This is a genomic window from bacterium (genome assembly GCA_035945995.1).
GTDB lineage: Bacteria > Sysuimicrobiota > Sysuimicrobiia > Sysuimicrobiales > Segetimicrobiaceae > DASSJF01.
The window spans coordinates 1-55,899 of sequence record DASYZR010000103.1 but is presented as its reverse complement, the minus strand read 5'-3'; the positions used below and the strand labels follow the sequence as shown (position 1 = coordinate 55,899).

57 protein-coding genes and 1 pseudogene are annotated in these 55,899 nt (G+C 70.5%); 43 read left to right on the top strand and 15 right to left on the bottom strand.

Annotation, left to right across the window (positions count from 1 at the left end; genetic code table 11):
• The 5 genes from VGZ23_11270 to VGZ23_11250 form a co-directional block, all read left to right on the top strand.
• Positions 1 to 1,161: extracellular solute-binding protein (locus VGZ23_11270; protein HEV2358173.1), on the top strand; the 1,161-nt coding region annotated here is incomplete at its 5' end.
• 80 nt (positions 1,162 to 1,241) lie between these two features.
• Positions 1,242 to 2,171, top strand: coding sequence for a sugar ABC transporter permease (locus VGZ23_11265; GenBank protein HEV2358172.1), 930 nt, complete (start codon positions 1,242 to 1,244; stop codon positions 2,169 to 2,171).
• Positions 2,168 to 3,076, top strand: a complete 909-nt coding sequence (locus VGZ23_11260) for a carbohydrate ABC transporter permease (GenBank protein ID HEV2358171.1) — start codon at positions 2,168 to 2,170, stop codon at positions 3,074 to 3,076. The genes VGZ23_11265 and VGZ23_11260 overlap by 4 nt, the downstream gene beginning before the upstream one ends.
• A gap of 4 nt (positions 3,077 to 3,080) precedes the next feature.
• Complete coding sequence (locus VGZ23_11255; GenBank protein ID HEV2358170.1) at positions 3,081 to 4,313, top strand: amidohydrolase family protein; 1,233 nt, start codon at positions 3,081 to 3,083, stop codon at positions 4,311 to 4,313.
• Positions 4,310 to 5,161: an NAD(P)-dependent oxidoreductase gene (locus VGZ23_11250; GenBank protein ID HEV2358169.1), complete on the top strand. Its 852-nt coding sequence runs from the start codon at positions 4,310 to 4,312 to the stop codon at positions 5,159 to 5,161. Before VGZ23_11255 ends, VGZ23_11250 begins: the two co-directional genes overlap by 4 nt.
• 164 nt (positions 5,162 to 5,325) lie before the next feature.
• Here VGZ23_11250 and VGZ23_11245 read toward each other — a convergent pair whose 3' ends face one another.
• The 3 genes from VGZ23_11245 to VGZ23_11235 all read right to left on the bottom strand — a co-directional run bounded on the left by VGZ23_11245 (position 5,326) and on the right by VGZ23_11235 (position 8,864).
• Complete coding sequence (locus VGZ23_11245) at positions 5,326 to 6,231, bottom strand: ABC transporter permease subunit (protein HEV2358168.1); 906 nt, start codon at positions 6,229 to 6,231, stop codon at positions 5,326 to 5,328.
• Positions 6,228 to 7,079 carry a sugar ABC transporter permease gene (locus tag VGZ23_11240; protein HEV2358167.1) on the bottom strand — a complete coding sequence of 284 codons (852 nt, stop codon included), beginning with the start codon at positions 7,077 to 7,079 and terminating at the stop codon, positions 6,228 to 6,230. The genes VGZ23_11245 and VGZ23_11240 overlap by 4 nt, the downstream gene beginning before the upstream one ends.
• Before the next feature lie 252 nt (positions 7,080 to 7,331).
• Positions 7,332 to 8,864, bottom strand: coding sequence for an APC family permease (locus tag VGZ23_11235; protein ID HEV2358166.1), 1,533 nt, complete (start codon positions 8,862 to 8,864; stop codon positions 7,332 to 7,334).
• 355 nt (positions 8,865 to 9,219) lie between these two features.
• Here VGZ23_11235 and VGZ23_11230 point away from each other — a divergent pair, with 355 nt between their 5' ends.
• The 4 genes from VGZ23_11230 to VGZ23_11215 all read left to right on the top strand — a co-directional run bounded on the left by VGZ23_11230 (position 9,220) and on the right by VGZ23_11215 (position 11,864).
• Positions 9,220 to 9,432 (top strand): CDGSH iron-sulfur domain-containing protein, encoded by a 213-nt coding sequence (locus VGZ23_11230; protein HEV2358165.1) that lies wholly within the window; start codon positions 9,220 to 9,222, stop codon positions 9,430 to 9,432.
• A gap of 99 nt (positions 9,433 to 9,531) precedes the next feature.
• On the top strand, positions 9,532 to 10,110 hold the full coding sequence (locus VGZ23_11225) for a response regulator (protein HEV2358164.1): 579 nt from the start codon (positions 9,532 to 9,534) through the stop codon (positions 10,108 to 10,110).
• Entirely contained in the window at positions 10,082 to 10,864 is a 783-nt protein-coding gene (locus tag VGZ23_11220) for a protein phosphatase 2C domain-containing protein (GenBank protein ID HEV2358163.1), read from the top strand. The genes VGZ23_11225 and VGZ23_11220 overlap by 29 nt, the downstream gene beginning before the upstream one ends.
• 28 nt (positions 10,865 to 10,892) lie before the next feature.
• Positions 10,893 to 11,864 carry a serine/threonine-protein kinase gene (locus VGZ23_11215; protein ID HEV2358162.1) on the top strand — a complete coding sequence of 324 codons (972 nt, stop codon included), beginning with the start codon at positions 10,893 to 10,895 and terminating at the stop codon, positions 11,862 to 11,864.
• A gap of 24 nt (positions 11,865 to 11,888) precedes the next feature.
• Here the strand turns inward: VGZ23_11215 and VGZ23_11210 are convergent, their stop codons facing one another.
• Positions 11,889 to 13,439 carry a glycosyltransferase family 39 protein gene (locus VGZ23_11210; GenBank protein ID HEV2358161.1) on the bottom strand — a complete coding sequence of 517 codons (1,551 nt, stop codon included), beginning with the start codon at positions 13,437 to 13,439 and terminating at the stop codon, positions 11,889 to 11,891.
• A gap of 449 nt (positions 13,440 to 13,888) precedes the next feature.
• On the opposite strand from VGZ23_11210, the gene VGZ23_11205 reads away from it, so the two are divergent.
• The 6 genes from VGZ23_11205 (at position 13,889) to VGZ23_11180 (ending at position 20,766) form a co-directional block, all read left to right on the top strand.
• On the top strand, positions 13,889 to 15,157 hold the full coding sequence (locus VGZ23_11205; protein ID HEV2358160.1) for a divalent metal cation transporter: 1,269 nt from the start codon (positions 13,889 to 13,891) through the stop codon (positions 15,155 to 15,157).
• A 7-nt stretch (positions 15,158 to 15,164) separates the two neighbouring features.
• Positions 15,165 to 16,403, top strand: coding sequence for an MFS transporter (locus tag VGZ23_11200; protein ID HEV2358159.1), 1,239 nt, complete (start codon positions 15,165 to 15,167; stop codon positions 16,401 to 16,403).
• A 71-nt stretch (positions 16,404 to 16,474) separates the two neighbouring features.
• Positions 16,475 to 17,689, top strand: coding sequence for an acyl-CoA dehydrogenase family protein (locus tag VGZ23_11195; GenBank protein HEV2358158.1), 1,215 nt, complete (start codon positions 16,475 to 16,477; stop codon positions 17,687 to 17,689).
• The gene (gene solA, locus VGZ23_11190) at positions 17,686 to 18,864 is read left to right on the top strand and encodes an N-methyl-L-tryptophan oxidase (protein ID HEV2358157.1); all 1,179 of its coding nucleotides are present in this window, start codon (positions 17,686 to 17,688) and stop codon (positions 18,862 to 18,864) included. The genes VGZ23_11195 and solA overlap by 4 nt, the downstream gene beginning before the upstream one ends.
• Positions 18,861 to 20,279, top strand: coding sequence for an MFS transporter (locus tag VGZ23_11185; protein HEV2358156.1), 1,419 nt, complete (start codon positions 18,861 to 18,863; stop codon positions 20,277 to 20,279). The genes solA and VGZ23_11185 overlap by 4 nt, the downstream gene beginning before the upstream one ends.
• Positions 20,280 to 20,301: 22 nt before the next feature.
• Positions 20,302 to 20,766 carry a hypothetical protein gene (locus VGZ23_11180; GenBank protein HEV2358155.1) on the top strand — a complete coding sequence of 155 codons (465 nt, stop codon included), beginning with the start codon at positions 20,302 to 20,304 and terminating at the stop codon, positions 20,764 to 20,766.
• A gap of 7 nt (positions 20,767 to 20,773) precedes the next feature.
• On the opposite strand, the gene VGZ23_11175 is transcribed toward VGZ23_11180, so the two are convergent.
• Positions 20,774 to 21,220: a hypothetical protein gene (locus VGZ23_11175; protein ID HEV2358154.1), complete on the bottom strand. Its 447-nt coding sequence runs from the start codon at positions 21,218 to 21,220 to the stop codon at positions 20,774 to 20,776.
• 195 nt (positions 21,221 to 21,415) lie between these two features.
• Here VGZ23_11175 and miaB point away from each other — a divergent pair, with 195 nt between their 5' ends.
• Complete coding sequence (gene miaB, locus VGZ23_11170; GenBank protein HEV2358153.1) at positions 21,416 to 22,747, top strand: tRNA (N6-isopentenyl adenosine(37)-C2)-methylthiotransferase MiaB; 1,332 nt, start codon at positions 21,416 to 21,418, stop codon at positions 22,745 to 22,747.
• Here the strand turns inward: miaB and mutL are convergent.
• Positions 22,744 to 24,519: a DNA mismatch repair endonuclease MutL gene (gene mutL / locus VGZ23_11165; GenBank protein ID HEV2358152.1), complete on the bottom strand. Its 1,776-nt coding sequence runs from the start codon at positions 24,517 to 24,519 to the stop codon at positions 22,744 to 22,746. The genes miaB and mutL overlap by 4 nt on opposite strands.
• Complete coding sequence (mutS, locus tag VGZ23_11160; GenBank protein ID HEV2358151.1) at positions 24,516 to 27,059, bottom strand: DNA mismatch repair protein MutS; 2,544 nt, start codon at positions 27,057 to 27,059, stop codon at positions 24,516 to 24,518. The genes mutL and mutS overlap by 4 nt, the downstream gene beginning before the upstream one ends.
• 164 nt (positions 27,060 to 27,223) lie before the next feature.
• On the opposite strand from mutS, the gene VGZ23_11155 reads away from it, so the two are divergent.
• From VGZ23_11155 to hflX, 4 genes are read left to right on the top strand one after another with little or no spacing between them, the layout of a single operon-like run.
• The gene (locus VGZ23_11155; protein ID HEV2358150.1) at positions 27,224 to 28,084 is read left to right on the top strand and encodes a hypothetical protein; all 861 of its coding nucleotides are present in this window, start codon (positions 27,224 to 27,226) and stop codon (positions 28,082 to 28,084) included.
• A gap of 8 nt (positions 28,085 to 28,092) precedes the next feature.
• Positions 28,093 to 29,049 (top strand): tRNA (adenosine(37)-N6)-dimethylallyltransferase MiaA, encoded by a 957-nt coding sequence (miaA, locus tag VGZ23_11150; protein ID HEV2358149.1) that lies wholly within the window; start codon positions 28,093 to 28,095, stop codon positions 29,047 to 29,049.
• 33 nt (positions 29,050 to 29,082) lie between these two features.
• Positions 29,083 to 30,258: an LL-diaminopimelate aminotransferase gene (locus tag VGZ23_11145; GenBank protein ID HEV2358148.1), complete on the top strand. Its 1,176-nt coding sequence runs from the start codon at positions 29,083 to 29,085 to the stop codon at positions 30,256 to 30,258.
• A gap of 9 nt (positions 30,259 to 30,267) precedes the next feature.
• Positions 30,268 to 31,668 (top strand): GTPase HflX, encoded by a 1,401-nt coding sequence (gene hflX / locus VGZ23_11140; GenBank protein HEV2358147.1) that lies wholly within the window; start codon positions 30,268 to 30,270, stop codon positions 31,666 to 31,668.
• Positions 31,669 to 31,754: 86 nt separating this feature from the next.
• Here hflX and lexA read toward each other — a convergent pair whose 3' ends face one another.
• Together lexA and VGZ23_11130 are read right to left on the bottom strand one after the other, a co-directional pair.
• Positions 31,755 to 32,369 carry a transcriptional repressor LexA gene (lexA, locus tag VGZ23_11135; GenBank protein HEV2358146.1) on the bottom strand — a complete coding sequence of 205 codons (615 nt, stop codon included), beginning with the start codon at positions 32,367 to 32,369 and terminating at the stop codon, positions 31,755 to 31,757.
• Positions 32,370 to 32,483: 114 nt separating this feature from the next.
• Positions 32,484 to 33,227, bottom strand: coding sequence for an SDR family oxidoreductase (locus VGZ23_11130; protein HEV2358145.1), 744 nt, complete (start codon positions 33,225 to 33,227; stop codon positions 32,484 to 32,486).
• Between the two features lie 41 nt (positions 33,228 to 33,268).
• Here VGZ23_11130 and amrB point away from each other — a divergent pair, with 41 nt between their 5' ends.
• The 3 genes from amrB to VGZ23_11115 are packed head-to-tail and all read left to right on the top strand — an operon-like array spanning position 33,269 to position 35,425.
• Entirely contained in the window at positions 33,269 to 34,510 is a 1,242-nt protein-coding gene (amrB, locus tag VGZ23_11125) for an AmmeMemoRadiSam system protein B (GenBank protein HEV2358144.1), read from the top strand.
• A 4-nt stretch (positions 34,511 to 34,514) separates the two neighbouring features.
• The gene (locus tag VGZ23_11120; protein HEV2358143.1) at positions 34,515 to 34,946 is read left to right on the top strand and encodes a hypothetical protein; all 432 of its coding nucleotides are present in this window, start codon (positions 34,515 to 34,517) and stop codon (positions 34,944 to 34,946) included.
• Between the two features lie 23 nt (positions 34,947 to 34,969).
• Positions 34,970 to 35,425, top strand: a complete 456-nt coding sequence (locus VGZ23_11115) for a hypothetical protein (protein ID HEV2358142.1) — start codon at positions 34,970 to 34,972, stop codon at positions 35,423 to 35,425.
• 15 nt (positions 35,426 to 35,440) lie between these two features.
• On the opposite strand, the gene VGZ23_11110 is transcribed toward VGZ23_11115, so the two are convergent.
• The 3 genes from VGZ23_11110 to VGZ23_11100 are packed head-to-tail and all read right to left on the bottom strand — an operon-like array spanning position 35,441 to position 38,121.
• The gene (locus tag VGZ23_11110; GenBank protein HEV2358141.1) at positions 35,441 to 36,319 is read right to left on the bottom strand and encodes an ABC transporter permease; all 879 of its coding nucleotides are present in this window, start codon (positions 36,317 to 36,319) and stop codon (positions 35,441 to 35,443) included.
• 1 nt (position 36,320) lies between these two features.
• Entirely contained in the window at positions 36,321 to 37,097 is a 777-nt protein-coding gene (locus VGZ23_11105; protein ID HEV2358140.1) for an ABC transporter ATP-binding protein, read from the bottom strand.
• 7 nt (positions 37,098 to 37,104) lie between these two features.
• The gene (locus VGZ23_11100) at positions 37,105 to 38,121 is read right to left on the bottom strand and encodes an ABC transporter substrate-binding protein (protein HEV2358139.1); all 1,017 of its coding nucleotides are present in this window, start codon (positions 38,119 to 38,121) and stop codon (positions 37,105 to 37,107) included.
• A gap of 187 nt (positions 38,122 to 38,308) precedes the next feature.
• Here VGZ23_11100 and VGZ23_11095 point away from each other — a divergent pair, with 187 nt between their 5' ends.
• Both VGZ23_11095 and VGZ23_11090 read left to right on the top strand, forming a co-directional pair.
• A complete protein-coding gene (locus VGZ23_11095; GenBank protein HEV2358138.1) occupies positions 38,309 to 39,253 on the top strand; it encodes a dienelactone hydrolase family protein in 945 nt (314 codons plus the stop codon).
• A 42-nt stretch (positions 39,254 to 39,295) separates the two neighbouring features.
• On the top strand, positions 39,296 to 40,093 hold the full coding sequence (locus VGZ23_11090) for an aldo/keto reductase (GenBank protein HEV2358137.1): 798 nt from the start codon (positions 39,296 to 39,298) through the stop codon (positions 40,091 to 40,093).
• Between the two features lie 114 nt (positions 40,094 to 40,207).
• Here the strand turns inward: VGZ23_11090 and VGZ23_11085 are convergent, their stop codons facing one another.
• Positions 40,208 to 41,566 carry an aminotransferase class III-fold pyridoxal phosphate-dependent enzyme gene (locus VGZ23_11085; GenBank protein HEV2358136.1) on the bottom strand — a complete coding sequence of 453 codons (1,359 nt, stop codon included), beginning with the start codon at positions 41,564 to 41,566 and terminating at the stop codon, positions 40,208 to 40,210.
• 152 nt (positions 41,567 to 41,718) lie between these two features.
• Here VGZ23_11085 and VGZ23_11080 point away from each other — a divergent pair, with 152 nt between their 5' ends.
• The 3 genes from VGZ23_11080 (at position 41,719) to VGZ23_11070 (ending at position 44,833) form a co-directional block, all read left to right on the top strand.
• Positions 41,719 to 42,510, top strand: coding sequence for an SDR family NAD(P)-dependent oxidoreductase (locus VGZ23_11080; GenBank protein HEV2358135.1), 792 nt, complete (start codon positions 41,719 to 41,721; stop codon positions 42,508 to 42,510).
• A 74-nt stretch (positions 42,511 to 42,584) separates the two neighbouring features.
• A complete protein-coding gene (locus VGZ23_11075) occupies positions 42,585 to 43,361 on the top strand; it encodes a methyltransferase domain-containing protein (protein HEV2358134.1) in 777 nt (258 codons plus the stop codon).
• Positions 43,358 to 44,833, top strand: a complete 1,476-nt coding sequence (locus tag VGZ23_11070; GenBank protein HEV2358133.1) for an FAD-linked oxidase C-terminal domain-containing protein — start codon at positions 43,358 to 43,360, stop codon at positions 44,831 to 44,833. Before VGZ23_11075 ends, VGZ23_11070 begins: the two co-directional genes overlap by 4 nt.
• 13 nt (positions 44,834 to 44,846) lie before the next feature.
• Here the strand turns inward: VGZ23_11070 and VGZ23_11065 are convergent, their stop codons facing one another.
• The gene (locus VGZ23_11065) at positions 44,847 to 45,383 is read right to left on the bottom strand and encodes an LOG family protein (protein ID HEV2358132.1); all 537 of its coding nucleotides are present in this window, start codon (positions 45,381 to 45,383) and stop codon (positions 44,847 to 44,849) included.
• Between the two features lie 78 nt (positions 45,384 to 45,461).
• Here VGZ23_11065 and VGZ23_11060 point away from each other — a divergent pair, with 78 nt between their 5' ends.
• From VGZ23_11060 to VGZ23_11045, 4 genes are read left to right on the top strand one after another with little or no spacing between them, the layout of a single operon-like run.
• Positions 45,462 to 46,076 carry a hypothetical protein gene (locus VGZ23_11060; GenBank protein HEV2358131.1) on the top strand — a complete coding sequence of 205 codons (615 nt, stop codon included), beginning with the start codon at positions 45,462 to 45,464 and terminating at the stop codon, positions 46,074 to 46,076.
• Positions 46,077 to 46,090: 14 nt separating this feature from the next.
• Entirely contained in the window at positions 46,091 to 46,570 is a 480-nt protein-coding gene (locus VGZ23_11055; protein ID HEV2358130.1) for a DinB family protein, read from the top strand.
• A 15-nt stretch (positions 46,571 to 46,585) separates the two neighbouring features.
• A complete protein-coding gene (locus VGZ23_11050; protein HEV2358129.1) occupies positions 46,586 to 47,476 on the top strand; it encodes a hypothetical protein in 891 nt (296 codons plus the stop codon).
• A gap of 60 nt (positions 47,477 to 47,536) precedes the next feature.
• Entirely contained in the window at positions 47,537 to 47,755 is a 219-nt protein-coding gene (locus tag VGZ23_11045; GenBank protein ID HEV2358128.1) for a hypothetical protein, read from the top strand.
• Here the strand turns inward: VGZ23_11045 and VGZ23_11040 are convergent.
• A pseudogene (locus VGZ23_11040) lies at positions 47,755 to 47,808 on the bottom strand (hypothetical protein). The gene VGZ23_11045 and the pseudogene VGZ23_11040 overlap by 1 nt on opposite strands.
• A gap of 404 nt (positions 47,809 to 48,212) precedes the next feature.
• On the opposite strand from VGZ23_11040, the gene VGZ23_11035 reads away from it, so the two are divergent.
• From VGZ23_11035 to VGZ23_10985, 11 genes are all read left to right on the top strand, one after another.
• A complete protein-coding gene (locus VGZ23_11035) occupies positions 48,213 to 48,599 on the top strand; it encodes a DoxX family protein (GenBank protein ID HEV2358127.1) in 387 nt (128 codons plus the stop codon).
• Positions 48,600 to 48,632: 33 nt separating this feature from the next.
• Complete coding sequence (locus VGZ23_11030; protein ID HEV2358126.1) at positions 48,633 to 49,301, top strand: O-methyltransferase; 669 nt, start codon at positions 48,633 to 48,635, stop codon at positions 49,299 to 49,301.
• 130 nt (positions 49,302 to 49,431) lie between these two features.
• A complete protein-coding gene (locus VGZ23_11025; protein ID HEV2358125.1) occupies positions 49,432 to 49,704 on the top strand; it encodes a type II toxin-antitoxin system prevent-host-death family antitoxin in 273 nt (90 codons plus the stop codon).
• On the top strand, positions 49,701 to 50,129 hold the full coding sequence (locus tag VGZ23_11020; GenBank protein ID HEV2358124.1) for a type II toxin-antitoxin system VapC family toxin: 429 nt from the start codon (positions 49,701 to 49,703) through the stop codon (positions 50,127 to 50,129). Before VGZ23_11025 ends, VGZ23_11020 begins: the two co-directional genes overlap by 4 nt.
• A gap of 78 nt (positions 50,130 to 50,207) precedes the next feature.
• Positions 50,208 to 50,768 carry an HdeD family acid-resistance protein gene (locus VGZ23_11015; protein ID HEV2358123.1) on the top strand — a complete coding sequence of 187 codons (561 nt, stop codon included), beginning with the start codon at positions 50,208 to 50,210 and terminating at the stop codon, positions 50,766 to 50,768.
• Positions 50,769 to 50,789: 21 nt separating this feature from the next.
• Positions 50,790 to 51,071: a DUF427 domain-containing protein gene (locus tag VGZ23_11010; protein HEV2358122.1), complete on the top strand. Its 282-nt coding sequence runs from the start codon at positions 50,790 to 50,792 to the stop codon at positions 51,069 to 51,071.
• Between the two features lie 13 nt (positions 51,072 to 51,084).
• Positions 51,085 to 51,414 (top strand): tRNA-binding protein, encoded by a 330-nt coding sequence (locus VGZ23_11005; GenBank protein HEV2358121.1) that lies wholly within the window; start codon positions 51,085 to 51,087, stop codon positions 51,412 to 51,414.
• 178 nt (positions 51,415 to 51,592) lie between these two features.
• On the top strand, positions 51,593 to 52,615 hold the full coding sequence (locus VGZ23_11000) for a LacI family DNA-binding transcriptional regulator (GenBank protein HEV2358120.1): 1,023 nt from the start codon (positions 51,593 to 51,595) through the stop codon (positions 52,613 to 52,615).
• A gap of 4 nt (positions 52,616 to 52,619) precedes the next feature.
• Positions 52,620 to 53,528, top strand: a complete 909-nt coding sequence (locus tag VGZ23_10995) for a TIM barrel protein (GenBank protein HEV2358119.1) — start codon at positions 52,620 to 52,622, stop codon at positions 53,526 to 53,528.
• 20 nt (positions 53,529 to 53,548) lie between these two features.
• Complete coding sequence (locus VGZ23_10990) at positions 53,549 to 54,943, top strand: sugar ABC transporter substrate-binding protein (protein ID HEV2358118.1); 1,395 nt, start codon at positions 53,549 to 53,551, stop codon at positions 54,941 to 54,943.
• A gap of 9 nt (positions 54,944 to 54,952) precedes the next feature.
• Positions 54,953 to 55,899, top strand: a 947-nt coding sequence (locus VGZ23_10985) for a sugar ABC transporter permease (protein ID HEV2358117.1), incomplete at its 3' end; no start/stop codon positions are given.

Sequence of the window (55,899 nt, the reverse complement as noted above, 5' to 3'; positions counted from 1 at the left end):
TACGACACCGCGTTCGACAAGTACGCCAACGACTGGGGCGTCGAGAACGCCGTCACGGTCCGCGTGGACCACATCCCGATCGACCAGCTGCCCGCCCGGCTCGCCTCCGAACTGGCTGCGGGCGCCGGGCACGATATCGTCCAGCATCATACACGGATTCTTGTATCTCAGTACCATCAGCAGCTGGTGGAGTTGAGCGACCTCGCGGGCAAGATCGGCAAGGCCAACGGCGGCTGGATCCCGATGGCCGACCAGATCGCCCGGGTCAACGGTACCTGGTACCTGCTGCCGGAATTCTACATCGCGCAGCCGATGCTGTGGCGAACCGACTTGTTCAAGCAGTTTGGGCTTAAGGAGCCGAGCACGTGGGAGAACGCTCGGATCGCCGGGCGCGTCGGCAAGAGCAAGACCCCGAAGCATGACACCGGCGTTCAGATCTCGCACTGCAACGATTCCGACCACGACTGGCGCGCGATCTTCTACGCCTTCGGCGTCAAGGAAACCGATCCCTCAGGCAAGGAGATCGCCTGGGATTCCAAGGAACTGCGCGTAGCGATGCGTTTCGGCAAGGCGCTCTACGACGAGTGCATGACCCCGCAAGTGCTGTCGTGGGACAACGTTTCCGACAACCGGTATCTCGGGTCAGGTGTGGCCATCTGGATCCACGACGCGATCTCGGCGTTCCGGTCGATCCAGAATGTCAACCCGGACCTCTACAAGAAGATCCAGGTGGCCGGGCCGTGGATCGAGCCGAAGGGCAGCGTCGGCCGGCCGACGCCGGTCGTCGACCCGGTCGCGATGGGCATTTGGAAGTTCTCGAAGAACCAGGCCGCGGCCAAGGCGTTCCTCGAAAAGTACATCGCGGACGTCAAGTTCAGCGCCACCGAGAGCAAAGGCTACAACATGCCGATGCTCAACAAGTGGTACACGAAGCCGATGGTCGTGTTGGGCAGCGACCCGACGGTCACGTACCTGCAGGACATGGGCAAGTACGCGCTTATCGGTGGTTATCCCGGGCCTTACACCGCGGCCGTGGCCGAAGTGTTTGCGACGTTTGTCGTTCCCGACATGATGACCCGGTACGTCCAGAGCAACGATTTGGAAGGGTCGATCAAGTGGGGTATGGGTCAGATCAAGAGCATTTACGCGAAGTACAAGTAGCCTGGCACCGGTTGCCGGGAGGGCGGGTTCGCACCGCCCTCCCGGTGCGGCCGACCTGCCGCCGAGATAGGTAGAAGACAATGCCGGATGCCGAAGCGATCATCACCCGCCCGGCCGTGGTGCGCCATCGCGCCTTTACGGCCGAACGGCTGCGGTTCGGGTACTCGCTGCTCGCGCCGGCCGTCATCTACATGGCGGTGCTGGTCGGCGTCCCGTTCTTCTTCTCCCTGTATCTGGCGTTGAGCGATGCGACGGTCGCCGGCACGTCCGCCAACTACGTCGGGCTGTCGAACTTTGTCGCGGTGTTGTCGGACTCGACGATCCGGCAGGCGCTGCGCAACACCATTGTCTTCACCGTGGTCGCCGGTATCTTCAAGGGCATTCTCGGAACGCTGCTCGCCTTTCTGCTCGTGCAGGAGGTGCGCGGAAAGAAGCTCATCCGGTCGCTCATCGTAATCCCGTGGACGCTGCCGGTGGCAATCAGCGCGCTTGCCTGGAAGTGGATGTACGATCCGCAGTTCAGCGCCATCAATTACGTCGGCACCCGGCTGCACCTGATCCAGGGCTGGCCGAACTGGCTCGGCGACAACACACTCGCGGGGATCGCCGTCATCTCGGTCAACGTCTGGCGTGGGTTTCCCTTCGCCGCGATCGTGTTGATGGCCGGAATGTCGGCCGTCCCGCTCGAGCTGCTCGACGCGGGCAAGGTCGACGGCGCCAACTTCTTTCTGCGCTACCGGTACATCGTCATTCCGGTGATCGCGCCGATTCTGCTCGTGGGGCTCCTCTTCGATACGGTGTTTACGCTCTCCGACATCAGCATTGTATACCTGCTCACGCTTGGCGGTCCGATGGGCGCGACCGAGATCCTTCCGACGAAGGCCCTCGAGGTCGGTATCCAGGCCGGGGCGCTCGGCCGCGGGGCCGCCATCTCGCTCATGCTGTTCCCGATCTTGCTGCCGGTCGTCTACCTGCTGCTGCGGAATCTCCGGAGGCGCGAGACACTGTGACCGCCGTCCGGGGCCACGCGCTCCCGCTCGACAAGATCGGGCTGGTGGCGGCCGGCGCCCGTCGCGCGAAGGCGCGGTCGCTCAGGCGGCACCTGCTGGTCTACCTCGGGCTCGCGCCGTTCATCCTCATCGCTGTCTTCCCGGTGGTGTGGATGGGCATTACCGCGTTCAAGACCGACGCCGACCTGGTGAACCCGACCGTTTTTCCGTTCTGGTTCCATCAGCACCCGACGTGGGAGCACTTCGCCTACCTCTTCCAGCACACGTACTACGGGGACTGGATCACCAACACGATGGTGATCGCCGCCTGCGTGTCGCTGATCACGCTGCTGGTAGGCGTCCCCGCCGGCTACGCGCTCGCGCGGGTCGGGCTGCCGGGCTCGGAGAACATGGGCATCGGCATTTTTCTCGGGTACCTCATCCCGCCGATCCTGCTGTTCATCCCGCTGTCCCGGGTCGTCGCCATGACGCACATCATCGACACGAAGTGGGCCCTCGTGCTCATCTATCCGACGTTCACGATCCCGTTCTGCACGTGGCTGCTCAGCGGGTTCTTCAAGACGGTGCCGCCGGAGATCGAAGAGGCCGCCCAGGTCGATGGCTGCGGACGGCTCGGGGCCTTGATCCGGACGGTGCTGCCCGTGAGTCTCGCCGGCATCCTCACCGCCGTGATCTTCGCGTTCACGCTCACAATGCAAGACTTCCTGTACTCACTCGTGTACGTGTCGGTGTCCGATCAGAAGCCGGTGCCGCTCGGCGTGGCCACGGACCTCATACGCGGCGACGTGTACTATTGGGGGTCGCTCATGGCGGGCGCGCTTCTCGTGGGGGTGCCTGTCGCCATTCTCTACGTCTTCTTCCTCGACAACTTCATCTCGGGGATCACCAGCGCGGCCGTCAAGTAGCGGGATGCTCCGGCTCTACGCCGACCGGCTGATCGACGGGACAGGCGGCGTGTCCGCGCCCGGCGGTCTCTTGATCGACGGCGATCGCATCGCCGCCGTGGAACGGTCCGTGAGCGAGCCGGAGAGCGCCGTAGCCGGCCCGGGCGGCGCGCGCGCCGGAGCCGCGCCCGGAGTCCTGCGCATCTCGCTGCCCGGCTGCACGCTGCTTCCCGGGTTCATCGATTTCCACACCCATGCCGGCATCGACACGCGCCGAGGCGCCCTGCTTGCGCAGGCGCATGAGCCGCCGCCGGTCGCCGCGGGCAACGCGCTCGGCCGGCTGCAGGACGATGTGCGCGGCGGCGTCACCACCGCGCGGCTCTGCGGCGACCTCGGCGGCCTTGACCTGCGGCTTCGCGCGGAGATCGACGCCGGACGGATCGTCGGGCCGCGCCTCGTCGTGGCCGGCCGCGCCATCAAGTCGCCGCGCGGGGGCGGAGGCGCCATCGCCTCGGTCATGACAGATGACCCCGGAGAGATTGCCCGCGCGGCCGAAGCGAATATCACCGACGGGGTCGATTTCGTCAAGTTGTTCGTTTCCGACGGCGTCGGCGATCCGTCGCGCGAGCCGACCGCCTGCTACTATGGCGAAGCGCACGTGGCGGCTGCGGTGCGTCCCGCACACGCCGCGGGGCGCCGCGTCGCGGCGCATCTGCTCGGCGGGCCCGGCGTGGCGGAGGCGATCGGCGGCGGGCTCGATGTGATCGAGCACGGATGGTTTCTGACCGACGCCGATCTCGACCTGGCGGCGCGGCAGGAGACGCTGCTCACCTTGACGCTCGGCGTGCTGTGCGGTCCGCACGGCCGCGCCTTCGGCGACCCCTCGTCGGGGGAGACGGCCCGTCTAGCCCGGCTCGGCGAGGCGGCGCGGGAGACGGCGCGAAAGGTCATCGCGCGCCGGGTGCGCTACGTCGTCGGCACGGACGCGGTGCACGGCCATTTACCCGATGAGGTTGCATGGGCGGTGACGCTCGGCGAGACGCCCATGCGGGCCATCCAGGCGGCCACGGCGTGGCCGGCCGCCGCACTCGGGATGGCCGACAGGCTCGGCACGCTCGAGGTTGGCAAGATTGCGGACGTCATCGCGGTCGACGGCGACCCGCTCGCAGACACCACGGCGCTGGGACGCGTGCGGCTGGTCCTGCGCGGGGGCCGTATCGTCTATCACGCAGGAGGCCTCGTCACGGAGGGCGAGTGAAAGTGACCACGGTGGGCGTGATCGGGCTCGGTGAGATGGGACTGCCCATGGCGCGCCGGCTCCGCGGCGCGGGATTTCACGTTCTCGGCCGTGATGTTGACGATAAACGCGCGCGCGAACTCGCTACGTTCGGCGGTGAGATCGTGCCGTCGGCAGGGGACGTCGGTGCCGGCTCGGACGTCACGATCGTGATGGTGCGGACGCCCGTTCAGGCTGAAGCCGTCGTGCTGGGCGAGGGCGGCGTGCTCGAGCGCGCGCGGCGGGGAACGCTGCTGATCGTGATGAGCACGGTCGGTGTGCCCTGTATGCGCCGTCTCGCGGACGCCGCGCGCCGGCGCGGTCTCCGGTTCCTCGATGCGCCGGTGAGCGGGGGACGCGCCCGCGCGGAAGACGGCACGCTCACCATTATCGTCGGTGGCGCCGCGGCCGACGTCGAGGCGGCGCGCCCCCTGCTTGCCGCTATGGGCACGCAGATCGAGCACGTCGGCGAGGCGGGCGCCGGGACGACGGTCAAGATGGCCAATCAAGTGTTGCTGACCGTGAGCCTGCTCGCCGCGCGGGAGATGGCGGACCTCACGGGCGCGGCCGGACTGGCCGCTGAAGCGGTGTGGAACGTCCTCCGTACCTGTACCGGGACGACGTGGGTCGTCGAGCACTGGCCGGTCGTCCGCGAGTGGATCGAGGGCTATCGGCCCGGCACGTCGCTCGATATTCTGGTGAAGGACACCGGCCTGGCGCTTGACACGGCGCGCGAGGCAGGCGTGTCCGCGCCCGTGCTCGGTCTGGTCTCGCAGCTCATCGTCGGGCTTACCCACGACCTGGACGCGTCGACCCGCGGCCGCCTGTGAACGCGGAACACAGGACCGGCCGGGCGCCGATATCGCCCTAACCCGCGGCTGTTACCTTCGTCGTATTCGGCCGCATCACCGTTTGGCGCCCAGCCGCACCGCGTCGCGACCCCGACGTCAACGCCGCTTATCAAACTCCGGTGGGCGGGGCGTCTAGGAGGCGCTCAGGCCCCTTCAATCATGGCGGCCGTCAGGCCCCGGGTGTAGGTCCGGGCAAGCAGCGCCGCGATCAGGAGCACCGGCAGACCGCCGGCGTTGATCCCCGCCACCACGCTCAGGTCCTCCAAGCTGACGTTCATCGTCGCCATCCCGGCCGCGATCGTCTGGTGCCACTGATTGGGCAGGAACACGCCGGCCAGCATGAAGTCGCTGCTCATCACTCCGAGGGCGAAGAGTCCCGCGGCCACCAGCACCGGCCAGCTGATCGGCAGCACGATCCGGGTGAACGCGGTCCACCGGCCGGCGCCTTCGATGTAGGCCGACTCCTCGATCTCCGGCGCGAGCTTCTGGAAATACGCCGACAGCAGCCAGACGCAGAACGGGATTGCCAGCATCGGATACGTCAGGACGAGCGACAGCAGACTGTCGTCCAGGTGGAGCCGGAACACCACCTGAAACAGCGGCAGGAACAACAGCGTTTGAGGAACCAGAAACGTCGCGAGCATCGCCCGCCGCCACCACTGCCACCCGGGCGGCCGCAGGCGCGCGAGCGCATAAGCCGCCGCCAGGCTGGTCCCGAGCACGAGGACGAGCGCAACGCTGAAGACGATCGCCGTGTTGAGAGCCCAGTGGAGGAACGGCACGGTGTGCCGCGTCATGCCGCCGCTGGTGACCCATTCCTCGTCCTCGAACAGGCCGTTGTACCATTCGAAGCTCGTCTGCCGAACGTACAGCGGGTTGCCGAACTGGTCTTCATTGACGGTCTTGAGCGATTCCACTGTCAGCATGTAGATCGGGAAGATGCTGTACGCCGCAAGGAGGGCGAGCAGTAGGCCGTGGAGCACCCGGCCGAGACGGCGACGCCGGCGCCTCCCGCCGGCTAGTCCCGCATCGGGGCGGTGCCGCCTCACGTCTGTCCCTCCTCAAGGGGCTCGAACAGGCGGAAACATATGAGGAGAATCGCGATCAACGCGGGGAGGAGCACCAACGACTCCGCGGCCGCCTGCCCCCACAGCCCGCCGTTCAGGGCCAGCTGGATCGCCTGGGTCCAGACGATCGGATAGACGTCGCGCTGGCCGGATTGCATCCACAGGTTGCTCAAGTCGCCGACCGCGCTCGTCAGAGTGAGGAACGCCGCCAGCGCGAGGAACGGCCGCAGGATGGGGACCGTCACCATCCAGAACATCTGCCATCCGCTCCGGGCCTCGAGGGCAGCGTACTCGAAGAGCTGATCGGGAATCCCGTTGCGGGCGGCCAGGAGAAAGATGCCGACAAACGAGCCGCCCCGCCAGACGTTCAAAAGGACCACGCTGATGAATCCCCACGTGCCGTAACCTAAGGCGTTATCGAAGAAAAGCCGCAGGTGCGCCATGAAATTGGCGTAGGAGGCGGGAATCGGCGGAATCAGGAACCAGAACCAGCCCACCTCCGCGGGACCGGCCGGATAGGCCCACGGCAGGAACGCCGCGATGAACGCGAGTGTACGTCCCGGGAACGGATGGGCGAGGCCCATACCCATCGCGATCCCGACCGCGAGCTTCAGGATCGTCGTGATCACGACGTATCCGAGGGTATTGGCGGCCGCCCCCCAGAACCCCGCGTCGGCCAGCAGCGCCATGTAGTTGCCCGCGCCAACGAAGCGCGTGACCGGCTCGGCGACGGACCGGCTCGTCAAGCTCGTCCACACCTGCCAGCCGAGCGGATAGGCGACGACGCCGAAGACAAGCAGGGCGGCGGGAGTAAGCAGCAGATAGGCCAAGCGGATCTCTTGACGCCGCCTGGGTTCGATGTGGTTCTTCTGGGGTGGGGCCGCGGTCCGCGACCCGGAAACGGCGGCCATAGCCTGCGACATCGGGCCGTTGTTCCCGCCATCGCCGCGAAACTCCTTGCCGGTGTGGCCACCTCAGTCCGTTACCCGACGGCGGTCACGGCGGCCCGAGCACGGGCGGCCCGGCCCCGGTGGACAGAGCCGAGCCGCCGTGATCTAATTTCGCCGTGCGACGGGTCTCGATCAGGCCGTTTCGGTCGGGCGGACGGCCCACACCTCCCGGCTCCGGGCGCGGCTGTTGGTGGCGAAGAACACGCCGCCCGCCACGAGCCAGGCCCCGGCCGTGATGATGGAGATGAGCGCCGCCGTGCGCGTGTCGCCGCCGCCCAGAATGCCGAGGTAGATGACGGCGAGGAGCATCCCGATGTTGGCGACGACGCCGAGGAGCGGCACCAGGACGTGCTTGACCGTCCTGGCCTGCGGCGCCCGGCGAAACGCGATGAACGCGACGAAGTTGGTCAGGCCGTAGAGCAAGAACGTCCCGATGTTCGACAGGAACGTGATCGCGGTCAGGTTCATGATCGAGAGGACGCCGAACCCGCCGATGACGGCGGATACGATCGCCATGAGCCACAGGCCGAAGTGCGGGGTGGCGTACCGTCCGTGGAGCAGGCCGAGAATCGCCGGCACTTCCTCGTCCCGGCCCATGGCAAAGGTGAGCCGGACCCCGGTGTTCATGCAGGCGAGCGTCGTGCCGAAGACGGCGATCGCCACCGTCAACGCGATCACGAGCAGCAGCGCGAAGCCGATCCCGCCCAGCATCGTGTTGCCGAGGCTGCGGACCATGTCGCCGATCGGCGCGGACGAGATGCCGGCCGCGTCGTAGCCGGTGAGGAGCTTGCCCTTGGCGTCCTTGAGCGCGTAGGCGGTGTTCATCCACGCGCCGGTGGCGAAGTACTCGAAGAGGTAGGCGATGAGCCCCTGGATGATCAGCGAGAGGATCACGCCCCGGCTGACGAAGCTGGGGTGCAGGGCCTCGGCGCTCAGCGCGGTCGCCGACTCGAACCCGACGAGGAGCAGAATCGCGACCGTGGCCTGGAAGAGGACGTGGCTGAGGTTATGGGGCAGAACGACGTTCGCGAGATTGGGGTGCACGAACGTCACGTGCGGTCCGCCGAACCGGTAGCTCAGCGCGAGGACGGAGATCAGGACCAGGGCCGCGATCTGGATCACGTTGACCAGGAGACTCGCGAGCGTCGAGCCGCTGATGCCCCGGTAGGCGACGTAGGCCGTGGCGAAGGAGAAAGCGACCGCGATCCCCACCTGGGCCGCGGGCGGCAGGTTGATGTTGGACAGCCCGAGGATGTAGACGATCATGGTCGCCATCATCGCGACCATGACGCCGGGATAGACCCAGTAGTACAGGTGGGAGATCCATCCGACGACGTACTTGGCGAGCCGCGCCCAGCGGTGGAGCGTGGACTCTTCCTTGTCGAGGAACGCCTTTTCGGCGAAGTAGTACGACGACCCGGTGCCGGCGTTCGGGTACAATTCGCTGAGCATCGCGTAGGAGATCGCCGTGAGGAACGCGAGCACGAGCGCGAGCGCGAGCCCCGGCCAGATGTCCATCGCCGTCGACGCGCCGGCCGCGTCGACCTGCGAGGCCTGCACCTGGTAGGTGATCCAGAGAAACGCTCCCGGCGCGATGAGGGCCATCGCGTTGACCGTCACGCCGGTGAGCGTCAGGCTTTTTCGAAACCCGGTCTCCGACGACATCGTCACCCTCCTGGGCACGTCGCCCCCCGGGCAGGGAGGCAGAATGGTCTGTGACTACGGGCTGCGCCGGGGCAGCGGGGGGCGTCGAAGCCGCCTGGAAGCGCGTGACGCCGAGCCCATGGGCTCGGCGTCACGGCCTCGCGGTGCACGTCCTGGTGCGATCCTTGCCCAGGATTATCCCAGACCCCGCGGCCCGGTGTCAAGACGTTGTTGCGACCCGGCGCAATCGGTGAAGAATTCGTTGTCGGCGGTCGGAATGATGATGCCGCCGGTCGCGTTAGACTCAGAGTAGCGGGCAGCCCCTCGATTGGGCGGGGGAGCCTGTGCAGGCACTCCACCGAAGGGGGAATGTTTGATGGCCGACGTGACGATCACGCCGCTCGACAACGGACCCTACCTCGTGAAGGGGCCCGTGAAGATCATCGATGCGCAGGGCGGCGTCTTCGAGGTCAAGAAAGAGACGGTGGCGCTGTGCCGTTGCGGTGGTTCGACAACCAAGCCGTTCTGCGACGGCACGCACAGCAAGGTCGGGTTCGCTGCGGCCAACCGCGCGGTGCGCGGCGACTGACGTTGCCCGCGGCCGCGCGGCCGTGTTAAGATAGGGGTGGGCCGCGACGCCCCCGCCCGGACGGGCGGGGGCGTCGTCGCATCTCAGGGGGGTTCGGCCGTGGACACATCATCCCGCGTCCGGGTCTTGCTCGTTGACGATGAAGCGCTCATCCGCATGGGGCTGCGGGTGATGCTCCGGGAGCTCGGCTACGAAGTGGCGGGGGAGGCCGCCGACGGCCACCAGGCCGTCGCCAAGGTCACCGAGCTGGCCCCGGACGTTGTCATCATGGACATCAAGATGCCTGGGATGGACGGCCTCGAGGCGACGCGGCGCATCATGGCGACCCATCCGGTCCCGATTATCGTGCTCAGCGCCTACAATCAACAGGGCCTCGTGGCGGAAGCCGCCGATGCCGGCGTCTTGGCCTACCTCATGAAGCCCGTGCGCGAAGCCGAGCTCCAACCCGCGATCGAGGTCGCGCGCGCCCGTTTCGCGGAGCTCGCGTGGCTGAGGCGGCGCCCGCCCGGCGCCGGGGAGGCGGACGCCCCGCGAGTCGCCGAAGCGACGCGCCGGCTCGCGGAGCGCTACCGGCTGTCGGCGGACGACGCGGCGGCGCGCCTGCGCCGGCTCGCGAAAGCCTCCGGCCGCACGATCACCGAGGTGGCGGATGCGATCGTTGCTCTCGACGAGCCGTAGCGCCGCCGTGGAGATGCTCGAGATCGGGGCCGCCACGGACGCCGGTCGCGTGCGTCCCAAGAACGAAGATGTCCTGCTCTGGGAGATCCCCGAGGATCGCGAGCTCCGGACCGGCCGCGGCGCCCTGTTGATCGTGGCGGACGGTGTGGGCGGATACGGCGGCGGCGCCGTCGCGAGCGCCGAGGCCGCGCACACGGTGGTCCAAGAGTATTACCTGCACCGGCGCGGGGATGCCGGCCGGGCGCTGCGCCGCGCGGTGGAGCAGGCGAACCTGCACGTCTATACGATGCGTCTCGGCCACCCCGACCTCGCCGGGATGCAGACCACCCTCACCGCGCTCGCGATCGGCGACGGGCGGTACCGGGTCGCGCACGTGGGAGACTCGAAGGCGTGGCTGCTCCGGGGCGGCGCGCTGCTCCGGCTCACCCGCGATCACACCATTGTCGAGGAGATGCGGCGGATCGGTCTCGTCGACCGCGCCGGCGCCGACCGGCACCGCCACCGGCATCTGCTCACGCGGACCATCGGCGGCGATGCGATGGTGCGTGTGGACGTGTCGGCCGGCTCCGTGCAGGCGGGCGACTGCTTCGTGTTGACCACCGACGGCCTCTACGAGCACCTGACGCCGGAGGACGTACGGGACGCGTTCACGACCCTGCCTCCGCCCGCGGCGGCGCAGGCCTGTGTCGATGACGCGAACCGCCGCGGAGGGTATGACAACCTGACCGTCCTCGGCGTGCGCCTCGGCGGATAGCCGCGCAGCGCCCGCCCAACGGGGTGCGATGCCGGCTCCCGGCGACCACGTCGGCCACTATCGAATAGAACGCCCGCTCGGCCGGGGCGGCGAAGCGGCGGTCTTCGAGGGCCGCGACGCCATCGACGGCCGCCGCGTGGTGCTCAAGTTCCTGGAACCGTCGCAACTCGGCGACGTCGCCGCCTTCGAGCGGATGCGGCGTGAGGTCGCGATCGGCCGGACGCTCGACCATCCCGGCGTGCCCCGGCTGCTCGAGGCCCACGAGGACGCACGCCCGCCGTATCTCGTTCTCGCCTATGCGCCGGGACGGTCGCTGCGGGAGATCCTCGACCGCGAAGGGCGGCTGCCTCTTGCGCGTGCGCTCGCGATCGCGGGCAGCCTCGCCGACGTGATCGCGTACTGCCACGCGCAGCACGTCTACCACCGCGACCTCAAGCCGGAGAATATTGTCGTCGGCGACGACGGCCGCGTGTCGATCATCGATTTCGGAATTGCCCTGCTCGACGGCGCCCCCCGGGTGACCTGGCGCGGGTTTTCGGGCCTGGTCGGCACGCCCGAGTACATGGCGCCTGAGCAGATCCGTGGGGAGCGGGGCGGTCCCGAAACTGACGTCTACGCCGCCGGCGTGATCTTGCACGAGATGCTCGCCGGCCGGCCGCCCTTTCGCAGCACGAATCCGCTGGCCACGATGTACCAGCATCTCAACATGGCCGCCGAGCCGCTTGCCCGGCTGCGGCCCGAGGTGCCGCGGTCCGTGGCCGCGATCGTGGCCCGCGCGATGCGGCGCCGGCCGGCCGAACGCTTCGCCGACGGCGGCGAGCTGCTGGCGGCGCTGCGCGCGCCCGACGGCGTCGACGCGGGCATTCTGGAGCGGCCCGATCCTCCGGTCGGCTCGCCGCTCCGCGAGGGGCTCACGCGGCATCCGCTCGCGCTGCTGGGGTTGATCGCGCTCGGCACCGCGGTCCTCGTGCTGCTGGCGGAACTGCTGCTTCGGCGGTAGCATCCGGCGCCGAGCGGCGTCCGGTCACCGTGTGAGGAGCTCACGGGTCGCATCCGCGTCCCAGCGCCGCGGGAATCGCTGGGCGGCAACGTCGACGAAGCCCGGGAGCATCCGGCGAAAGGTGCCCCGCCAGAGGAGCACGGCGCGCACCCGCCCGTCGCCGAGAGCCGCGATGAGGGCGTCGGGGCTGAGCCCGCCGGCTCGCACGCGCGTCTCGGACGTATCGCAGAAGGCGGCCGGCACGGCGCGTCCCGCCAGCAGCGGGACTATCGGATCGTCGGCAATCACCAACCCTCCGGCCGGCACGGCCTCCCGTGTGCGCACGACCGCATCCCGCAGCAACGCGGAGGACGCGGGACGCAGGGCCGCGGCCGTTCTCGCGAGGGCCGCAATCCAGACGACGATCAGCAGCGCGGCCGCCACGCGCGTGCGCAGGGCCGGGGGCGCCGCGGAGACCCCAGGACGCGAATCGCCGCCGGTCGAGACGACGGATTCCACGCCCAGCGCCGCGAGGAGCGCAAGCGGCGAGACGAGGATCCCGAGATGATGCGGCCACGCAGGGCGCAGGAGGAAGAGGAGCAGGAGGTCCGCCCCGAGCCATGCCGCGGCGAGGCGGTGTGCGGCGGCCGTCCGGAGTGCCACCCTCGGCGCCCCGGGTTCGGCCGGCGGGCCGCCCGCGGGATGCGGCCGCAGGAAATTCCCGAGGGCCACGAGCCCGAGGGCCGCGAGCAGCCAGTTGGCGGCGGCGAACCCGGCGAGGAACGACGCGGGTCGCGCCGGATCAAGCATGGTCGCGCGCGCGACCGCCCCATGAAACACCACCGCCTGCATCCACATCTCGCCGGGCGGGGTTCCGGTCCATAGGACGGTCGCGGCCATGGCGGTCACGGCGCCGATTGCGGCCACGGCGGCGCGCGCCACTAGGTTCCGCCGGCGCGCCGTTCCGTCTCCCGCCGCGGCGGCCGCGGCGAGTGGTGCGACGCACGTCACCGCGGTCAGCTTGGTCATGACGGCCAATCCGGCCGCCGCCCCCACGAGACCCCAGAGCGCCGCATGCGCCGCGCGCTGCCCGCGCGACGTGCCGGAGTGCTGCGCCGCCATCACCCCGAGCGCGACGGCCAAGGCGGCCAGCGCTTCGGACGGAGCTTCCATCTGCACCGTATGCGCGGCTTCGACGAACGCGGGGGCCGTGACGGCAATGCCGAGCGCCCATACCGCCGCACGAGGACGGGTTCCGCGCGCCGCCGCGGCGGCCAGGGCGGCGAGCCACAGGACCGAGAACGCGATGACGACGCCGCGGGCTGTGGCCAGCGAACTGCCGAATGCGCCAAAGGCGCGCGCGAGCACGCCGACGAGAAGCGGTGGCTGACTGAGAAAGACCGCGGAATAGAGGCGCGCTCCGGATGCGGCCGCGACCGCGCTCTCGGCGTACACGCCTTCGTCGTAGTCGTACCGGGCGGGATAGGGGGCCGCCGCGGTGATCCATGCCTGCCACAGCGCATGCGCGCCCACAAGCAGCACCACGATCAAGATGGCGACCTTGGTCTCGGATCCTGCACCGCGCGCGGCGTTCATCGGCTATCAGGCTACCATCAACGTGAAACGGCGGACAACCGTCCCAACCCGGCCGCATCGGGGTTGACAGGTGCAGGCGGCGGGTGGAGAATATAGGTGAAAAGCCTTCCGGCACGATCGCATCGGCAGGCAACCCGGGAAGCGAGGAGGCGGGACGATGCGAGCAAGAACGCGTCGGTCACGTCGGAACACGGCTACGGCCCGGGAGCGGCCACCGAAGCAGTAACGGAGCGGCGGTCGAGTTTTCCGGCCGCTCCAGCGAACCCCTCGTTACCCTCCAGCCACGGGGATGCGTCCCCACAGAGGCGACTTGAACGTCGCGGAGGCGAGGAGCGGGGGTAGGACACGAAAGTATTCGAGGCCGGCGGCGCGTAACGCACCGCCGGCCTCGCGCCATGTCCCCCCTCCGCGGGCAGGGACGGCCTGCTCGCGGCCGAACCGATCCTGCTGTGTGTGCTGCCGCCGCCGGCCCCCACGGCCGGCATCTGTACCACCGCCGGACGTGGCGGCAGTTTTTCCGCGTCATGGGCCCCGGCATTGTCTCCGGGGCGTCCGACAACGATCCCGCCGGCATCGTCACGTACATCCAGATAGGCGCCACAACGGGATTTGGTCTGCTGTGGCTGATGGCACTGTCCACAATCATGATGTATTACCTGGAGGAGATGTCCACCCGGCTCGGGGTCGTGGCCAAGCAGGGCATCGCACGAATTCTCCGCACCCACTACGGGCCCGCCGTCGCGCTGATCGTGGTCGTTCCGCTCTTGGTTTCGAACGTCATCTCGATCGGCGCGGATCTGGCCGGCACGGGCGCCGCGCTCGAGCTCGTGACGGGTCTCGCCTGGGAGTGGTGGGTTCTCCCGATCAGCCTTGCGCTCGGCGTGATGCTCGTCTATGCCAGCTACCGGATGGTTAGCCGGTTCCTGCTGCTGATCACGCCGCTCTTCTTCCTCTATGTCATCGAGGGGTTCATCGTGCATCCCAATTGGGCCGCGGTGGTGCGGGACACGCTGCTGCCGCCGATCCGGTTCACGCCGAGGTACTTCGCGGCCGCGCTGGGACTGCTGGGCGCGACCCTGACGCCCTACATCTTCTTCTGGCAGACCACCGAAGAAGTGGAAGGTCGCCGCACGGTCAAGGACCTGGACGCGGAGGCGGCCGATGTGGCGGTCGGGATGGCCTATTCCAATCTGATCTGCTACTTCATCATCTTGGTGGCGGGCGTGGTGCTGCTGGGACACCAGGCCGGCATCCGCTCGGCGGCCGAGGCCGCGGCGTCGCTGCGGCCCATCGCCGGTCCCGCCGCCGGCACGATCTTCGCCGTGGCGATCGTGGTGAGCGGCATCATGTCGATCCCGGTCATGGCGGCCTGCTCGGCGTACGCGCTGGCGGAGGCGTTCGGCTGGGTCGAGGGCCTCGACAAGAAGGTGTGGCAGGCCCGTGGATTCTACGTCGTGCTCGGCGGGGCCCTCGCGGTGGGCGCGGCGATCGCGCTGTTCCGGATTCCGCCGGTAACCCTCATGTTCTGGTCGCAGGTATTGAACGGCTGGCTGCTCGTTCCGTTGTTCATCGTCCTGCTGTTGCTGTCGAGCGACCGGCGCATTTGCCGCGGCCATGTCAACGGGACCGCATCGCTCGTCGTGGGCTGGGGGACAACGCTCCTGACGCTCGCGCTGGCGCTGCTGAGCCTCGGGCAACTGGCGACCCAGGCGCATTGAGGCCCCGGTGACCGCTGCGCCGGTGCGGCCGCCGCGCGCGTCTGCGGCGCTTCGCGTCCTCACCCTGACCACGCTGCAGCAGGCGGGGTTGACCACGATCCGCTTCGGCCTGCCGGTCCTGGCGCCGTTCTGGCGCGAGGCGTTCGGCCTCTCGCTCGCGCAGGTCGGCATCCTCTTCGGCGCGTTCGATCTCGGCGCACTGCTCCTGTTTCTGCCCCTCGGCCTCCTGGCGGACCGGTGGGGCGAACCCCTGGTGCTGACCGCCGGTGCGCTGTTCACCGCCGCGATGGCGGCGGTGGTCGCGAGCGCGCGCGGGTTCGGCGCGCTCGCCGTCCTGCTCTTCGTGGCCGGGCTCGGCTATGGGAGCGGTCAGACCGCGGGCACGAAGGCCGTCGCGGCGGCGTTTGGACCGCGCGGCCGCGGCACGGCGATGGGCATCCGCCAATCCGGGCTGCCGCTCGGCGGCGTGATCGCCGCGCTCCTGCTGCCCCCGCTCGCGGCCGTCTATGGGTGGCGCGCCGCAATCCTCGGTGCCGCCGTCGTGTGCGGGCTCACAGGGTTGCTCTGCGCGGCCGGCCTGCGCGATGTCGGCGGAGACGCGGACGGTCCCGCAGACGGCCGCGGTGAACCGGGTGTCCGCGGCGGGCGGCTCGGCGGCCGCGTGCGTGCCATCCTCGCGAATACGGGCATCCGGCGCACGACGATCGTCGCGATGCTGCTCGTCATCGGCCAGTTCTGTTACCAGGGCTACCTGGCGCTCTACATGGTCGACCGTTTCGGGTGGAGCAAGCACCTCGCGACGGCGCTGTTGCTGGCGGTGCACGGCGGCGGGATCGTGGGACGGCTGGGGTGGGGCGCCGTGTCCGACCGCCTGCTCGGCGGGCGGCGGACGCCGGCGTATGCGTGGTGCGCGGCGTTGTGCGCTGTCTTTCCGCTGGCCCTCCTGGCGATGCCCCGGCCCGTGCCCGTCGTCGTGGCCGCGGCGGTGGCGGTCGCCGGGGGGCTCCTGTTGCTCGGGTGGAACGGCCTGTTCAACACCCTGATCATGGAAGAAGCCGGGGCGCACGGGGCGGGCGCCGCGATGGGGATCAGCATGACGATGCTGTACGCCGTCACGTTCGTGACGCCCCCGGCCTTCGGCTGGTTCGTCGAGCGGACCTCGTACGCGGCCGCCTGGGCCGCGCTGGCCGGCGTCGTGGCCTTCGGCTACGCCGTGGCGCGCCGCGTCCCCGAACCGGGCGCGTAGACGGACAGGATACGGATTCGCGAGGACGGAAGTAGGAGGCGCTGCCCGACACGTTCCCGAGGGAGTGGCGGATGTCACAGCCCGGTCGTCGTGTCGATTACTACGGTATCGAAGAACTGTTGACCGAAGATGAGCGGCTCACGCGCGATACGATCGCGCGCCTGGTCGACAAGGAGGTGCTCCCGGGCATCGGCCGTGCCTGGTTGGCCGGCGACTTCCCGCGCGATGTGATCGCCTCGCTCGGGGCGCTGCGGGTGTTCGGCGCCAACCTCCCCCAAGAGTACGGCTGTGCCGGCGTGAGCAACGTGGCCTACGGGCTCATAATGCAGGAACTGGAGCGCGGGGACAGCGGCGTGCGGTCGTTCGCCTCGGTCCAGGGCGCGCTCGTCATGTATCCGATCTACGAGTTCGGCAGCGAAGAGCAGCGGCGCCGCTGGCTGCCGGCCATGGCGGCGGGGGAAAAGCTCGGCTGCTTCGGCCTGACCGAGCCGACGGCCGGCAGCGATCCGGCGGCGATGCAGACGCGGGCGCGGCGGCGTCCGGGCGGCTGGGCGCTCACGGGGACCAAGATGTGGATCACGAACGGGTCCCTGGCCGACGTGGCGCTCGTCTGGGCGAAGGACGACGACGGCGTGATCCGGGGGTTCCTTGCCGACCCGCGCGCGGCGGGGTTCGCCGCGCACGACATCCACACGAAGGCGTCGATGCGCGCGTCGGTCACGAGCGAACTGGTGCTCGAGGACGTCTTCGTTCCCGAGGCGGACGTGCTGCCGCGCGCCGCGGGACTCGGCGCGGCGCTCCGGTGTCTCACGCAGGCGCGTTACGGCATTGCCTGGGGCGCCATCGGCGCCGCGGTTGCCTGCTACGAGGAAGCGCTCGCCTATGCGAAGGAGCGGGTCGCGTTTGGCCGGCCGATCGCCGCGACGCAGTTGATGCAGGAGCGGCTCGTCGACATGCTCACCGAGATCACGAAGGCTCAGTTGCTGGCGTACCACCTCGGACGGCGGAAGGACGCCGGCACGCTCGGGTACACCCAGGTCAGCTTGGCCAAACGGAACAACGTGCGGGCCGCGCTCAACATCGCGCGCGCGGCCCGCGGCATCCTGGGCGGCTACGGGATCACGCTCGAATATCAGGCGATGCGGCACGCGGCCAATCTCGAGACGGTGGATACCTACGAGGGCACGTACGACGTCCACACGCTGATTCTGGGGCGCGACATCACCGGGTTCGACGCTTTCGGGGCGCCGGTCCCCCAGGTGCAGGCGACGCAGGCCGGCCGTTGACCTACGACGTCATCGTCGTCGGTCTCGGGGCGATGGGAAGCGCCGCGGCCTTTCATGCGGCCCGCCGCGGCCGCCGCGTGCTCGGCGTGGACGCGCGTGCGCCCGGTCACCGGTTCGGATCGTCCCACGGCTACACCCGGATCATCCGCAAAGCCTATTTCGAGCACCCCGCGTATGTGCCGCTGTTGCACCGGGCGTACGAGTTGTGGGCCGAACTCTCGCGGGAGACGGGGGAGGCCCTCTACCGCCGCACCGGCGGTCTCTGGCTCGGCCCGGCCGACGCGCCGGTGGTCCGGGGCGCGCTCGCCAGCGCCCGTGCCCACGGCGTGGCCCACGAGGTGCTGACGGCTTCCGAGGTCCGTCGGCGCTTCCCTATGTTTTCGCCGGGCGCCGACATGGCCGCGCTCTGGGATCCCGAAGCGGGCGTGCTCTTCCCGGAGCGCTCCATCGCGGCGCATCTTGCCGGCGCCGCGCGCGCCGGCGCCGAGTTACGGTACCACGAGCCGGTCGTCGCGTGGCAGACGGGCGCCGGCCGCGCCGCGGTCGAGACCGTGCACGGCCGCTACGAGGCCGGGGCGGTGGTCGTGACGTCGGGGGCCTGGGCCCCGGCGTTGCTCAGGTCGCTGGCCCTGCCCATCGAAGCCACGCGCCAGGTCGTCGGCTGGTTTGCGGCGGCGTCGGCCGACCAGGCGCCCCTGCTGCGCGCCGACCGATGCCCGGTGTGGATCTGCGAGGTCGGCGGTACCAACATCTACGGGATTCCCGACGTCAATGACGGGCACGGCTCGAAGGCCGCGATCCACGAACGGGGACACGGCTGCACGCCGGAGACGTGCCGGCGTGAGGTGGACAAGCCGGAAGTGGAGCGCCTCACGGCGCTGCTGCGCCGGATCCTTCCCGCGGCGGCCGGGCCGCTGCTCGAGATCGAGACCTGTCTCTATACGATGACGCCGGACTGGCACTTCATCATCGACCGCCCCGGCGGGTACGAGACGCTGGTGTACGCCACCGGGTTCAGCGGTCACGGGTTCAAATTCGCGGCGGTGGTCGGCGAGATTCTGGCCGATCTCGCGCTGGACGGGCGAACGTCCCAGCCGATCGCGTTCCTCTCCCCGGCGCGGTTCGCCGGCGTGAGCCCCGCGACGGGGGGCGCGACCCCGCCGGCGGGCGCGTGAACCGGTCTCTGTCGCGCCGGCCGTTGCACGAGCGTGTCACGTTCGTCGCCGGATTGGGCTTCGGCGCCAACGGAGTGACGCTCGGCGTGGTCAGCTTCGCGCTGCTCGGTCTTCGCCGGGACTGGGGTCTCACGCCGGCGCAGGCGGGGTTTCTGACCGCCGCCATCGGCGCCGGACAGTTGCTCGGCGGCATCGCGACCGGCTACGTCGCGGACGGGATCGGCCGGCGCGCCGCGTTTGGGTTGACGGTCGGGACGAGCAGCCTCGCCGCCGCGCTCGCCGCCGCCGCCCCCTCGCTCGGCTGGTTGATCGCGGCGACGCTCCTCATGGGCATCGGGTTCGGCGGCGTGGCGCCGGTGGCCACCAGCCTGATCAGCGAGTTCGCGCCGCCCGACCGCCGCGGCGCGCTGCTCGGGTGGACACAGGTCCTCTGGGGCACGGGATGGCTCGCGGCCGGCGTGGGCGGCGTCGCGCTGGCGCATACGCTTGGCTGGCGCGGGACATTCGCGATCGGCGCGCTGCCGCTCGCGCTCGCGCTGGCCGGTCCCCGGCTCATCCCCGAGTCGCCGCGCTTCCTCCTCGCGCACGGACGCCGCCGGGAGGCGGAGGCGGTCGTCGCCTCCCTCCAAGCGCGCTACGGCATCATGCTCGACCTGCCCGACCAGGAGCAGGCCGCCCGCGTCACGATGATCGCGCACCTCCGTGAGCTTTGGAGCCCGCGGTTTCGCCGGCGTACCTTCCTGCTGTGGAGCGTGTGGTTCATGATGATCGGCGCGTTCCAGGGACCCATCGTCTGGATTCCCGCGATGTTTCAGGCGGCCGGCATGGGGCACCCCGCAGAGGCCTCGCTCGTGGTCGCCGTGATGATGCTGCCTCCGACGATCGCCGCGACCTTCACGCTCGACCGGCTCGGGCGGAAGCCGGTGCTCGCGGCGGCCCTCGGGCTCGCGGCATTCGGGACGATCGAACTCGCCGTGGCGCGCACCGAAGCGGCGTTCGTGCTGGGCGGCGGCGCGCTCGCCGGCGGGGTGCTGGCGTCGTGGCCGGTCATCCTGGCCTACGCGGGCGAGTTATACCCGACTCGCATCCGGGCGACGGCCACCGGCTGGGGCTCCGCGGCGGGACGCGGCGCCGGGATCGTGACGCCGCTCATGCTGGCGGCGCTGATGCACACCTGGAACGGCGGCCGGACCCAGGCCCTCGCGATCGTGGCCGCGGCTCTGGTCCTCGCGGTGGGTATCGTCCTTGTGTTCGGCGAAGAAACCGCCGGGCGCGGTCTCGAAGAGATCGCCGAGCACCGCCCGGAGACCGGCCCGCGGGGCGGGCTCGAGCCGGTGCCGGTGTCCATCAGGTCGCGGGAGGCCCGGGTGACCGCGGCCGCGCCGCCCGACGCACCAGGAGACAACGTCTCATAGCCGCAACGGAGGTGGGAAGCGCATGCGGGTCGCGTGGCGGAAGGCGTTTGCTGTCGGTGTGATCGTGGGGACGCTTGCCGGCGTCACCGCCGGCACGGCGGTGGCTCAAGTGTCGATCGGCTCGCTCATCAAACTCTTCGGCATCGGTTATGTCGTCAAGCAGTTCGGCCCGCAGATCAACAGCGCCATTAACACTCTCATGTTGAACAACCAAGCCCAGAACAAAGAGCTGACCAAGGTGGTCCCCATCCTCAGCGTCGGCGTCGGCGTGGGCACGTCCGGAGGCGCCTACGTCGGCGCGGTCCAGGTCCAGGGGCCCAAGGCCGCCATCGATCAAGTACAGGCCGTAGCGCAGATCGAGGGCTCGTTCATGAACGCGGTGCGCCTCAAAGCTCTGATCCCGGTCGACAGCCTCAATCCGCTGCCCGGCCACCTGCACCGCGTATACGGTGTCGGGGTGACCGCGCTCGTCGACTTCTCGCTGTAGGGGCGCGTTACCGGCCGGTTCCGGAGAGGCCGCTGGCCGCCGGCCGGCGGCCCCGCTTGAGCGGCACCCCGCAGCCGACGCAGTAATGCTGGCGCGGATCGCTGATGCGGGCGCCGCACTTCCAGCAGTCCGCGGTCACCGTGCTTCCGCATTGGGGACACCGTGTCTGCATCGCCCCGGCCGAGCTCCCCGCCGACGCCCAGTCGCACTCAGGGTTGCCGCAGATCAGGACGAGGGGTGCGGCCGCGTGCCGGGGCAGTACGCGCTTGAGAGGCACCCCGCAGCCCCGGCAGTACCCCGCCGTCGCCTCGGGGACGCCGGCGCCGCACTTCCAACAGGTGGTGATCATCGGCGCCCCGCAGACGGCGCAGATCTCGGGCAGCGCTTCGAACCGTAACGCGTTCGCGGATCCGGTGCACTCGGGGTCGGAACAGATCGCGAAGAGTGTAGCCATCGCTGGTCCCTCCAGGGACGCGCGCGTCTTGGGGCCGTGTTCGCGGTTGCCCTGGAAACTCCTGTGCCGGCCACGGCGGAGCACGCGCCGCCGTGCCGCCGCCGTGCGGACGCATCCACATTATGGTACCCTCTGCGGTGAATCGCGTCGCACACGCACCTCGGCGATGAGCGGGTAGGGTGGAGACGCATCGGGATGCCTGAGCGGTTTCACATCATCACGCAGGGCTGTCAGATGAACGTCCGCGATTCGGCCGCGATGGCCGGGCTGCTGGCGCAGATGGGGTACGCCGCGGCCGATGATCCCGCCGACGCGGATGTCGTCATTCTCAACACCTGCACCGTCCGCGAGGGCGCCGAGGAGCGCGCCTACGGCCGGCTCGGCGAGTTACGCGCGCTCAAGCGGCGGCGTCCCGGGCTGCTCCTCGGCATCGCCGGGTGCCTCGTCCAGCAGGAGCGCGAGCGGGTGCTGGACCGCCTGCCCTGGCTCGACCTCGTCTTCGGCGTCCACAACATCCACCGGCTGCCCGATCTGCTGCGTCAGGCCCGGGACGGCTGCATGCCGATCTATGAGGTGTGGGACCGGTCCGACCGGGACCGCCCCCTGCCGGTCCTGCCCGCCCATCAGGTCCCCGGGAGGGGGGTCCGGGGGTTCGTGAACATCATCCATGGATGCAACAAGTTCTGCACGTTCTGCATCGTGCCGTACGTCCGGGGGCGCGAGCGCAGCGTGCCGCCGGAGGACGTCGTCGCCGAGGTTGGGACGCTCGCGGCGCAGGGCATCCGCGAGGTGACGCTGCTCGGGCAAAACGTCGACAGCTACGGGCACGACTTTGCGCCGCGGCGCGACCTCGCCGCGCTGCTCGAGGCGGTCCACGGCGTCGCGGGCATCGACCGGATCCGCTTTACGACGAGCCACCCGCGGGACATGACACAGCGCCTCATCGCGACCGTCGCGCGCCTGCCCAAGGCCTGCGAGCACATCCACCTCCCGGTCCAGACCGGCGACGATGAGATCCTCCGCCGGATGCACCGGGCCTACACCACGGCGCAGTACCGCGAAACCGCGGACGCCGTGCGGGCCGCGATGCCGCAGGGCAGTCTCACGACGGACATCATCGTCGGTTTCCCCGGCGAGACCGAGGACGCGTTCGCGCAGACGCTGCGGTTCGTCGAAGACGTGCGCTTCGATGCGGTCAACACGGCGATGTACTCGCCCCGCGACGGCACACCGGCGGCGCGCTATCCGGATCAGATCTCCGACGAGGTCAAACGGCGGCGGCTGCAGGCCCTCAACCGCATGCAAGAGCGCATCGCCGCGGACATCAACCGGGGCCTCGTGGGGTCTGTGCAGGAGGTCCTCGTCGAGGAACCCGGCCGCAAGGGCGGGGTGCTCGGGCGGACGCGGACCAACAAGATCGTCACCTTCGACGGCGGCGCGGAGCTGATCGGCCGGACGGTGCCGGTCGAGATCGTGGACGGCGGGTCGTGGGTGCTCCGCGGCCGGTGCGTGACGGGCGCGCTCTAGACCCGCCGATAAAACCAGCGCTCGAGATCGCGGGCCGGGACCCGTACCATGGTCGGCCTTCCATGGAAGCATGAATACGGATCCTCGGTCCCAGCGAGCTCGTCGAGCAGCGCCGCCATCTGGGCCGGCTCCAGCCGGTCGCCGGCGCGCACGGCGGTGTGGCACGCGGTCGCGATGGCGAGCCGCTCCTCGAGATCGGCGCCGGCATGAGCCCCTCGTTCGTTGCCGAGATCGGCAAGACATGACCGGAAGAGCGTCGGCGCGTCGCGGCCCGCCGCGATCGCGGGGATCGCGAGCAGCCGCACCGTCGTCCGGCCAAAGGCTTCGACCTCGAAGCCGAGCGCGGCGAGCATCGGACGAAGTTCCGACACGAGCGTGTCCTCGGCCGCGCTCAGGTCCACGACGGCCGGCGTGACGAGCCCCTGCGCCTGCGCGCCGCCGGCCCGGCGCCGGGCGAGAAGGCGTTCGTACAGGACGCGTTCGTGCGCGGCGTGCTGATCGATGAGCACGAGATCGCCACCGGCGTCGCCCACGATGTAGGTCAGGCCCAGCTGGCCGAGCACGCGAAGCGATGGCCATCCGGCCGGCGAGCGCTCGGGGTTCCACAGCGCGGTCGACGCCCCGCCGTCTGTCGCGCTGTCGCCGGTCGTCAGGCCGTAGGCACCGGGCGGCTCGGCGACGCGTCCCGACGAGGTGATCGCCATGCGCGCGAAGTCGCCGCCGGACACCGCCGCGCCCCCGGCAGGGGGCAGGCCGGCGGCGCCGGGGGCGGTGTGGACCAGGGAGGCGCCGTGCAGGACCCGGCGCGCCTCGCGGACGACGTCGTGGAAGACGATCCGCTCCTGCGCAAACCGGACTTCGGCCTTGCGCGGATGGATGTTGACGTCGACCGACTCGGGTGGCACCCGGACGTGGAGGACCGCGACCGGGACCCGGCCCTCCGGGACGAGGGTATGGTAGGCTTGGTCGAGCGCCCGGGCCAGCATGGGGCTGCGAATCGGCCGGCCGTTGACGAGAAACCATTGGTGACTCCGCCGGGCCTGCGCAGCCTGCGGCGCGCCGAGCACACCGGTGATCGCCGTGGGACCGCGGGCGTCGATCGGGAGCGTTCCGCCGGCGACCGCGGGGCCGAGCACACGCCGGGCCCGCTCGGCAAGCGGCTCGGGCGGCATCCACAGCCGTTCGCGCCCCGCGTCGAGCAGACGAAAGGCGACGGCCGGCGCGGCCAGGGCGAGCGCCTGCACGGTCTCGACGATCACCGCGGTTTCCCGCGCCGGGGACTTCAGGAACCGCCGCCGGGCCGGGGTATTGTAGAATAGGTCCTCGACGGTGACCGTCGTGCCCTCGGCCCCGCCGGTCACGGCCATGGGGTCCCGGACGCCTCCGGTCACGGCAAGCGTGGCCGCGGTCTCGGCCCCGCGCGGCCGGGTCACGACGGTCAGGCGCGCCACCGCGGCGATGCTCGGCAGGGCCTCTCCCCGAAAGCCATACGTGTCCACGCGTTTGAGATCGTCGGCCGAGCGAATCTTGCTCGTGGCGAATCGCTCGAACGCGACCGCCAGTTCCTGGGCCGGGATGCCCTGGCCGTCGTCGCTGACGCGGATGAGGCGGCCGCCGGCGTCGTCGATCTCGATCGTGATGCGGCCCGCCCCGGCGTCGAGGCTGTTTTCGATCAATTCCTTGACGACGGAGGCGGGGCGCTCGACGACTTCCCCCGCCGCAATGCGCTCGGCCGCGGCCGGCGGCAGCACCTGAATGCGCGGACGCGTCACCGGCGGCCGTCCCGCTCACGCGGGACTAGCCGGCGGAATGCGCCGGCGTCGCGGGGGAGCGGAAGCGCGAGCTGCTGGCCGCGCGACGGCCCGCGTCTCGGCCGGCGGCCCCGCGGCGCGTGGGCGGCCCGCTCGAGCCCGCCCAGGACTTCCCGCGCGCGCCGGATCACGGCGTCCGGGACGCCGGCCAGCCCGGCGACGTGGATGCCGTAGGATGACGCGGCGGCGCCGTCGGCCACCTGATGTAAGAACACGACGTCACGGCCTTCCTCGCGCACGAGAACCTGGAGGTTGGCCACGCGGTCGAGCTGCGACGCGAGCTCGGTCAGTTCGTGGTAGTGTGTGGCGAACAGCGTGCGGGCCCGCACGCGGTCGTGCAGATCTTCGACCACGGCCCAGGCGAGACTCATGCCGTCGTACGTGCTCGTCCCGCGGCCGACTTCATCAAGAATCACGAGGCTGCGCGGGGTGGCCTGGGTCAAGAGACGCGCCACCTCGATCATCTCGGACAGGAACGTGCTGCGGCCGGCCGCGAGATCGTCCGTAGCGCCGACCCGCGTGAAGATGCGGTCGACGAGTCCGATGTCGGCCTGGCCGGCCGGGACGAAGCTCCCGAGCTGGGCGAGGACGATGAGCAGGGCGGCCTGGCGGATGTACGTGCTCTTGCCGCCGAAATTCGGGCCGGTCACGATGAGGAGGTCGCGGCCGTCCGTGCCGAGCGCGAGGTCGTTGGGGACGAAGCGCTCAGGCCCCAGCGCCTGTTCGACCGCGGGGTGCCGGCCGGCGACGATGCGGATCGCGCGATCGCCGCTCACATGCGGACGGACGTAGCCGGAGCGGACGGCGACCTCGGCGAGCGCGGCATAGACGTCGAGTTCGGCCAGGGCGCGGGCGCAGGCTTGGAGCCGATCGCTCTCGGCGCGCACCGCGGCGCGGAGGTCGCAGAACACCGCGTACTCCCGGGCGTTGATCCGGTCCTCGGCGCTGAGGATCAACGCCTCCCGTTCCTTCATCTCCGCCGTGATGTAGCGTTCGGCGCCGGCCAGGGTGCCCTTGCGGACATAGTCCGCGGGGACGAGATGGGTCTGCGACTTGCCGACCTCGATGTAGTAGCCCATCACCTGGTTGTAGCCGATCTTCAGGCCGCGGATGCCGGTGCGCTGTCGCTCCGCGGCCTCGCGTCCGGCCATCCAGTCCTTCGCCTCCCTGGATCCCTCGCGGAGCGCGTCGACGTCCCCGTCGAACCCGGGCCGGATGACGCCGCCCGCGCGCGGTGAGAGCGGCGGCGGGTCGGCGAGCGCCCGCCGCAGCCGGTCGGCGAGGTCGGGCGGCGGCGCCAGCAGGGGGACGAGCCGCCGCAGCGCCGGGGCCGCGAGCGATGCGGCCGCAGGTACGACGCCGGGGATCGCCTCCAGCGTGTCGCGCAGGCCCGCGAGGTCGCGCGGCCCGCCCGCGTCATGGCTCAGCCGGCCGATCAGACGCTCGAGGTCGCCGAGCGCGCGCAGGTGGGTCCGGACGCGCTCACGGGTCTGGCCGGCGTCGACGAGGGCCTGCACCGCGTCCTGGCGGGCCGTGATCTCCTCGACGCTGTCGAGCGGCTGGCCCAGCCACCGGCGGAGGAGGCGGCCTCCCATCGCCGTCTCGGTGAGGTCGACCACATCGAGCAGGGTGGGGCCGCGCCGCTCGTCGCGCGCGGAGGCCCACAGGCCGAGGGCGCGTCGGGTCGCATCATCCAACACCAGGCCGTCGTGAGGCGGCAGCAATCTAAGCCCACGGAGGTGGGCGAGGGACCCGCGGTGCGTGGCCCGCAGGTATTGCACGAGCGCACCGGCCGCCGCCGCGGCCGCCGGTGACGCGTCGAGGCCGAACGCGTCGAGGGCGGCGACGCCGAGGTGCGCGCGGAGTTCGCGGGCGGCGACGCCGGGATCGAACCGCCACGCGTCGAACGGCGTCACGACGGCGCCGAGGCCGTCGGGACCGGCGAACGCACCGTGCCCCCGGCCGTCGGGCTCGTCGGGCACGATCAGCTCGCGGGGCCGCCACCGTGCCAGGACTTCGTCGCGCCGCTCGGATCCCGCACCCTGCGCCGCGACGAACTCGCCGGTCGACACGTCCGCGAGCGCGATCCCCCAGTCGTCGGCGTCGATCACGGTCGCCGCGATGAAGTTGTTTTCACGCGCCGTGAGGAGGTCGTCTTCGATCACGGTCCCCGGCGTGACGACGCGCACGACTTCGCGGCGCACGAGGGCCCGGGCCTGTCGCGGATCCTCGACCTGGTCACAGATGGCGACCCGGTGGCCCCGATCGATGAGCCGGCGCAGGTAGGTGTGCAGCGCGTGATGGGGGATGCCGCACATCGGGATCCGGCGTCCCTTGGCGACCGGCCGGCTCGTCAGCGTCAGTTGGAGTTCACGGGCCACCACCTGCGCGTCGCCGAAAAAGGCCTCGTAGAAGTCGCCCAACCGGAACAGCAGCAGGGCGTGCGGGTGCTCGTCCTTGAGCGCCTGGTACTGGCGCATCATGGGCGTCGGTTCACTCATTGCGTCTGACTTCGTCGCACCGGGAAGGGGTCCTGTTCGGCGTGTGGCGAACAGACGGGGCGATGGACGACATTCAACACCGCGCGGCACCGGCGCAGCGCCGGCGGCGGCGCAGAGGACGAGGCGGGCGGGCGCGTTCCCAGCCGGGTGCGGCGGTACCAGCGATGACGGCCGGGGACGCAGCAGTGGACGATGCCACCGCACCCGCGGCGCGTCACGCGGCGCCCTCACCATCGCGCCGCGCCGGCGCGCCGGCTCCGTCCGGTCCCAGCGCGGCCGCGCTTGCAGCCGAGGAGAAGGCCTGGGAACGCACGCACCTCGAGCAGGTGATGTTTCGTCTCGCCCGCGAGCACGCCGAAGCGGCGGCTCGGTGCGCGGCGGCGACGCCGCCGGACCGCGACGGGGAACGGACGCACAGTCTCGTCAGCGTGCTCATGGCATACTTCGCGGTCGAGGCGTTTATCAACATGGTCGGACAGGACCGCCTCGGCGGCCGGTTCCGCCACTACGACCGCATGTCGCCGGAAGGCAAGTGGCTCGAGGTCACCCGTCTTGTGAGCAAGACGGGACGCACGTTCACCGATGACGGCAAGGAGCTCTCGGCGCTGTCGACGTTGCGGTCCTGGCGCAACATGCTGACGCATTACAAAGGCCGGTACAAGGACACGCAGGCGGGCGGTGAGACGCAGGTCGATGCGCTCCTGTCCGCGGCCAACGCGAAACACGCCGTCGACACCGCCACCATGCTCTATCGTGCCTTTTACGAGATGGACCGGCGATCCCCGCCGCGCCAGTTCGTGTGGCTCGACGACCGTGTTCCCGTCCGGGTCGCCGGGGCCGGCCGGCCGGTCTTGCCGCCGGCCGCTCCGCCGTCCCGCGCGACGGCCGCAGGCGAGCGCGATGGGGCGACCTCCGGTAACGCGGCGCCGCTCACGCCCGCTCCGACACCGAGCGCTCCGCCGGCGCCCCGCCGGCGGCGCCGCAGAGGCGGGCGGAGGAAAGGCGCGCGTCCCCAAACACGCTAGCGCGCCGGGTGTTCGACCTCATCGTCCTCGCCGGCCCGACCGGGACCGGGAAGACGCGGACCGCGATCGCGCTCGCCCGGCGGCTGGGCGCCGAGATCGTCTGCGCCGACTCCCGAACCGTCTACCGCGGCCTCGACATCGGCACGGCCAAGCCGACGCTGCGCGAGCGGGCCATCGTGCCGCACCATCTTCTGGACGTCGCCGATCCGGGCGAGCCGTTCACGCTTGCGGACTATCAGCGCCTGGCGGGCGACGCGATCGAGAGCATCCGGGGGCGCCGCCGCGCCGTCGTTCTGACGGGAGGCACCGGATTGTACCTGCGCGCGGTCGTCGACCGCGTGGCCGTCCCCGCCGCGGCTCCGGATTGGGACCTTCGCCGGCGGCTCGCGGCGGAGGAGCGTGCGGGCGGTCCCGGCACGCTGCACGGCCGGCTGCGGCAGGTGGATCCGGTGGCGGCGATGCGGATTCACCCGCGAAACGTGCGCCGGGTCATCCGCGCACTCGAGGTCTGGACGGTAACGGGCATGCCGGTGTCGTCGCTTCAGGAACAGGTGCGAGAGGGCCGGTGGGCGGCGGGCGAGGGGGCCCGTCCCGCCCGCATGATCGCGCTGACTCTGGACCACGCCCGGCTCAATGAGCGGATCGACCGGCGCATCGCGTCCCAGCTCGCCGCGGGACTGGTCGACGAAGTCCGGACGCTGCTCCGCGCGGGCTACGACCGGACGCTGCCGGCAATGCAGGGCCTCGGCTACAAGGAACTCGCCGCGTACCTCGAGGGCGAGGCAACGCTTGACGCGGCGGTGGCGCAACTGCGCCGCAACACGCGCCGGTACGCCAAGCGGCAGTGGACCTGGTTTCGCGCGGACCCGCGTTACCGCTGGATCGACGTGGACGACGAGCCCGCCGACGGAGTGGCGTCGCGCGTGCTCGAGGCGCTCGATGCCGCCGGGTACCCCATGCTATGATGGCAGCGGCGCAGTGATGACCGGAGGTGCCCGATGCGCGTTGCGCGCCGGATGGAGCGGATTCCGCCGTACCTGTTCGCCGACATCGACAAGAAGCGGGCCGCGCTGCGCGCCCGCGGCGTCGACGTCATCAACATTTCCATCGGCGATCCGGACCTGCCGACGCCCGACCACATCGTCGAGGCGCTGACCCGCGCCGCCCGCGACCCGCGCACCCACGTCTATCCCCCGTACGAAGGAACCCGGGAATTCCGGGACGCCGTGGCCGGGTGGTACGCCCGGCGGTTCGGCGTGCGCCTTGATCCGGGGAGCGAAGTGCTGGCCCTCATCGGGTCCAAAGAGGGGCTGGCGCACGTGCCGTGGGTGTTCATCAACCCCGGCGACGTCGCGCTCGTGAGCGACCCGGGATATCCGGTGTACGCCGTGGCCACGCTCATGGCGGAGGGCGAGGTCTATCCGGTCGCGATGACCCGGGAGCAGGAGTGGGTACCGGACCTCTCCGTGATTCCCGACGAGGTGCTCCGGCGCGCGCGCGTGCTGTTTCTGAACTACCCGAACAATCCCACCGGCGCCGTGGCCGATCTCGCGTTCTTCACCCGCGTCGTGGAGCTGGCGCGGCACTGGGACATCCTCGTCGTGCACGACAACACCTATTCCGAGATCGCCTACGACGGCTACCGGCCGCCGAGCCTGCTCGAGGCGCCCGGGGCCAAGGACGTCGCCGTCGAGTTCCATTCCCTCAGCAAGACGTTTTGCATGACGGGGTGGCGCATGGGCTTCGTCGTCGGCAACAAGACCGCGGTCCAGGCGCTGGGCACGCTGAAGACCAACATCGACAGCGGGCAGTGGGTGGCGATCCAGGAGGCCGCGGTCGCCGGCCTCACCGGTCCGGAGACGCCGATCCGGGAGCGCGTGGCCGTCTGGCAGCGGCGGCGCGACAGGGTCGTGCGGGGGCTGCGCGAGGCCGGGCTCGACGTTCCGGTGCCGCGCGCGACGTTCTATCTGTGGATCCCGGTTCCGGCGGGGCACACCTCGGTGTCGTTTGCGAGCGACCTGCTCGAGCACACCGGGGTCATCGTGACACCGGGGACCGGGTACGGCGCGCACGGGGACGGGTACGTGCGGATCTCGCTGACCGCGCCCGACGCCCGCTTCGACGAAGCGGTCCGGCGCATCGGGGACCATCTGCGCGCCGCGACCCCGAGGTAGCGGGCGGGAATGCGCACCACCGGGACGCCGCTCGGCCACAAACTCCGCCGAGGCCTCGCCGCCGGCGCCGACGGCGCGCCGGAGGACGCCGGCCGCGGGCCCGCCGCCGACCTCCGCCGGGGCGGTCCTGAGCGTGCGGTGCTCGTCGGCATGCTCGCGCCGCGGGCCGACGAGGGGGAGGAGACCCTCCAAGAACTGGCCCGGCTCGCCGACACGGCGGGGGCCCGGGTCACGGGCATGGTGGTGCAGCACCGGTCCCGGCCGGATCCGGCCACCGCGGTGGGCGCCGGCAAGGTCGAAGAGATTCGCTCCCGCGTGCGGTCGGCGGGGGCGGACGTGGTCATCTTCGACCACGAACTCACCCCGGCCCAGCAGCGCAATCTCGAGCGGGCGCTCGACACCAAGGTGCTCGATCGAACCGCGCTCGTGCTCGACATCTTCGCCCAACGCGCGCGGACCCGCGAGGGGCGCCTCCAGGTCGAGCTCGCGCAGATGACCTATCTGTTGCCGCGGCTGGCCGGCCGCGGCACCCTCCTCTCGCGATTGGGCGGCGGCATCGGCACTCGGGGGCCCGGCGAAACGAAGCTCGAGGTCGACCGCCGGCGGATCCGCACCCGGATCACCGCGCTGGGGCGCGAGATCAACGCGCTGCGGCGGCACCGGCAGCGGGAGCGCCAGTCGCGCAAGGACGCGGCGCTGCCGGTGGCGGTGCTGGTCGGCTATACAAACGCCGGCAAGTCCACGCTGCTCAACGCGCTCACGCGCGCGCATGTGCTGACCGCGGACAAACTCTTCGCGACCCTCGACCCGACGACCCGGCGCGTGGTCCTGCCGAACCACCGCTCGCTGCTGCTCGTCGACACCGTCGGGTTCATCCAGAAGCTGCCGCACGACCTCGTCGCGGCGTTCCGCGCCACCCTGGAAGAAGTGACGGAGGCCGATCTGCTGATTCATGTCATCGACGCGAGCCATACCCGCTGGACCGCCCAGCGCGCGGCCGTGGAGCAGGTGCTGGGGGATCTCGGCGCGGCCGGCACCCCGCGCGTCACCGTGCTCAACAAGGCGGACCGGCTGTCGGCGGAGGCGCTGCGCGACGTGACGGCGGAAGAACCGGCCGGCGTGCCCGTTTCGGCGGTCCGCGGCGTGGGGCTGGCGCACCTGCTCCGCACGATCGCCGCGGTCCTGCCGGATCCCGTCGAGCGCGTCCGCCTGGTGATCCCGTACCAGCGTCTCGGCGTGCTCTCGCGCCTCTACGGGATCGGCCGCGTCGTGCGCCGCGAGGACGGGGATGCCGGCATCGTCGTCGACGCGGACATTCCGGCGGCCGGGCTGGGCCCGTTCCGCCCCTACGTCGATGGCGGGCGGGCGCTCCCTCGCCCACCCGCGGGCGGGACCGCGGGGACGCGATGACGGGCGGCCCGGCGAATCTCGATCCGGACGCCGCCGGGGCCGCCTCCGCGGAGGCGGCCCCGGGGCACGCGATCGGTGGGGCGCGGCTACGCCAGCCGGCGGATGAGCGCCACCGCCTTGCCGATGATCGTGACGTCACGCGTGAGAATGGGCGACATCGTGCTGTTCTCGGGCTGCAGGCGGATGTGGTCGCGTTCCTTGTAGAACCGCTTGACCGTCGCCTCGTCGCCGATGAGCGCCGCCACGATTTCGCCGTTCGCGGCGGTCGCCTGCGGGCGGATGACCACGTAGTCGCCGTCGTAAATCCCGGCGTCGATCATGCTCTCCCCGCGCACGCGAAGCATGAACGCCCCGTCTTCACGGACGAAGTCGCGGGGCAGCGGGAACACATCCTCGATATTCTCATCGGCCAGGAGCGGCGCGCCGGCCGCGATCCGGCCGACCACCGGTACGTTGACGACGCGCTTGGGCGGCTGGCTGGCGCCGTCCTTCAGGATTTCGATCGCCCGAGGCTTGCTCGGATCGCGGCGGATGTAGCCCTTTTTTTCCAGCGCGGCGAGGTGGCTGTGCACGGTCGAGCTGCTGGTGAGGCCGAGGGCCGTGCCGATCTCGCGGACGGACGGCGGGTAGCCCTTGCGCTGCATAGTGTCCAGCAGGTATTCGAGAATCTCGCGTTGGCGTTTCGTCAATACTCGGCCCACGCGCTGCCTCCCACACTGTGCATGCGACACCCCGACCGAGAGCGGTCGGATTATAACACACCTCAACCGGTCATGCAAACACCTGTTCGACCACGATCCTCCGGGCGTCGGCCGCTAGAGCCCCGCGCCGCCGTCGACGACGATGACTTGGCCGGTCAGGAAGTTATCCGCGGTCGCGAGTGCCAGGGCCACCTGCGCGATGTCCTCCGGCCGGCCGATGCGCCGGGCGGGGAACCGCGCGGCGCGCGCGGCGTTCTCCGCTTCGTGTCCGTGCTGCCAGCGGGTCTCGATGAGTCCGGGCGCGATGGCGTTCACCGTGATCGAGGGCGCGAGCGCGCGGGCCAGCGAGAGCGTCATCGTGTGGATCGCGGCTTTGCTCGCGGCGTAGGCGATCGAACTGCCGTTGCCTCGGACACCGGCGACCGACCCGATGTTGATGATCCGGCCGCCGTCCGTCATGGCGCGCGCGGCGGCGCGGATGCAAAAGAACGTGCCTTTCACGTTCACGGCGAGAATGCGGTCCCAGATCTCAGCCGTCAAGGCCTCGAGATCCTTGTGGTCGACGAACCGCGTCGTGCCGGCGTTGTTGACGAGCACGTCGAGCCGGCCGAGCTCGCCGGCGACGCGGCGCACCATCGACTCGACGGCGGACTCGTCCGCGATGTCGGCGGCGACCGTGATGGCGCGGCCGCCCCGCGAGACGATCTCCGACGCCGTCTCGTCCGCGTCGCCGCGCGAGCGGGTGTAGTTGATCGCGACCGCGGCGCCTTCGGCGGCAAGCGCGATCGACGTCGCACGGCCGATGCCCGTGCCTCCGCCGGTGACCAGTGCGACCCGTCCGGTGAGCCGTCCCCCCATGGCACGGGGAGATACGGGGCGGCGGCGGTCCGTTCCTCCGCATGACCGGGGCCCGCGGCGCCTCCCCGGTGCCGCTTCCGAGGCTTCGCGCGCTGGACCTCGTCGCGGCGGAGTGGGACGGCCGGCGCGTCGTCTGCGCGCGGGACTACGAAGGTCTCCTCGACGGACCGGTCGTCGTGCCGCTGCCGATCATGTTGGTCGCGCTCCTCCTGGACGGCCGGCGCGACGCCCGGGCGGTGCGGGCGGAGTATGCGCGTGCGAGCGGCGGAGCCATGCTGCCGCCGGCCGACCTCGACCGCATCGTGCGCGACCTCGACGCCCACGGCCTGCTCGACAGTCCCGCGCTCGCCGAGCGCCGCCGCGCGGCGGTGGACGCGTACCGGGCGGCGCCGCACCGCGCGATGGCCCACGCGGGCACGGGCTATCCTGCCGAGCCGGACGCGTGTGCCGCGGTGCTGGAGGGTTACCTTGCCGCGGGCGGGGGGAACGGGACTGCTCCCCGCAGGCCGGCGCGCCCGCGCGGGATTCTGGCGCCGCACATCGACTTTGCGCGGGGCGGCGCGCTGTACGGCCGCGCGTACACGGCGCTTGCGCATCTCCCGGCCGGCGTCTGCGTCGTGGTGGTCGGCGTTGCGCACGCCGCGCCGCGCGCACCGTACGTGCTCACGGGGAAGGGATACGAGACGCCGTTCGGCGTGGTGAACGTCGACCGCGCGCTGCTCGACGCGATCGTGGAGCGCTCACCGTTCGATCCGCTGGCCGAGGAGAGCGTGCATCGCGGCGAGCACTCCGTCGAGTTTCAGGTCCTCTGGCTCGCGCACATGTTGCGCGGCCGGCGGTTTACCGTGCTGCCGGTGTTGACGGGATTGCTGGACGGCGACGGCCCCGGCGGGACGCCGGCCGGCGTGCCCGCGGTTGAGGCTTTCATCACCGCACTGCGGACGGCGATTGCCGGTATCGGCCGGCCGGTCTGCATCGTCGGCGGCGTCGATCTGAGCCACGTGGGTCCCCGCTTCGGCGATTCGGAGCGGCTCGGCCCGGAGCTGGCCCGGCGCGCGCATGACGCCGACCTCGCCGCGCTGCGGCACGTCGAAGGAGGCGACGCGGAGGGGTGGTGGCGGACCGTGGCCGGCGGGGGAAACGCGTGCCACGTCTGCGGGCTTGGCGCCATCTACACGGTGCTGCGGCTGCTCTCCCCGGTGCGGGGCCGCGTGTTGGGATACGATCAAGGGGCCGACCCGGCGGGCGGCCTTGTGGGGTTCCCCGCGGTCGTCTTCGAGTAGGCGGATGGACCCAGACACGCGCGCGCTCGCGGCCCTGACGCCCGCCGGCCCCATGCCGGACGAGGCCGCGCAGGGCTGGGCGGCCCTGGGCCGCGGGGAGTGGAAGCAGGCGCAGGTCCGGTTTGAGGCGGCCCTTGCGGAGGCCGACACTCCCGAAGCGTGGGAGGGTCTCGCCTGGGCGGCGTGGTGGCTCGACGACATCCCCGCGATCTTCGAGGCTCGCGAACGAGCCTACCGGCTCTATCGCAGGCGCGGCGACTGCCGCGGCGCGGCGCGCTCCGCCACGTGGCTCGGTCTCGATCACGTCGATTTTCGCGGCCAGTCGGCCGTCGCGAGCGGCTGGCTCCGGCGCGCCCACCGGCTGTTGGAGAAGACTCCGCAGTCCCCGGAGCATGCCTGGCTCATGACGTTTGACGCGCACCACTGGCCTTGGTGAGTCAAGGCCGGATCCACGACGGGATGCACCTCCTCGACGAAGCCGCCGCGGCGGCCTCGGCCGGTGAGATCGGGGACCTGCAGGCCGTCGCCTTGACGAGCTGTTACATGATCTACGCCTGTGATCGTGTGCGCGACTATCCGCGCGCCGCGCAGTGGTGCGACCGTCTCACGGACTTCTGCCGGCGCTGGCGTCTCAGCATGCTGTTCGCGGTGTGCCGGATCCAGTATGCGGGCGTGCTCATCTGGCGCGGCGAGTGGGCGGCGGCGGAGCGTGAGATCACCGCCGCCGCCCGGGAATTGGCGGTGATCCGCCCGGCGCTCGGTCTCTCTGCGACGGCTCGGCTGGCCGAGCTCCGGCGGCGTCGGGGGCGCTGGGACGAGGCCGCGCGGTTGTTCGGGCAGGCGGAAGCCTCCACCGCCGCGCTGCTGTGGCGGGCGGAGCTCGCCTTGGATCAGGGCGACGCCGCCGCGGCCTGACTTGCCGCGCCGCGCCTAACTCCGCGCTCGGCCCCGAAACAGCCGCCGCTCGAGCGCCGCGAGGCCGCTCGTGGAGAGCAGGCCGAGGACGGACAGGACGGCGATTCCCGCAAGCAGGCGCGCCGTCTGCATCAGATCGCCAGCATAGAGAATGAGGTAACCGATGCCGGCGGTCGCGGCGATCATCTCGGCGGAGACGACCAGCAGCAGAGACATCCCGGCGGCGAGGCGCAGGCTCGCGAAGACCATCGGGACGGACGCCGGCAGCTGCACTTTCGTGATGATGTGCAGGCGGCCGGCGCCGAGACTCCGCGCCGCCCGGACGAGCAGCGGATCGACGTCGCGAATGGCACTCATCGTCCCGATGGCGACGGGAAAGAACGCGCCCACGGCGATGACGGCGATTTTCGGCGCTTCGCCGATGCCCAGCCACAGGATGAGGAGCGGCAGCAGGGCGATTTTCGGAATCGGGTAGATGGCGGCGATGAGCGGGTCGGCCACCGCCTCTGCCGGCCGCGAGACGCCCGCCAACACCCCCACGATCAGGCCGGCGGCGCTCCCGAGCGCGAACCCGGCGGCGATCCGGCCCAGGCTCGCGCCGAGACTCCGCCACAGGTCGCCCGTGGAGGCCAGATGGGCGAGCTCGCCGGCAACGGCCTCCGGCGACGGCAGAAACACCGCGGGGACCGCGTGTGATCGGGCCAGCGCCTCCCATGCGGCGAGCAGGCCCACAATCGACCCGATCCGCAACACCCGGTGCCCGCGCCCGCCCCGAGACGCAACCGGCCGGGCCTCGAGCGTGATGACTTCGCGGGAACCGCCGGGGCGCCCGGCCGGCGGCAGAGCGGCCTCACCGATGACCGGCGCGGCGTCGGGTCGCGAGGGCGCGGCCACGTCAGTCCGCCTCCTGCATCGCCGTCCGGGCCTCATCGCGGATCATCGACCAGACCTCGTGCGTGAAGCGGCCGAAGGCGGCGTCGGCGAGGATGGTTTCGCGCCGCGGGCGTTCGAACGGGACCGGCAGGACGGCGCGCACCCGGCCGGGCCGCCGGGACAGCACGGCGATCCGGTCCGCCAGGTAGACCGCCTCCTGGATGTTGTGCGTGACGTACAGCACCGTCTTACGCGTGCGCTCCCAGATGGCCAGGATTTCGTCCTGCATCAGCTGCCGCGTCTGCGCGTCGAGCGCGGACAGCGGCTCGTCCATCAACAGCACCGCCGGATCGACGCACAGGGCGCGGGCGATGCCGACGCGCTGCCGCATACCGCCCGACAACTCGGACGGATACCGGGTCTCGAACCCGTCGAGGCCGACCAGGCGGACGTACTCGCGCGCGCGCCGGTCGCGCTCCGCGGCGGGGACCCGCCGCACCTCCAGGCCGAACGCGACGTTGTGGAGCACCGTGCGCCATTCGAAGAGGGCGAATTCCTGGAAGACGAGCGCGGTCAGGGGCCGGTCCGCGCGCTCGCCGTCGAACACGATGCGCCCGGCAGACAGCGGAAGGAGTCCGGCGGCCAGCAGCAGCAGCGTGGACTTTCCGCACCCGCTCGGGCCGATGATCGCGAGAAATTCCCCGCTGCCGACGGTCAGGTCGACGCCGGCGAGGGCGTCGATCGCGCTTCCGTCCCGGCGCGCGTACCGCTTCGTGGTCTGCTCGAACCGGATCTCCACGCGACCGCTACGGCCCCAGCGATCGAACGGCTTCGGTGACGAAACCGGTGTCCACGAACTGGTTGAGCGGCACGTACCGGGTCGCCATGCCGTTGGCGACGTACCACGCCTCCTGCCGCTCGAGATCGAGGAGGTAGAGACGGGCGTCACGGTCGATGTACGGCAGCGACTTGGCGACGGCCGGTTCCGTCTGGTCGATGGCGCGGGCCGTGACGGCGACGATCGACGCGCACGACCCCCGCGGCGGCCGGCGAAGGCACGCGTCGAAATAGTCGCGCGTCGCGCGGACGTATGCGCGCATGAACCGCACGCCCAGGGCGTGATCCTGGGTGAGCCGCCGGCCGTAGAACACACCCGTAACCTGGTTGACGAGCCGGTCGCCGACGTAGAAGAGGATCTTGCCCCAGCCGTCCTGCTCAGCGGCCGCGCCCCACGGCGGCGAGAGCAGCGCGGCGGCGATCTGGCCGGTGCGCAGCGCCTCGGCGACGAGGCTCACCTCCCGCAGCGGCACCAACTGCACGTCTTGGAGCGTCATCGATTCCCGCTCCAGGAGTTTCGCGATCTGGTAGTGGAAGGTCGATCCGAGCGTGGTGATGCCGATCCGTTTGCCGCGCAAATCCCGCAGCGACCGGACGCCGGACGTATACGTCGCCTTGGTGACCACGACGGCGTTGAGGGGGTAGCCCGGACGCTCCTGGCCCCGGTCCGCGACGAGGTAGATCTTCCCGCCGCCCGCGGCCAGGTTGAACAGCGTCCCGGTAATCCCCGTCGCACCGACGTCGATGTCGCCGGTGACCGTGGCCGTGGCGACCGGAGCGGCGGCGCCGAAGTACGTGAACTGGACCTGAAGGCCCTCCTGACGAAAGTACCCCCTCTCGACGCCCCAAAAGAGCGGGGCGCCCCCGACCAGTTTCAAGGTCCCGACGCGGACCGCCGCGGGCGCCTGCGCCACGGCGCCGGACGTGGTAATCGTCACGGCGAGGGCGGCGGCGATCACGACGGTCGTGAAAGCCGAGCGATGCACTGAGTCTGCCTCCTGTCTCATGGTGCCGATGGTGATCACCGGCCGATCGGCTGTCACCCAACGTTCGGTGCCCGGCAAACGGCCCCTGCCCGGGCGGCGCCTCGCGGACGTGACCCGGCGGTGACGGAGCCGTGCGACGCTGGTGGAATATTATAGAGCACTAGAAGGCGAGAACAGGGGGCCGGGCATGACCGACTTGGGGCGTTACATCCTCGAGGAGTGGGCGGAAGATTACCGTGAAGGCCGCCTGGGACGGCGAGAATTCCTGCGCCGGGTCGTGATCTTCGGCGGCGGCGCGCCGCGGGGGGCGAGCGTGCTCGCCGCGCTCGGGATCGTGGCTTCAGCCGAAGAGGTCGCGGCCGCCGCCGGCGCGCCCGCGCCTCCGGCCGTCGTGGCCGCGGCACCCGCGGTGGCGCCGGACGATCCGACGCTCGAGACCCGAATGGTCTCGTTTCCCGGCACGCCGCCGGGCCCGCGGACGGTGATCGGGTACCTCGCGCAGCCCAAGGGCGCGTCGCACGCGCCGGGCGTGGTCGTGATCCATGAGAACCGCGGCCTCGTCGGTCACATCCAGGACGTCGCGCGCCGCCTTGCCAAGACCGGGTACGTCGCCCTGGCGCCCGATCTCATGTCCGGCGCCGGCGGCACGGACAAGGTCGCCGATCCGGCCGAGATCGCGGCGACGCTTGGCCAGATCCCGCCCGAGCAACTGGTGGCGATGCCGGCGGCCGGGCTGCGCTATCTGCAGTCGCTCCCGTCCGCCCGCGCCGACCGGATCGGCGCCGTAGGGTTCTGTTTCGGGGGCGGGGTGACGTGGCGCCTGGCGACCGCGGTGCCCGACCTCCGAGCCGCGGTCCCATTTTACGGCATCAATCCGCCGCTCAAAGACGTGTCGAACATCCGCGCCGCGGTACTCGCCCTGTACGGCGCACTCGACGCGCGGGTCGACGCGGGCATTCCGGCAATCCGCGGCGCGATGGACGCCGCCAAGGTGGTGTACGAGATCGTCGTCGAGCCCGGCGCCGGTCACGCGTTCTTCAACGACACGGCGCCGAGCTATCACGCCGAGGCCGCGCAGGACGCCTGGACGCGGTTGCAGGTTTGGTTCGGACGGTATCTGCGGAGCGCCTGACAGACGTCAATGTCAACGCCTCCGAATGCGGCAGATGGACACGTGCGGGTGCTTGCCGACGGCAGGCGCATCCCCGTGCTCGCCCTCGGCGTCTGGCAGGTACCCAACGGGCCCGGGTGCGTCAGGGCCGTACGCTGGGCGTTAGACGCCCGATACCGACACATTGATACCGCTCAGATCTACGGCAACGAAGAAAGCGTCGGGCGGGCGCTGAGGGACAGCGGCGTGCCGCGCGAGGAAGTGTTCCTCACGACAAAGTTTGATCCGGCACGCAAGGACCCGGCTGCGGAGGCTGAGCGCAGCCTGAGACGGCTCGGCGTCGACTACGTCGACCTGTACCTCGTCCACTGGCCACAGGGTGGTGCAACCCGGGCGTGGCCGGGTATGGAGCGGACTCGTGAACTCGGCTACGCACGTTCGATCGGCGTTTCCAACTTTGGCGTTCACGAGTTGGAGCAGGTGCTGGCGGCGGCTACCGTAGCGCCGGTGGTCGACCAAGTGCAGTTCAGTCCGTTTGAGCACCGCCGCGCACTGCTCGACGCGGCGAAGGACCGCCGCATCGCGGTGGAGGCGTACAGCCCCCTCGGGACCGGCCGGCATCTCCGGAACGATACGGTTCGGCGGGTCGCATCGCGAGCCGGCCGCACACCGGCTCAGGTGTTGCTTCGCTGGTGCCTGCAGCACGGCCTTATCGTGCTCCCCAAGTCCACGCATCGCGAGCGCATCGAAGAGAACGCCCAGATCTTCGACTTCACGCTCTCGGACCGAGACATGGCGGCGCTGGACGCGCTCGACCGGGCGGGCGGCACCGACCGGGCCCTCGAAGACAGGTGGTGGTGAGGCGGGCGGCATTCCGGTGGTCGCGTGTCGGAAACCGAGCCGCCGCACAAGACCTATCAGCAGTGGATGCTCGCGCAATCCCCGCGCGCGACCGGCGCGCGGGCGGGCGGCAGCCTATACGGCGGGCAGCGTCCCGATAACTCGACCGACCGCGCGATCGAGCGCCTCGACGGTTTGGCCGATCTCCCGCTCGCCGTGGGCGATGCTGAGGAAGCCGCCGCTCCCGAAGATGTGGACGCCCTCGATCAACGCTGCGAGGGCCAACGCGGTGTAGGCCGCGGTCTGGCGCTGGCCCTTGAGGTCCTCGGGGCTGAGCGCGGCGATCGACGCCGGATCGCCCGGCCGGAGACGTTCGTCGAAGGCAAGATGGAACGTCGATGAATCGCCGTAGGCGATCCCGCACACGCCGTGGCGGGCAAGGACGGCGTTGACGTCGCGGCGCAACGCCGCGGCCGTGCGATCGCAACCCTCCTGTACCGTCGCGTCGCGCACGATGTCGAGGCACGCGACGCCGGCGGCCGCGGACACCGGGTTGGCGTTGAATGTGCCCGGATGACGCAACTGCCGCCGCGGCCCACCGGACAGCGCGATCAACTCCAGCAGATCTCGCCGCCCGGCCACCGCCCCGCCGGGCAGGCCCCCCGCGACGATCTTGGCCATCGTCGTGAGGTCCCCGCGAATCCCCGCCAGTTGCTGGACGCCCCCCGGCGACCACCGGAAGCCGGTGATCACCTCGTCGACGATGAGAAAGACGTCGTGCGCGGCCGTCACCTCGTCCAGGCCGCGCAGAAAATCGAGCCTCATCGGGACCGATCCGAACGAGGCGCCGCTCGGCTCGACGATGACGGCGGCGACGTCGCGATCGTGCCGCAGCGTTTCATCGAGCACGGCGAGGTCGGGCGGCAGCACGAGCGTGTCCGCCGCCGCGGCGGGGGTGACCCCGGCCGGCACGTCGTCCCACGGCGGGGCCTGGCCGGGCGAGACCGCGTCGTGCCACCCGTGGAAGTGCCCCTGGAACTTGACGAGCTTCGTCCGGCCGCTCGCGGCCCGCGTCACCCGGAGGGCCAGCAGCGTCGCCTCGGTGCCGGAACTTGTGAACCGCACCATCTCGGCGCCGGGCACGAGGCGCGTGATGCGGTCCGCCCATTCGAGCTCGCCCTCGTGGTTGGCCCCGTAGTGTGTGCCGAGTCCGACCTGCCGGCGCACCGCCTCGACGATCGCCGGGTGAGCGTGTCCCAGGATCAGGGCCCCGTGGCCCATCGCGTAGTCGATGTACTCGTGACCGTCGACGTCCCACTTGCGGGCGCCTTCGGCGCGGGCGATGTAGGGCAGGAACGGAGTGAACTGCCTCGACTCATGGGTGATGCCGCCGGGGAGGACGCCCCCGGCGCGCTCGAAGAGGGCGCGCGACCGCGGCCTCGCCTGCGTGTATTCTGCGGTGAGATCGGTCGGCAGCACTCTCGTCTCGGCCATACGGCACGCTCCTTTGCCCGGCCCGCACGGACCGGACCGCAAGAAGTATTTGGCCCGGTCGCTCTGGAATCCCTGGTCGGCGGAATCCGTTCCTGCCGCCGTCCGCGGCGTTGACGGCGGGACCGCCGGCGGTCGAAAGAGGAGGCAAATCGATGGATTACGCGTCGCTGTTCCGGCTCGACGGCCGGGTGGCCCTCGTGGTGGGCGCCGCCTCCGGGATCGGGCAGGCCTCGGCGCGCGCGCTCGCGGCGCTCGGTGCCCACGTCGTGTGCGCGGACGTCGACCGGGGAGGTGCTGAAGCCACGGCGCGCCTCATCGTCGAGGCGGGGAGCGGGGCCAGCGCGGACCAGGTCGACATCGCGCGGGAATCGGACGTCGTGCGCCTGTTTTCGACCGTGGCGGACCGGCACACGGCCCTCGACGTCTGCGTCGTGACCCCTGCCGTGAACGCGCGCAAACCCGTGCTGCAGTACACGTCGGAGGATCTCGACCGGGTGATCGGCGTCAACTTGAAGGGGACCTTCTACGTCCTTCGCGAAGCCGGCCGGCGCATGGCGGAGCGCGGCCGCGGCAGCATCATCGCGTTTGCCTCCATTCGCGCCGTGCAGGTCGAACCGGGGCAAAGCGTCTACTCCGCGACGAAGGCCGGCATCGCGCAGCTCTGCCGGACGCTCGCCGCGGAGCTCGGGCCGCGCGGGGTGCGCGTGAACGCCGTGGCCCCCGGGGTCGTGGATACGCCGCTGACGCGGCAAATTGCGAAGGACGAGGCGTGGCACCGCGCCTACGCCGAGCGCAACGCGCTCGGCCGCTGGGCCTCCCCCGACGAGATCGCCGGGCCGGTGGCGTTTCTGGCCTCGGACGCGGCGAGCTACATCACCGGGTCCGTCCTGTTCGTCGACGCGGGATGGACCGCCATCGACGGGCGGTTCACCCCGCCCCTGTAGCGGCCGCGAGCGTGCCTCGCGGGCGCCGCTGACCGATTCCACCGGGGGGTGACGACGCGAACGTGGGCCCGGAGATGAGCTTTCATTGGGAGATGCTGAGCGACAGCCGCCGGAACGACGCGTACCGCGCGGCCATCCTCGAGACCGCCCCCGGCCGCGTCGTCTACGACGTGGGCGCCGGCGTGGGCCCGATGTCGCTGTATGCCCTCCAGGCGGGGGCGCGGCGCGTCTACGGTATCGAAGCGGACCGGGACGCGTACCAGCAACTCCGGCGGCTCGGCCGCCGGTTTCCTCAGTTCGTGCCGATCCGGGGCGATGCCGTGCGGGGACCGCTCCCCGGGGAACCGCCGGACGTGGTGGTATGCGAGATGTGGTCGTCCTGGCTGAGCGACTGGCCCATGGTGCAGGCCCTCAACCGTTTCCGGCGGTACGCGCCGCGGTGCACGGTCATCCCGGTGCGGGGCCATCACGTCCTGCAACTCGGCTACGCCGATCATGGTGTCGGCCCGGAGCTCGACTTTCCGCCCGGGACGTACGCGGCGATCTTCGGGGAGCCCGGTGCGATCGAGGAGATGTCGTTGCCGGTGCTGGCCGCGACCACCGACTTCAACCGCACGATCGCGCCGATCGACACGACGGTGTCCCTCACACCCCTGGCGAGCGGGGCCGTCAACACCCTGCGGCTGTGGAGTTACGAAGAGGTGCGCGACGGCCATCCGTCCCCCCGTGCGGGAACACGCGGGGACGTGCTCATCCGCTGGATCCGGCCCGTGCGCGTGACGCGCGGGCGCCGGGTCCGGGTCCGCATCCGGCACCGCTGGGACGTCGGTTTTCGGGTGGCCGTGCTGTGAAGGATCTCGCCGCATCGCGGGTGGCCATCGCGTCACCCGAGGCGCTGGCCCGGGACATGGCGGCGGTGGTCGGCCCGGCGTACGTCTTTCGGCATTCCTCGGACGTGCTCGCCTACGAGTACGACGCGTCCAATCTCACCGCGCCCCCCGACCTGGTCGTGCTGCCGGGCAGCGCCGCCGAGGTGGCCGAGGTCCTCGCCGTCGCGGCGCGCCATCAGGTACCGGTGACGGCCCGCGGGGCGGGGACGGGCATCGCCGGCGGCGCGCTCCCGATTGTCGGCGGCGTCGTCGCCGCCCTCACTCGGCTGGACCAGATCCCGGCGATCGATCTCGACAACCGGTTCGCCGTGGTGGAGCCGGGCGTCACGAACATCGACATTACCCGCCGAGTGTCCGGCGACGGCTACTTCTACGCGCCCGATCCGTCGAGCCAGTACGCGAGCAGCATCGGCGGCAACGTCGGCCACAACTCGGGCGGCCCGCACACGATCGCCTACGGCGTAACGTCGAACCACATCCTCGCGCTGGAAGTCGTGCTGGCGGACGGCACGCGGGTGCGCACGGGGGGCCCGGCCCCGGATGCGCCGGGGCTCGACCTCACGGGGCTCGTCGTCGGGAGCGAAGGGACGCTCGGGGTCGTGACACGGATCTGGGTGCGCCTGCTCCGCCGGCGCGAGGCCGTCACGACGCTGCTCGCCATTTTCCCGGACCTCGATCGCGCGAGCGAGGCCGTGACCGAGATCATCGGACGGGGCGTCGGCCCGGTCGCGCTCGAAATGCTGGACCGGAACACGATCCAGGTGGTCGAGCCGTTTGTCCACGCCGGCTACCCGCTCGACGCGGAGGCGGTGCTGCTCATTGAGGTCGAGGGCCTGCGCGGCGTGCTCTGCCGCTCGGCCGAGGTCATCGAGTCGATATGCCGCTCGCGCGGCGCGACCGAGGTGCGCGCCGCCCGGTCCGAGGACGAGCGGGCCGCGCTGTGGCTGGGCCGCAAGGCGGCGTTCGGCGCGATGGGCCGGATCGCGGTCAACTACTATCTGCACGACACGGTCGTGCCGCGATCGCGGCTGCCGGAGGTGCTGCGCGCGGTTCAGGCGGTCGCCCGCCGCGAGCGGCTGACCGTCGCGAACGTGTTTCACGCGGGCGACGGCAACCTCCACCCGATCATCATCTTCGACGCGCGCGTGCCGGGCGAGACGGAGCGGGTGATCCGCGCCGGCGAGGAGATACTCCGGCTGGCCGTGGACGCCGGCGGGACGATTTCGGGCGAGCACGGCATCGCCTTCGAAAAGAACAACTACATGCCGTGGATCTACACCGGCGCGGACCTCGGCGCGATGCGCCGGGTCAAGGACGTGTTCGATCCGGACGGGCGCATGAATCCGTGGAAGATGTTCCCGACCCCGATCTCGAGCGCGGACGTGCTGCTCGCGCCCACCCGAGTCCCGGCGGGCGACGGGTGGTGGGTGTAGGAGGCCGCGGGGCTCACCGGCGCGGCGCCGCGCTCCGGATCACGCCGACCACGTCGCCGACGGCATCGACCAGCCGGACGAACTCGAGGTCTCCCGGCTCGATTCTGACGGCCTCCGGCAGGCGGTCCAGCACGGCGCGCCACTCCGGCCCCACGAGCACGAGCGGCCGCCGGGGGATCGAGTCCGTCTGGAACAAATTCCACGTGAGGGCCACTTCGCCGAGTGTCCCCAGGCCGCCGGGCATGGCGACGTAGGCATCGGTCGCCGTGAGGGTCGCGATGCGCTGGAAGAGGTCCGGCGTCGCGACCTCGTCGGTGACCCACCGGTTGGGGCGGATGCGGGCCGCCCAGGACGACACGGTGACGCCGACCGCGCGGCCGCCGGCCTCGACGGCGCCCCGGCTGACGGCCTCCATGACGCCGGCGTAGCCGCCCGTGTAGACCGTGTAGCCCGCTTCCGCGAGCAGGCCTCCGAGCCGCTGCGCCTCGCGATACGCCGGGTCTGCGGGCAACAATCTCGATGAGCCGAAGACGGTCACGCGGCCGGACATGACGGGATCCTCCTCGCGTTTCGCTACTCTGGCATAATAGAAAGGCGACCGGGCTGACGCAGACACGGAGGCCACCGCATGCCGGATCGACACGATCGCGGCCGACGTCGCGGCCCGCGGGGCGGGTTGCGGCCGGCCGCCCTTGCGTTCACGCTGGCGGCCGCCCTCGTCTTGGGGCTGCCGGCGCGGGGTCCCGCCGCCACCCACCCGGTGGCCGGCGTGGCGGAATTCTACGCCGTCGGCACGCTGCCCCTGTTCGCGCTGACCGATCCGGAGCGCTACTGCGCGGATGCCTTGACCGCCCTGGCGGCGCGCGCCGGCGCAGACGTCCTCACGGTCCTGCCGCGCGCCGAGATGCACCGCGCGGAGGCCGCGCTCGGCTGGCGCACGTCCGACGCGCTCAGTTTCGGCCGGCTCGGGGCCCTGGCGCAGGCGGTCCGCGCCGATCGGCTGATCGTGGGATGGATCAAACAGGCGGAGGCGTATCCTCAGAGCTTCTTTGAGTTCGACGGGCACGCGGTGCTGGACACGCAGGTCTTCGACGCGCGCCAGAGTCGCATCACATGGCAGCGTGAGACAGAAGGATACGGTATAGCTCCGGCGCGCGGTCTCGCCCTGGAGGAGGCTCTGGACAACGCGCTCGCTCGCGGCGTCCGCGCCGCCGTCACCGCCGCGTCCGCACCACCGCCGTAAGGGGGAGACGATCCGTGGCCGACGAGCATGATCTCAGACGGCGTCTGGTTGTGTTGTTGCAGGGGGGCAGAGCCCACGTCGCGTTTGACAAGGCGGTCGCGCGTCTGCCCGAAGCGCTGCGCGGACGCCGGCCGCGCGGCCTCCCGTACTCGCCCTGGCAGCAGGTCGAGCACATCCGGATCACTCAGGCCGATATTCTCGGGTACACGCGCGATCCCAAGCACCCGTCTCTCGCCTGGCCGGAGGAGTACTGGCCGAAGCGTCCGTCGCCGCCGTCACGCGCGTCGTGGGACCGTAGCATCAAGGCGTATCGCGCCGACCGCCAGGCGTTCTGCGACCTGGTGATGGATCCTGCCGCCGACGTGCTCGCGCCGCTCCCGCACGATCCGGAGGTCAACATCGTGCACATGGCCCTGCTGGCCGCTCAGCACACGTCCTATCACGTGGGGCAGTTGCTCGTCATCCGACGCCTGTTGGGCGCCTGGAGCGGTTAGGCGTCGTCGGGCCGGGTGGGAGACCATAGCCGAGGGGAAGGTGATTTCGCGCACCGGGACCCTGCGCTGGCGGGGTGCCTGCGCGCGCTCGCGACCGGGTCGCGCCTCGTCTTCGTCGCCGGGCTGCCCGGCACCGGCAAGAGTCTCGTCATCCGGGCGCTGGCCGGCTACGCGGCCGCCGCCGGCCGGGCGGTGCACACGCTGCAGTGGGATGTCGTGCGGCCGGCTTTCGAGGTCGCGCCGGCGGGGCGCCGATATCCGCTGGCCGACGGGGTGACGCACGTCGTCATTCGCAAGGCGGCCGGGCTGTGGGTGCGGGCGGCCGTGGCGTCCTGGAACGCGGCGCATTCGGGCGCCGTGCACGTGCTGATCGGAGAGGCACCGTGTGCGGGCGGGCGATTCGTCGAACTGGCCCGTCCGGCGCCCGATCACGCCGAGCCCGTCTTGGCGGCGCCGTCGTGCCGGTTCGTGGTCCCCGTGCCGTCCGGCGAGGTGCGGGCGTTCATCGAGGCGGAGCGCGATCGCCGGATGGCCCAACCGCTGCATCCGCGAGAGCGTGACGATGCGCCGAGCCATGTCCTCCGCGCGTTGTGGGCCGATCTCGCCGGCGTCGCGCAGACGCTGGGGCTGCGGCCGGCGCGCGAGACGGCCGGGGTTGGCTACGATCCCGCGCTCTACGAAGCCGTCTATCGCCGCGTGCTGGCGCGGCGGCACACCGAGACGCTCCCCCTCACGCGGGTGCTGCCGGTCGCGGGCGTCTCCCCGTACGACGTGGGCGTCCCGGTGTCGGAACTTGTGCCGTCCCCGCCCGAGATCGAGACGGCCATCCACGCCGTCGAAGCGGAGTATCCGGATCCGGCCCGACTTGCCGCGGAGATGGATCGCTGGTACCTGTCACCGCCGTGACGGCGTGGCCAGGCGCTCGTCGTGCCATGCCTTCGGGACGGGGGCGGTGAGGGGGGCGTAGTGTTCGGGGCGGCGGCGCCCGAAGAAATTCCACCGCTCGCGTGCCTCGCGGGACTGCTCCAGATCGATCTTCGCCGCGACAAGCTCGTCGCCGGTGGTGGCGGCCTCTGCATGACGAGGTCGTTCAGCGCGAGCGCCTGCGGGGCGGCCGGCGTATTGTACCCGATCAGCACCACGTCGGCCCCGCGGAGCCCGAGGCAGCGGTACGTTTCGCTGTAGCGGCGGTCCTGGCAGATCGCGATCCCGATGCGCGCCGGTCCGGTCTCGAACACCCGATAGCCGGTGTCGCCGGGATCGAAGTAGCAGGGTTCGTGCGCGCGTCCGGGGATGCCGGGCCACGACCTGGGCCCGCTCCGCGATCGCCTCGTCCATGAGCCGCAGCATGCGCGCGACGATCGTTTCGACGGGCGTCCCGTCGTTGTTCGGGCCCATCTGCGCGGCGGCGACTCTCAGATATCGGGCCCTGGGATCTCCTCCTCAGCGTGTCCGGCCGCGCGGCGGGACCCGACCGGGCGGCACCGGGGGCGGCACCGTTTGGTTCGGCTACACCCGAGCGCGACCTCCCGCCTCGTGCGGTGGAGGTGTGGACCGGACACCGCGCCAATACCGGATCGGTCGTGTCGCGGGACGGTCGTCCGGCCGCTCTTTCGCCCGCCACACGCGCCAGGGGGCCTCTATGTTTCCACAGCTGCACGCGTTCACCGACGTCGCGCTCCTGCTGCTCCGGCTCATGGTGGCGGTGGTGTTCGTCAACAGCGGCTGGAGCACGCTCAGGGATCCGGCGGCGCGCGCCAAGGATCTCGGGCTCGGCGGCCCGTTCACGGTGTGGCTGGGGGTCGCCGAGGGCCTCGGCGGGCTCGCGGTCGCCTTCGGAGTCCTGATTCAGCCGGCCGCGGCCGGCCTGATCCTGATCAACGCGGGGGCGATCTACAAGAAGATTTTTGCCTGGCACACGGGATTTTGGGGCGACGCGGCGGCCGGCTGGAGCTACGATCTCATCATGATAGTCATGAGCCTCGTGATCCTCACCACGGCCGGCGGCCGATTCGTGGTCTGGGGATAGGGGAGCCTCCGGGATCTCGAGGCGGTGAGAGCGATGGACCGGAAGCGATGGGCGGCGGTCGACGCGTATATCACCGGTCTCCTCGTGGAGCCCGATCCGGGCTTGGACGCGGCGGTCGCCGCCCGCGCCGCGGCGGGGCTGCCGGCGCACGACGTTTCGCCGAATGAGGGCAAGCTGCTCTATCTCCTTGCGAGCATCCAAGGTGCGCGGGCGATTCTCGAGATCGGGACGCTGGCCGGCTACAGCACGATATGGCTCGCCCGCGCGCTGCCACCGGACGGACGGCTTGTCACCCTGGAGGGCGATCCGCGGCGCGCCGACGTTGCCCGCGCCAACGTCGCCCGCGCCGGGCTGACCGGCGTGGTCGACGTCCGCGTGGGACCGGCGCTTGACACGCTCCCGCAGGTGGCGGGCCCGTTCGATCTCGTCTTCATCGACGCCGACAAGCGCAACAATCCAGGCTACCTCGAGTGGTCGCTCAGGCTGTCCCGTCCCGGCACGTTGATCATCGCCGACAACGTGGTGCGCGGGGGCGCGGTGGCCGACCGGGCCAGTCCCGATCCGGATGTCCAGGGCGTTCGCCGATTCAACGAGCTGATCGCGGCCGATTCGCGTCTAACCGCCACGGCGATTCAGACCGTCGGCGCCAAGGGGTGGGACGGGTTCGCACTGGTCCTGGTGGCCGGAGACCGGGGGCGCTAGGCGGGAGGCAACCGAAGGGGGCTGTGTGATCTCTGCGCAGAAGGGGACCGCCGGCGTGGACCGTCCATGCTCCATGCTTTGTGGTCACAATGTGCTAAGATGTAGTCATTACACGTAGGGCGAGGAGAGTATGGCCACGGTGGGCGTCCGCGAACTGAAGGCGCGCCTGAGCAGTTACTTGAAGCGGGTGAAATCGGGTGAACGCCTTGTCGTAACCGAACGCGGGCGGCCGGTTGTGATCGTGAGCCCCATCGCCTCCGCCGCGCACACGGTGCGGCTTCAGGCCATGCTGAGGGCGGGGGCCGCCCGGTGGGCCGGCGGCAAGCCGCGCGGGTCCGCGAAGCCGGCCCGTCTCCTGCGCGGGCGGCCGGTTGCCGAGGCCGTCATCGAGGAACGCAGGTGATCTTGTATCTCGACGCCAGTGCGTTGGTGAAGCTCTACATCGACGAAGACGGCGCGACCGTCGCCCGGAGTGCGGTGCGCGACGCGGAGATCGTGGCGACGTGCGAGATCGCGTACGTGGAGGCACGCGCGGCGTTGGCCCGCCGCTACCGGGAACGGGCGTTGAGCCGGTCGGGATACCGCGGGGCGATCCGCGACCTCGAAGCCGACTGGCCGCAGTTTTTCCTTGTGGCGGCGCGCGGGCCGCTGATTCGGGAAGCCGCCGCCATCGCGGAGCAGTATGCGCTGCGTGCGTACGATGCGCTGCATCTGGCGGCCGGCGTTGCGACCAAGGGTGACGCGACCGAAGACGTCCTCTTTGCCTGCTGGGATCCGAACCTCTCGGCCGCGGCTGTGAAGACGGGTCTGAGGGTGTTGCCTGAGTAGTCGCAGTCATGCACGGGCAAAGAGACGAATCCCGGGAAGCGGACCGGACAATGACGGTTGCGGGGTGGAGACATGAGCGTGGACGTGGGTAAGGTCCAGGTCTTGGCCAGGAACTGGTGGGCGCTCGCGCTTCGCGGTGTTTTCGCCATTGTGTTCGGGCTGATCGCCCTGCTGGCACCGGGCGTGACCCTGGTCGCCCTCGTGATCCTCTTCGGCGCATACTCGCTCGTCGACGGGTTTTTCGGCATCATCGCGGCGGTGCGGGCGGCGGAAGCCCGTCACCGCTGGGGCTGGCTTGTCGTGGAGGGCATCGCCGGCGTCCTGACGGGGATCATCACCCTGGTGTGGCCGGCGATCACCGCCATCGTCCTTCTGTACCTGATCGCGTTCTGGGCACTGGTGACCGGTGTCCTCGAACTCATCGCCGGGTTTCATCTGCGGGGGCATCTCGCCGGCGAGTGGATGCTGCTCCTGGGCGGCGCGGCGTCGGTCATCTTCGGGATCATCTTGATCATTCACCCGCTGGCCGGGGCGCTCGCGCTCTTGTGGCTGATCGGAATCTACGCGATTGTGTTCGGACTGCTGGGCCTGATCCTGGCGTTCCGTCTGAGGGGACGCATGACGGCCCCCGCCGTCTAGGCACCGCCGAAGGAGACGAGCATGCAGGCGATATGGCGCGGTCAGGTGATCGCGGCGAGTGATCGCACCGTCGAGGTGGGCGGGTACCGGTACTTCCCGCGGGAGACCGTGCGGATGGATCTCCTGCAGGCGGTGCCGAAGACGGAGAGCGACCTGGCCTGCCCGCACGGCGTGCAGTTCTACGACGTCGTCGGGGACGCCGCCCGGAGCGATCGGGCCGCATGGTCGTACGAAGCGCCCCGCGCATCGATGAAGCGGGTGGATCATTGGATGGGTTTCTGGGAGGACGTCGAGATCCGGTGACCGCGTGAGACCGATGGACCCGGTGGATGCATTCCACACACTGGACGTGCGGGTGGGCCGGATCACGGCCGCGGAACCCTTGCCCGGCGCAAAGAAGCCCGCATACCGGCTGACGATCGACTTCGGGTCGCTCGGCGTCCGCGGCTCGAGCGCTCAACTCACGGACTTGTATCGTCCCGAGCAGTTGGTGGGCCGGTCGATCATCGCCGCCGTGAATCTCGGCGCGCGCCGCATCGCCGGTTTCGCCTCGGAAGTGCTGGTGCTCGGGGTGCCGGACGCCGAAGGCCGTGTCGTACTCCTGTCGACGGAGCGCGACGTACCCCCTGGTGGCCGGATGTTCTGACGGCCAGTGAGGTCTCCGCCCGGCCCCCGCCGCGGCCGAGATTCTAACAGTCTTCGAACAAGAATGGTTTTTCGTCGAAATGATCGAATACGCCGGTTGAACAAGGGCGCGAACCTCCAACCTGTGTTTCCATAACGACGTGAGGATGCGGGCCGCGATGGTTGCGACGATGCGTGACGTGGCAAAGCGAGCGGGCGTTTCCCTGGCCACGGTGTCCTATGTACTCAACAATGGGCCCCGCCGCGTCGGTGCCGCCCGACGGGAACGGGTTTGCGCGGCGGCACACGAACTCGACTATCAGCCCCGCGCGTCTGCGCCGCGCCGGGTGCTGGTGATCGGCGTCGTTGTCCCGGATGTGACGAATGCCTTCTTCGCGCGGGCCGTCCAGGGCATCGAAGACGTGCTGCGTCCCGCGGGTCACCTCGTCGTGGTCGGATCGAGCGGGGAAGATCCTGTCCGCGAGCGGCATCTGATCCAGTCACTCGTCCGGCGGGGTGTCGCCGGCCTGGTCCTGACACCATGTGCGGAGATCTCTCGCGAGGCCGGGCGGCTGGGGCGACGGGTCGCCCCAATGGTGATCATGGACCGCGAGGGCGGCTCGACCGGCCTGAACCGGGTGACCATGGACAATTATCGGAGCGCTTTTCAAGCGGTGCGCCTGCTGTGGGAGAGCGGCCATCGCCGCATCGGGCTCGTCAACGGTCCGGATCGTATCGATACCGCGCGCGAGCGGCTACGCGGCTATACCGAGGCGCTCGCGTTCGCCGGGCTTCCGTTCGATCCCGGGCTCGTGCAGAGCGGGGCGTTCAGCTTCGAACACGGGCTCCACGGCACACGGGCGCTGCTCGGCCTGCCCGAGCCGCCGACCGCGGTGTTCAGCAGCAGCACGATCCTGACGGCCGGCATGATGTGGGCGCTCCGCGAGCACCGGCTGCGGGTGCCGGACGACATCGCCGTGGTGGGGTTTGGCGACACGATTTGGGCGCCGCTCGTGACCCCGCCGCTTACCGTGATCGAGCAACCGAGCCGGTTGATGGGGGAGACGGCCGCACGGCTGCTGCTCGCGGCCATCTCCGGCGAGCCCTCGGCAGGCGACCAAGCCGTCGTGCTGGAGTCGCGTCTGATCCTACGGGAATCCCACTGGCGCGTGACACAGCCGGCTCTCGCGAATGGACCCGTGGCAGCCGGCTCGGGGGCCTGAGTTCGTGACGTTTGCTCCCCCGGGGCACGATTCCTTCGAGCTGAGCGCGTTCGGCGACGAAGTGGCGGACGGCCTCGACGCCCAACTCGCCGCCCTGCGCGGCGAGGACGTTCGCTTTCTGGAGGTCCGCGCCGTGTCGAAGACGAGCGTCGTCGATCTGCCGGACGAGGCGCTCGACCGGATCCGCGAGCGCCTCGCCGAGGCCGGGGTCGGCGTCTCCGCGATTGCGTCCCCGGTGGGGAAGACGCCGATCCATGAAGACTTCGGCGTGGAGCGCCGCCGGTTGGCCCGCGCGGCGGAGGCCGCCCGGCGTCTCGGGACCGCGCAGATCCGCGTGTTCTCGTTTTTCATTCCCGATGGGCGCTACGACGCCCACCGGGATGAGGTACTCCGGCGCATGGCCGTCCTGGCCCGGGACGCCGGGTCCCGGGAGCTGACGCTGGTCCACGAAAACGAGTCGTACGTCTATGGCGACACACCCGCACGGTGCCGCGACCTCATCGAGGGGGTCGGCTCTCCGGCGCTGCGTCTGGCATTCGATCCCGCCAACTTTGTTCAGGTGGGCGTTCGGCCGTATGCGGAGGCGTGGCCGCTCCTCGAGCGGTACGTCGCGCACGTGCACGTCAAGGACGCGGTCGCGGTGGACCGGGCCGGCCTGGCGCCCTATCCGGCGCCGGTCCCGCACGACCGGCTGATGGACGCCGTGCGCTTGCCGGGCGAGGGCGCGGGCGAACTGCGCCCGCTGCTTCGCGCGCTGGCCGGGCGCGGGTACGGCGGTTTTCTCGTCATCGAGCCCCACCTGCAGCGCCGGCTGCCGGATCAGGACGGACCGAGGCGCTTTGGGGCCGCGGTGGCATCCCTGCGCGCTCTTCTGCGAGAGGAGGTGGCGGCGACCATCGGGAGATCCGACTGAGACGAAGAGGAGGACGCGAGATGGACGATACCGGGAAGTCTCGTAAGAAGCGTCTTGGACCGCGAGCCGGGACACTCACCCGCCGCCGATTCTTGAAAGTGAGCGGCGCGGGCGTGCTGGCCGCGACGTTGCTGCCCGCGCGCCGGGCGCGCGCCCAAGGCGGTACTGCGATCTCGCTCTTCGTGGGGAAATTCAACGCCAATCCCCAGGCCCAGATCCAGGTCATGGAGACGGTCAAGGCCGCCTTCGAAAGGCTGCACCCCGGCGTCACCATGACCTACGACACGTATGCGACGGCGGGCGAAGAACTGACGAAACTGGAAACCGCGGCCGCCGCCCACGAAGGCCCGGACGTCTTCGAGTTCGGCTCGACCCTCGTCCCGACCGCGTATGCGACCGGGGCGTTCGACGTGATCACCCCGGCGATGTGGGGGCACCTCGGCGGCCAGACCGCGTTCTTCAAGCCGCAGCTCGCGATGAGCGGCCCGTCCGCGGATCGGCTGATCGCCGTGCCGGAGTTCGCCAACCCCTTTGCGATGGTGTACAACACCCGGATGTTCAAAGAGGCGGGGATCGCCAAGCCGCCCGCCACCTGGACCGAGTTCGTGGACACGGCGAAGAAGTTGACCGTGCCCGGAAAGAACCAGTGGGGAACCGTGGTGGATCCGTCCGACGGCTTCGATCCCTGGCACATGGTCTGGCTCTTTGCCACCCAACTCGGCGGCCGGCTCATGGACGCAACGGGAACAAAGGGTCTCCTGGACGCGCCGCTCGTCGTCGAGGCGTCGTCGTTCTGGCTGGACTGGATGGCCAAATTCCAGATCGCGGCCCGTGCCGACGCCACGTACCGGGGGCCGGACGCCCTCCACGCGTTTGCGAACGGGCAGGCGGCGATGTGGGTGATGCAGGGTCCCGGTGCGATCCCAGTGCTCGACAAGTCTCCGGTGGCCAAGGAGTACGCCTGGACGCCCGATCCCTACGTGCCGTACGGCATGACCGGAGTGCCGGCCGGGGGCAAACCGGCCCAGGGCTTCGTCGCGGGCCAGTACCTCTGCATCTTCAAGTACGGCAAGAACAAGGACCTGGCGCTCGATCTCATCCGGCTCATGACGAGCCCGGCCATTCAGTATCAGTTCCTGACGAAATTTGGACAGCTCCCGGTCACCCTGCGGACGTTCGACGCCCACCCGGAAGCCAAGCAGCCGCCCTGGAACATCTTCTACACCGCCGAGCAGCACGCGTACCCGACGCCGTTCTTCGGGTCGTGGGGGCAGCTCGAGGTCGTGGTCGGCCATGCGATCAACAAGATCGCGGCCCAGATCGCCACGAAGGGATCGTACACGCGCGGCGACCTGAAGCAGGCGCTGACCCAGGCGAACGCGGAGCTGGAGGCCTCGCTGAAGCAGCACAAGTGACGGGCCGCCATGCGGCACATCGCCTCGCTGTCGGAAGAATCCCGCGCCCGCGCCGCGGGCGCCGCGCGGCCCGGCGCGGGCGCCGCGGTCGCGCCTCCGTACGCGCTCATGGTCCCGAGCGTCGTCCTGCTGGCGGTGGTCGTCTGGCTGCCCATGCTCTGTGCGCTCTACATCAGCACCACCGCGCTCAACCAGTACACGATCACGAACTGGCTGCACGCGCCGTTTGTCGCGCTGCGCAATTACGTCGACGGCCTGAACCCCAGAGGCCCGCTCACCGGCTCGCTGCTCAACTCGATTCGCGTCAGCCTGGCGTTTGCCGTGCTCACGACGGTGTGCATTACGCCGATCGCGGTCGGCGGCGCGGTGCTGTTCAACGGCCGCGTGTGGGGGCGGGGCGTCTTGCGCGCGATCATGCTCCTGCCCTATGTCATCCCGACGTTTGTCAACGCGATCCTGTGGCGGCTCGTGTTCATGAGCGATTGGGGCGTGGCGGATCGCCTCCTGTCGGCGCTGCGCCTGGCCGGCCCGAACACGTTCTGGCTGATCGGCCCGAACGCGTTCTGGGCGATGATCGTCGCCGACGTCTGGGCGGCGTGGCCGTTTGTCTACTTGATGTCTCTCGCCGCGCTCCAGACGATTCCGGAAGAGCTCTATGACGCCGCGAGGATCGACGGCGCCGGCGGCGCCCGGGCATTTCGGCACGTCACGCTGCCGCTCATCCGGCCGACGCTCAACCTGGCGCTGGTGCTCTCGACCATCAACCATTTCAACAATTTTTCGCTGCCGTTCGTGATGTTCGGCGCCAGCCCGCCGGACTCGGTGAACGTCCTGCCGCTCAACATCTACGTGAGCTCGTTCATCACCTTCAACTTCGGCCTGGGCGCCGCGATGTCGATGATCGCCTTGGTCATCATCCTGACGCCGGCGGTCTTCTACCTGCGGGCCGCCAGGGT

Bases quoted from the DNA above. Each gene is read 5' to 3' on its own strand.
- VGZ23_11265 (HEV2358172.1), top strand. From the start codon at position 1,242: ATGCCGGATGCCGAAGCGATCATCACCCGCCCGGCCGTGGTGCGCCAT.
- VGZ23_11255 (HEV2358170.1), top strand. From the start codon at position 3,081: ATGCTCCGGCTCTACGCCGACCGGCTGATCGACGGGACAGGCGGCGTG.
- VGZ23_11235 (HEV2358166.1), bottom strand. From the start codon at position 8,864: ATGTCGTCGGAGACCGGGTTTCGAAAAAGCCTGACGCTCACCGGCGTG.
- VGZ23_11230 (HEV2358165.1), top strand. From the start codon at position 9,220: ATGGCCGACGTGACGATCACGCCGCTCGACAACGGACCCTACCTCGTG.
- VGZ23_11220 (HEV2358163.1), top strand. From the start codon at position 10,082: ATGCGATCGTTGCTCTCGACGAGCCGTAGCGCCGCCGTGGAGATGCTC.
- VGZ23_11215 (HEV2358162.1), top strand. From the start codon at position 10,893: ATGCCGGCTCCCGGCGACCACGTCGGCCACTATCGAATAGAACGCCCG.
- VGZ23_11210 (HEV2358161.1), bottom strand. From the start codon at position 13,439: ATGAACGCCGCGCGCGGTGCAGGATCCGAGACCAAGGTCGCCATCTTG.
- VGZ23_11195 (HEV2358158.1), top strand. From the start codon at position 16,475: ATGTCACAGCCCGGTCGTCGTGTCGATTACTACGGTATCGAAGAACTG.
- VGZ23_11180 (HEV2358155.1), top strand. From the start codon at position 20,302: ATGCGGGTCGCGTGGCGGAAGGCGTTTGCTGTCGGTGTGATCGTGGGG.
- VGZ23_11175 (HEV2358154.1), bottom strand. From the start codon at position 21,220: ATGGCTACACTCTTCGCGATCTGTTCCGACCCCGAGTGCACCGGATCC.
- miaB (HEV2358153.1), top strand. From the start codon at position 21,416: ATGCCTGAGCGGTTTCACATCATCACGCAGGGCTGTCAGATGAACGTC.
- mutS (HEV2358151.1), bottom strand. From the start codon at position 27,059: ATGAGTGAACCGACGCCCATGATGCGCCAGTACCAGGCGCTCAAGGAC.
- VGZ23_11155 (HEV2358150.1), top strand. From the start codon at position 27,224: ATGACGGCCGGGGACGCAGCAGTGGACGATGCCACCGCACCCGCGGCG.
- VGZ23_11145 (HEV2358148.1), top strand. From the start codon at position 29,083: ATGCGCGTTGCGCGCCGGATGGAGCGGATTCCGCCGTACCTGTTCGCC.
- hflX (HEV2358147.1), top strand. From the start codon at position 30,268: ATGCGCACCACCGGGACGCCGCTCGGCCACAAACTCCGCCGAGGCCTC.
- VGZ23_11130 (HEV2358145.1), bottom strand. From the start codon at position 33,227: ATGGGGGGACGGCTCACCGGACGGGTCGCACTGGTCACCGGCGGAGGC.
- amrB (HEV2358144.1), top strand. From the start codon at position 33,269: ATGACCGGGGCCCGCGGCGCCTCCCCGGTGCCGCTTCCGAGGCTTCGC.
- VGZ23_11120 (HEV2358143.1), top strand. From the start codon at position 34,515: ATGGACCCAGACACGCGCGCGCTCGCGGCCCTGACGCCCGCCGGCCCC.
- VGZ23_11115 (HEV2358142.1), top strand. From the start codon at position 34,970: ATGCACCTCCTCGACGAAGCCGCCGCGGCGGCCTCGGCCGGTGAGATC.
- VGZ23_11095 (HEV2358138.1), top strand. From the start codon at position 38,309: ATGACCGACTTGGGGCGTTACATCCTCGAGGAGTGGGCGGAAGATTAC.
- VGZ23_11085 (HEV2358136.1), bottom strand. From the start codon at position 41,566: ATGGCCGAGACGAGAGTGCTGCCGACCGATCTCACCGCAGAATACACG.
- VGZ23_11080 (HEV2358135.1), top strand. From the start codon at position 41,719: ATGGATTACGCGTCGCTGTTCCGGCTCGACGGCCGGGTGGCCCTCGTG.
- VGZ23_11075 (HEV2358134.1), top strand. From the start codon at position 42,585: ATGAGCTTTCATTGGGAGATGCTGAGCGACAGCCGCCGGAACGACGCG.
- VGZ23_11065 (HEV2358132.1), bottom strand. From the start codon at position 45,383: ATGTCCGGCCGCGTGACCGTCTTCGGCTCATCGAGATTGTTGCCCGCA.
- VGZ23_11060 (HEV2358131.1), top strand. From the start codon at position 45,462: ATGCCGGATCGACACGATCGCGGCCGACGTCGCGGCCCGCGGGGCGGG.
- VGZ23_11035 (HEV2358127.1), top strand. From the start codon at position 48,213: ATGTTTCCACAGCTGCACGCGTTCACCGACGTCGCGCTCCTGCTGCTC.
- VGZ23_11030 (HEV2358126.1), top strand. From the start codon at position 48,633: ATGGACCGGAAGCGATGGGCGGCGGTCGACGCGTATATCACCGGTCTC.
- VGZ23_11025 (HEV2358125.1), top strand. From the start codon at position 49,432: ATGGCCACGGTGGGCGTCCGCGAACTGAAGGCGCGCCTGAGCAGTTAC.
- VGZ23_11010 (HEV2358122.1), top strand. From the start codon at position 50,790: ATGCAGGCGATATGGCGCGGTCAGGTGATCGCGGCGAGTGATCGCACC.
- VGZ23_11005 (HEV2358121.1), top strand. From the start codon at position 51,085: ATGGACCCGGTGGATGCATTCCACACACTGGACGTGCGGGTGGGCCGG.
- VGZ23_10990 (HEV2358118.1), top strand. From the start codon at position 53,549: ATGGACGATACCGGGAAGTCTCGTAAGAAGCGTCTTGGACCGCGAGCC.